Here is a 57,671-nt window from a genome sequence, read left to right on the forward strand (position 1 = left end):
CCCTCTCACCTGACCCCTCCCACCTCCAACATAAAAAATAAAATCGAAATCCCCCCCCCGAACAACCCGCCCGGATGAATTTTCAAGAAAATATTCCTCGGCGCGTTCGGCACACAGCCTTGCCACCCAAAACTCCGGCAGCCGGTAGTTAAATATCCGCCCGCGATCAATTTTTCCTACCCTAATATTGATTCCTACTCGCATTTTTCTTACATTGAATAGGCGGATTAAGTTGTAAGTTATCAGAACTTAGGCACAAATGAATGGAAAAGACGGACTTATGAAGATCAGTCTCCCAAACCAGCAGCGGATAGATTAAAGAGAACAGGGATCTTCCTGTGGATTTTTAGCTTACAACTTGAGACTTACGGAATATGACAATAGAAAAATTCGTCCGATATATACAATACGAAAAGCGATTTTCTCCACACACGATCCAGGCCTATCAACAGGATCTGGAGCAGTTCGCCGCTTATTTACGGCGGGAGTACGAATTGGAGGAACTTGCCGCGGTACAGGCCATTCACGTGCGTTCCTGGACGGTGAGTATGATGGAAGACGAATACCATACCAACTCCGTACGCAGGAAACTTTCGACATTGAAAGCTTTTTTCAATTACCTGCAAAAGTTCCATGCGCTCAAACGGAATCCCATGCAAAAAGTGGTCGTACCGAAGACGGGCAAACGATTGCCCTCCACTCTGGTAGCGGCCGAGTTCAACCACTTACTGGATCGACTTACTTTTTCCGATGATTATCCCGGCCAAAGGGACCGGATGATCCTGGAAATGCTGTACGGCACCGGCATCCGCCGGGCGGAACTGATCGGCCTGCGCCTGCAGGATATCGACTGGTCTTCGTCCCTGTTGCGGGTTTTCGGTAAACGCAATAAAGAACGGATGATCCCGCTGTCGGCTCATCTGATCGGTTTGCTGCAGCATTACCTGCAGGTGAGGGAGCGGGAATTTGACGGCGGAGTCCCGGACCGGCTGTTTCTCACCAATCAGGGAAAGGTATTGTATCCGAAGCTGGTGTACAATACGGTTAAACGGTATTTATCGATGATCACGAGTAGCGAAAAAAGGGGACCACACGTGCTCCGGCACTCATTTGCTACCCATTTATCCGAAAATGGTGCAGATCTCAATGCCATTAAAGAATTATTAGGACACAGCAACCTCGCTGCTACTCAGATCTATACGCATAACTCTATTGAACAACTTAAAAAAATCTACCAGCAGGCCCATCCAAAGGGAGAAGATTGATGTTATAATTATATAACAATTTGATTATACGATGATTTGAATTTGTACATGACTTATTATTGTTAATTGGGCATATAGTTGAATAACCCCCGGATCAGCTCGTTGATTTTGATATAAAAAACCGACAAACAACAACCAGCTATCATCGACTGATCAAGGTTATCGTCAACCGCCCATCATAAAATACGACTTTATGAAAGTGCACACCGAAGCCGTTCAATTTAAGGCTGATCAGAAACTGATTAACTTTATTGAGAAGAGACTCGCAAAGATGGAACAGTATTTTGACCGGATTATCGAGGCCCGGGTAATTTTAAAATTAGAAAATTCAGGACAGATCAAAGACAAGGTCGCCGAGGTATCCCTCAGCGTACCGGGAGATACGATCTTCGTAAAAGAAACCAATAAAAGTTTTGAAGCATCAATAGACGGAGCCGCCGATGCACTAAAGCGGCAATTGCTTAAGTACAAAGAAAAAGTAAAAGGATATTAACCCATTTCAGATTCAAGACATAAAAAAAAAGAAACCCGTCCGGATTGTTAAGCAACAGTCCGGACGTTTTTTTTGGAGTATATGCCATTAATAATTATTCAATTTTGATGCAAATTTGAATTTGCAGTTTGTACGACCAATTGAATTTTTAGCTGCTTTTTTCGCGCGGTATCCTTTTACTTTCGGCGCAAATTCTCACTAGTATGTTCAAAAACGCTGCCCTAACCCCCTGCCTGTTGCTGGCCCTCTTCTCCATCTTTCTACATAGCTGTGAATCCGGTCCCAAGCCCCTGATGGAGGGCGTAAGCGGAATGATCGATATTAAGCTCAATCCTTATAACGTGGCCCCGCTGGGAGCCCAGCTGACCTTCACTACCAAAGAAGCCTGTAAAGTAGATATCCGCATTGGGGGCAAGATCCCCGTGGAGCGGTCTTTTCCAACGGTGTCGACCAGTCACCGCATACCGGTACTGGGGCTGTACCCGGATACCATGAATACCGTGGAAGTGATCCTGACGGCCGAGAACGGCACCGAATATACCGGCCAGTTGTTCATCGCTACCAATCCGCTGCCCGACTTTTTGCCGGATATCGATATTGTAGCCCTCCAGCGCGATAAAATGGAGCCCGGTCTCCATCTGGCCGAAGTGCTCATTGCCAACAGTGGAGAATTTGATGCCTTTCCCGTCATGTTTGATGATAACGGTGATGTACGCTGGTTCCTGGATCTCAGCGGCGTGAAACCATTTCCTTTCACCCCGCACCGCCTGAAAAATGGCAACTGGCTTTTCGTGAGCTGGGTGGAGGTCTACGAACTCAGTAGTCTGGGGCAATTGATCCAGCACCATCGGTTAACCGATTTCTCAGCGGACCACGATGTCATCGCCCTCGATAACGGCAACCTGATCATGGGCGCTTCCAAAAAAGACGCCCGCATTGTCCGGGACGGTCAGGCGGTGGAAAGCCGCTACGATTATGTCATCGAAGTGGATAAGGACCGGAAAGTTATCCGGGAATGGGACCTGCGGCAGGTACTCGATGTGGACCGCAGTGTATTCCGGAAGGATTTCAGTCTGGATTTCTCGGCCGACTGGTTTCACATCAATTCCGTTGATCAGGACCCCAAAGATCAGAGTCTGGTGATCTCCGGCCGGAACCAGGGCGTATTGAAGGTGGATCGGAATAATGAATTGCAATGGATACTGGCGCCGCATCGCTCCTGGGACAAGGCCGGCTTTGACGGCCAGGGATTAGATACCCGCGAGTACCTGCTCACGGCTGTAGATGCCCAGGGGGCAAAACTACCGGCAGAGGTACAGGAAGGGGTCGCCTCTACTGATGAATTTTCCTGGCCTACCGGGCAGCACGCGCTGACGGTCCTCGACAACGGTCATCTGCTGATGTTCGATAACGGTCTGGCCCGCAATTTCTCGAATGATTTTACCTATTCCCGCGCGGTGGAATACGAGATCGACGAGCAGGCCAAAACCATTCGTCAGGTCTGGGAATACGGCAAAAGCCGGGGACTGGATATGTTCTCGGCCATTACCAGCGACGTGGATCTGCTGCCCCGTACCAATAATCGTCTGATCACCGCCGGCAATATCCGCCTGGGTACCCTGCCGCCGCACGCCAAAATGGTGGAGGTGACCTTCCCGGATAACGAAGTGGTTTTTGAAGCCAATCTATTTTTGAAGGACGCCAAAGGCACGGGCGCGCAGGAATGGGCGCAGTTCGATCTGGCCTACCGGGGGGAACGATATACTTTATATTGATCTATAGATAGGTACCAATCGGCCGCCATGGCCCGTTTTTTGCCCATTCTGGGCTACCGCCAATTTTTTTTTAAAAATTTAGCCCGAACATTACCTCCCTTGCCAGAAATGTGTTTATTTCGCGGCCACAATTCGCAGAGAGGAACTTTTTTTCCGCCGAAAAGCTTTACAATTCCGGACCGCGGGAAAAAAAATGAAAGAAATAGCGAAAAAAAAATTCAATGTTTTTTTCTTTTCTTAGAAAGTACTATCTTTGCAATCGCTTTTGAGAAATGACCCAGAAAGATGGGCATTTAAACAAAAAGTTTCCGGTGTAGTTGATGAGGGCGTTCCGATTTTTTTTCGAACCCCGCCGATCCTTACTAATAAAGGATCAAAGCATTTTTACTAACGCCGATTTGACCTGATAGAATGCCAGCATAGCTCAGTTGGCCAGAGCATCCCGATTTTATCGGGAGGGTCGGAGATTTCAATCTCTTTCCTGCTTTACAACTGAGACTAGTGCGGGAAAATAATGCCAGCATAGCTCAGTTGGTCAAAGCATCCCGATTTTATCGGGAGGGTCGGAGATTCTAATCTCTTTCCTGCGCTACACTGAGACTTGTGCCGGAGAATGCCAGCATAGCTCAGTTGGCCAGAGCAGCTGATTTGTAATCAGCGGGTCGGGGGTTCGAATCCCTCTGCTGGCTCAAGTGCATACTTATAAGGAGTAAGCATTTGCTTTGACAAAATATTAATTGGGGGCGCGCCGGAGTTGGAGAGCCGGGGCAGACTGTAAATCTGTTGTCTACGACTGAATAGGTTCGAATCCTATCGCCCCCACTGAAACGGAAGGCAATTGCCCCGCTACCAACGGATGGCAATTTAAGTTGTCTACCGTTTATAAGCGGGAGTAGCTCAGTTGGTAGAGCATCAGCCTTCCAAGCTGAGGGTCGCGGGTTCGAGTCTCGTCTCCCGCTCTTTGAGTTTACGGACTAAAGCCCCATGGCAATGATGTGAACTCATATTGCCAATGTAGCTCAGGGGTAGAGCACTTCCATGGTAAGGAAGGGGTCGAGGGTTCAAATCCCTCCGTTGGCTCGTAGGTTTTCCCATTTTTTAATAGGTAAATTTCGTATCCAAAAATTTTCACCGATGGCAAAGGAAACATTTCAGAGGACTAAGCCTCACGTTAACATTGGTACGATCGGCCACGTTGACCACGGTAAAACAACGCTTACCGCGGCAATCACTTATGTGCTATCGAAGTCCGGTCTTGCCCAGAAAGCAGATTATGATTCAATTGACGGTGCTCCCGAAGAAAGAGAACGGGGTATCACCATCAATACTGCTCACGTAGAATATGAAACAGCAAATCGTCACTACGCACACGTAGACTGTCCGGGTCACGCCGACTATGTGAAAAACATGGTAACTGGTGCTGCTCAGATGGACGGTGCGATCCTGGTGGTTGCTGCTACTGATGGTCCTATGCCTCAGACACGTGAACATATCCTGTTGGCTCGCCAGGTAGGTGTACCCAACATCGTAGTGTTTATGAATAAAGTAGACCTGGTTGATGACGAAGAGATGTTGGAACTGGTAGACATGGAGGTTCGCGAACTGCTGAGCCAATATGAGTACGACGGTGACAACGCTGCTGTGATCATGGGTTCTGCCCTGAAAGCTCTGGAAGATGATGCTGATGCTGTAGCCAAGATCGAAGAATTGATGGCTGCTGTTGATAAGGAGATTCCCGAGCCTGTACGTGCTATCGATAAGCCGTTCCTGATGCCTATCGAGGACGTATTCTCCATCACTGGTCGTGGTACGGTTGCTACCGGACGTATCGAGCGTGGTGTGATCAACACTGGTGATCCTGTAGAGATCGTAGGTATGATGCCTGAAGGTGCCAAGCCGCTGACTTCTACCATCACAGGTGTAGAGATGTTCCGTAAGATCCTGACTCGTGGTGAAGCTGGTGACAACGCCGGTCTGCTGCTGCGTGGTATCGATAAAGAGGCCATCCGCCGTGGTATGGTAATCTGTAAGCCTGGTTCCGTTAAGCCGCACAAGAGCTTCAAGTGCGAGGTATACGTTCTGGGTAAAGACGAAGGTGGTCGTCACACACCATTCTTCAACGGTTACCGTCCTCAGTTCTACTTCCGTACCACTGACGTTACCGGAGACGTTAAACTGCCCGAAGGTGTTGAAATGGTAATGCCTGGCGATAACGTTTCTCTGGAAGTTACCCTGCTGAACACCATTGCAATGGAAAAAGGTCTGCGTTTCGCTATCCGCGAAGGTGGCCGTACAGTAGGTGCTGGTCAGGTAACGGAGATCCTGGACTAATATCAGGTTCACATTGTTGAACTTAGCGATATACTGAAAATTGGGTGTGGGGATTTCCTCACACCCAAACCTGTCTGAAAACAGGTAGATTTTTCACCGTGATCATTCAGATTGAAGCCAGATAGGATAATACAGGTTTGCGGTGAAAATATACGGGCATAGCTCAACTGGTAGAGCGACGGTCTCCAAAACCGTAGGCTGGGGGTTCAAGTCCTCCTGCCCGTGCAAATTGAATAATAAACAATGGAAAAAATCAGCCTGTATATTCGGGAAAGTTACAATGAACTCGTTCATAAAGTAACCTGGCCGAGTTGGTCAAGCCTGCAGAGCAGTACGATCCTGGTGATCATCGGATCGGCGATAATGGCACTGATCATTTTTGGTATGGACGCTATTTCCAAGACCATTACCAATTTCATCTACGGCCTTTAATAGATTTCCATCCCAACCCAACTCAAATGAGTGAAGAAAAGGATAAAGTAACATCGGAGGCAGAAGAACTGCAATCCTCAGAGCAGGAAGAACTCGAAGCGACTTCGGAAGAAGATCAGCTGGAGGATGATGATGCGCTGGATAGTGATGAGGAGGAGGAAGACGATGCCACGGATGTAGAAGAGGAAGAAGGAGAAGAGGAAGAAGACGAGGACGAGGACGATGCTACTGCCGACTTGCCCGTTTTGCCGAAAAAGCAAAGCTACGAGGAGGAAGGTAAGTGGTATTCCCTGCGTGTGATCAGTGGGAAAGAGAGAAAGATCAAAGAACGCATCGACCTGGAGGTGAAGCGTTCCGGTTGGGATAGTTTTATTACTCAGGTACTGGTTCCTACCGAGAAGGTCTACAAGATCCGCGGTGGGAAAAAAGTTATTTCCGAACGCAACATCCTTCCCGGATACATTCTGATCGAGGCGCTGCCCTCCAAGCTTTCGGGAGAGATCGTTCAATCCATTACCAATATACCTAACGTGATCCACTTCCTGGGCCGCAACCAGCCGATCCCGATGCGGACGGCCGAAGCCAACCGGATGCTGGGTAAAGTCGACGAATCACAGGACGCCGGCGAATCACTGATCGAACCGTTCATCGTGGGCGAGACTGTCAAGATCATCGACGGGCCGTTCAGCGAGTTCGTGGGCGATATCCAGGAGGTCAACGAAGAGAAGAAGAAGCTGAAAGTGATCGTAAAGATCTTCGGCCGCGGTACCGAGGTAGAGTTGAACTTCATGCAGGTAGAGAAGCAGGCGTAACGCTTCGTCTATTCGGTAGGGGTACGGCAGTATCGGACACCGACTGCTGACGAACGACAAACATAGACTTCACCTAAAACTTCAAGATACATTTTATATCATTTTGCTCAGTGTCTTTAGTCAATCCTCATTGGCCCGTGAGAACCAAAAAGGATGAGCTTCCCTAAAGTCTGGCAGTAATTCCAAAGTCTGGTAAAACCGGAAAATCATGGCTAAACAGATAGAAACGTTTATCAAACTTCAGGTAAGAGGTGGGCAAGCCAATCCGGCACCTCCCGTAGGTCCTGCTTTGGGTGCCAAAGGGGTCAATATCATGGAATTCTGTAAGCGCTTTAACGCCGCTACACAGGATAACCAGGGTAAAGTACTTCCCGTTGTCATCACGGTTTATAAGGATAAATCCTTTGACTTCATTATCAAAACGCCACCGGCAGCCATTCAGTTGCTGGAAGCGGCTAAACTCAAAGGAGGTTCTTCCGAACCAAACCGGAATAAAGTTGGATCAGTAACGTGGGATCAGGTTCGTACCATTGCGGAAAACAAAATGACCGACCTGAATTGCTTCACTGTCGAATCCGGAATGAAGATGGTGGCCGGTACTGCTCGCAGTATGGGGATCACCGTTTCAGGCGATGCGCCCTGGGACGAGAACTAATTAAAATTCAATAAGCAATAACAATTGCCAAGATCAAGAGCAAATGAAAATTTGTAATTGAGCTTGCCCTTGAAATTGACGTTGAAATTTATCATGCAGGGAGTCTTCTTACTATTCGTACAGAAGATGTTATTACCTCAAAAATTATTACAATGGCAAAAATTGCAAAAAAACGTGCCGCAGCTAACGCCAAGGTAGAAGCCGAAAAGGCCTACTCCCTGGAAGAAGCTATGGCGCTGGTCAAAGAAGTCAACACTGCGAAGTTTGACGCTTCGGTTGACCTGCACGTGCGTTTGGGCATCGACCCCCGTAAAGCCGACCAGGCACTTCGGGGTTCCGTAAGCCTGCCCCACGGTACAGGTAAAACCAAAACAGTAGCCGTTTTTTGTACGCCCGACAAAGAAGAAGAAGCGAAAGCAGCCGGAGCCGACTACGTTGGCCTGGATGATCTGGTCGCTAAAGTTCAGGGCGGATGGACGGACGTAGATGTGGTGATCGCAATGCCGCAGGTAATGGCCAAAGTTGGTCGTATCGGTCGTATCCTGGGTCCTCGTGGCCTGATGCCGAACCCGAAAACGGGTACGGTAACTCCGGATGTAGCCTCCGCGGTAGAAGAAGTGAAGAAGGGTAAGATCTCTTTCCGTGTTGACAAATATGGTATCATTCACACTTCAGTGGGTAGAGTTTCCTTTTCTCCGGAAAATCTGGTCGGTAATGCCAATGAATTCCTGCAAACGCTGCAGCGGATGAAACCGGCTTCTGCTAAGGGAATCTACATGAGATCAGTCACGGTAGCCAGTACCATGAGTCCTGGTATCAAGGTTGATCCCAAAACCATTAAGTAAGTTTTAAACTTAGACAGAAATGACTAAAGCAGAAAAAGCTGCCGCCATTGAAGGGCTGAAGGATAAGTTTTCCAATGTCAGTTATTTTTATCTGACGGATGCTTCCACCCTCACGGTAGAGCAGGTAAATAAATTCCGTGGTTTATGCTTTGAGAAAGGAGTCGAGATGAAAGTGGTTAAGAATACCTTAGCCCAGAAAGCGCTCGAGTCTTTTCCGGAAGAGCTGAACTACGACGCACTATACGAGTCCCTGAAGGGACCCACTGCGATCCTCTTCACCGAAACGGCGAACATGCCGGCGAAGGTGCTCAAAGAATTCCGCAAGGAATCTGAAAAGCCCATCCTGAAAGCAGCTTACATCGAGTCAGCTGTATACATCGGTGATGACCAGATCGATTCCCTGTCCAAGCTCAAATCCAAAGAAGAACTGCTTGGCGACGTTATTGCATTGCTGCAATCTCCGGCCAAAACAGTTATCAGCTCGCTGCAGTCAGGTGGTCAGACGATCTCCGGCCTGCTCAAGGCACTGGAAGAGCGCGCTGCTTAAGGCAGTACGGACAACGGGCCGTTGGTCGATGTGCGTGGACCAACACATTAATTTAGGCTTCCAAGTTAAAATCGCACGATAAATTATTTATCGTCAACTTTTAAAACCATTTATAATGGCAGATCTTAAAGATTTTGCAGAACAGCTGGTAAACCTTACCGTTAAAGAGGTAAACGAACTGGCTACTATCCTGAAAGAAGAATACGGAATCGAACCTGCTGCTGCGGCAGTAGCAGTTGCTGGCCCTGCTGCCGGCGGCGGAGAAGGCGGCGGAGCTGCTGAAGAAAAATCCGAATTCGATATCGTACTGACTTCAGCTGGTGCTGCTAAGCTGAAAGTAGTAAAAGAAGTTAAGAACCTTCTCGGCGTTGGCTTGAAAGAAGCTAAAGAAATGGTAGACGGTGCTCCGGCTACCCTGAAAGAAGGTGTTGCTAAAGAAGAAGCTGAAAGCATCAAAGCTGCTTTGGAAGAAGCTGGTGCTTCTGTAGAGCTAAAGTAATTTCAGCCAGAAACCAAAAATCCGGTCACTATGATCGGATTTTTGGAACTTTAAGGCTTAGCGAGTTGTTACTAACTGGCTAAGCCTATTCCAGTATATGTCGGAAGGCACTTTTAAGCCTCTTCTGAAATACGGATTAAACTTTTTTCCTTCTCGGGAGTATATTACTATATTGGAGGTTCTCGTTATAAAGTAAGGAGAGCCGCTAATCAAACAAAAATTTGCAGATGACTTCAAACGGTAAGGTGCAAACAGCCGAAGAGCGGAGAGTAAGCTTCGGCAAGATAAAACTTTCCTCCCAGTATCCTGATCTTCTCGAGATCCAATTGAAATCCTTCCAGGAATTCTTTCAATTGGAAACGACGCCCGAAAATAGGGTTAATGAAGGACTTTACCGAGTTTTTCAGGAAAACTTTCCCATCGTCGATGCCCGAAATATTTTTGTTCTCGAGTTTTTGGACTATTTCGTTGACCCTCCCCGCTATACCATCGAGGAGTGTATGCAGCGTGGTTTGACCTACAGCGTTCCGCTGAAGGCTAAGCTGCGTTTGTCCTGTAATGACGAGGAACACATCGACTTCCAGACCATCGTGCAGGATGTATTCCTGGGGAACATTCCCTATATGACCCCGAAGGGAACATTCGTCATCAACGGCGCCGAAAGGGTGATCGTTTCGCAGTTGCACCGTTCTCCCGGTGTATTCTTCGGGCAATCATTCCACCCCAACGGTACCAAGATCTATTCCGCACGGGTCATTCCATTTAAGGGAGCCTGGATGGAATTCGCGACCGATATCAACACGGTGATGTACGCCTATATCGATCGTAAGAAAAAATTCCCGGTAACGACCCTGCTACGGGCCATCGGTTACGATTCGGATAAATCCATTCTGGATATTTTCGATCTGGCCGACGAAGTACCGGCGGAACGCAAAGAACTGGAAAAAGCGATCGGTCGCAAACTGGCCGCCCGCGTACTGCGTACCTGGACAGAAGATTTCGTAGATGAGGACACCGGTGAGGTGGTTACCATCGAGCGGAATGAGATCATCCTCGAACGGGATATCGTTCTGGACGAGGACAATATCGAAGAGATCCTGGACGCGGAGATCGAAACCGTTATCCTGCAGAAAGAGGATATCGATCTCGATTACTCCATTATATATAACACCTTGCAAAAAGACCCTTCCAGTTCCGAAATGGAAGCGGTTCAACATATTTACCGCCAGTTGCGCGGTACCGATCCCCCCGATGAAGAAACAGCTCGTGGTATTATCGACAAGCTGTTCTTCTCCGATAAGCGGTACAACCTCGGTGAGGTAGGCCGTTATAAGATCAACCGCAAGCTGGGACTGGATATCTCCAAGGAGGTACTGGTACTGACGAAGGAAGATATCATTTCCATCGTGAAGTACCTGGTTAGCCTGATGAACCAGAAAGCAGAGATCGACGATATCGATCACCTGAGCAATCGCCGGGTACGGACGGTAGGGGAGCAGCTTTACGCTCAGTTCGGCGTAGGTCTGGCCCGTATGGCCCGGACCATTCGCGAACGGATGAACGTACGGGACAATGAGGTATTTACCCCCATTGACCTGATCAACGCGCGTACGCTGTCTTCCGTGATCAACTCTTTCTTCGGTACCAGTCAGCTGTCGCAGTTCCTGGATCAGACCAACCCGCTTTCCGAGATTACGCACAAACGTCGGATCTCGGCACTCGGACCTGGAGGTCTTTCCCGTGAACGCGCCGGTTTTGAGGTGCGGGACGTACACTATTCTCACTACGGCCGCCTTTGTACCATTGAGACGCCGGAGGGACCGAACATCGGTCTGATCTCCACGCTCTGTGTACACGCCAAGGTGAATAAGATGGGCTTCCTGGAAACACCATACCGGGAAGTGATCGACGGCCAGGTAGACGTGGAACACGAAGCGAACTACTTGTCCGCCGAAGGGGAAGACTACAAACGGATCGCCCAGGCCAACGCGCCGATCGACCCGAAAGGTAACTTCCTGTCCGACCGGATTAAATGTCGTGAGCACGGTGATTTCCCCGTACTGGCACCGGAAGATATCGAATTCATGGACGTGGCGCCCAACCAGATCGTTGGGGTGTCCGCATCGATGATCCCCTTCCTGGAAAACGATGACGCCAACCGGGCCCTGATGGGATCCAACATGCAGCGTCAGGCCGTACCGCTGTTGCGCCCTTCTTCTCCGATCGTAGGTACCGGACTGGAAGGTAAAGTAGCACGTGACTCCCGGATGTTGATCAACGCCGAAGGCGACGGGGTGGTGGAATACGTGGATGCCAACGAAGTGGTGATCCGCTACGACCGTTCCGAAGAAGAACAACTGATCTCTTTCGAAGATAACCGCAAGTCCTACCAGCTGACGAAGTTCAGACGGACCAACCAGGGTACCTGTATCAACCTGAAGCCGATCGTTCGTCGGGGTCAGCGGGTGGTGAAAGGCCAGATCCTTTGTGACGGCTACGCTACCGATCTGGGAGAACTGGCACTGGGTCAGAACCTGAAGGTGGCCTTCATGCCCTGGAAAGGTTACAACTTTGAGGATGCGATCGTACTTTCCGAACGTGTGGTTCGCGAGGACGTTTTCACCAGCTTGCACATCGAGCACTTCGAACTGGACGTGCGCGACACCAAACTGGGTGAAGAGGAACTGACGAATGATATCCCGAACGTGAGTGAAGAAGCCACCAAGGACCTGGATGAGAATGGTATCATCCGCGTGGGTGCCTGGGTGAAAGAAGGAGATATCATCATCGGTAAGATCACGCCGAAAGGGGAATCCGATCCGACTCCGGAAGAAAAACTGCTGCGGGCGATCTTCGGTGATAAGGCCGGAGATGTTAAAGATGCTTCCATGAAAGCGCCGCCTTCCACAAAAGGCGTTGTTATTAATAAGCAGCTGTTCGCCCGGGCGAAGAAAGATAAAGTACAGAAGGCACAGGAAAAAGATCTGTTGTCCAAACTCGATGATCAGCACAAGATTGCGGTGAACGAGCTGAAGACGATCCTGATCGATAAACTGCTGCTGCTGCTGAAAGAAAGCAAATCACAGGGCGTCAAGAGTATTTACGGCGAAATGCTGATCCCGTCCGGCACCAAATTCGGTACCGAATTATTGCGGGATATCGAATACCAGACGGTGGATTATACGAACTGGACCGACGATGGCCACACCAACGATCTGATCGCTCGCCTGCTGCACAACTACAGCATTCGTTTCAACGAAGAAGTAGGTCGCTACAAGCGCGAGAAATTCAACATCAGTATCGGTGATGAGCTGCCCGCCGGCGTACTCAAACTGGCCAAAGTTTACATGGCCAAGAAGCGTAAGCTGAAAGTGGGTGATAAGCTGGCCGGTCGTCACGGTAACAAAGGTATCGTGTCTCGTATCGTTCGGATGGAGGACATGCCGTTCCTCGAGGACGGAACTCCGGTGGATATCGTACTGAACCCGCTGGGTGTACCTTCACGGATGAACCTGGGGCAGATCTTCGAAACCGTACTGGGTTGGGCCGGCGAAAAGCTGGGCATGAAATTCGGTACGCCGATCTTCGACGGTGCCCGTCAGGATGAGATCCAGGAGTACATCGATCAGGCCAGTCTGCCGGAATTGGGTCAAACCTACCTCTACGACGGGGAAACCGGTGACCGCTTCCACCAGCAGGCTACGGTAGGGGTGATCTACATGCTGAAATTGTCCCACATGGTGGATGATAAGATGCACGCCCGTTCTATCGGTCCTTACTCGCTCATTACGCAACAGCCGCTGGGTGGTAAAGCACAGTTCGGTGGTCAGCGTTTTGGTGAGATGGAGGTTTGGGCACTCGAAGCATTCGGTGCGTCCAACATCCTGCAGGAGCTGCTGACGATCAAGTCGGATGACATCAACGGTAGAGCCAAGGCTTACGAGGCCATCGTGAAAGGGGACAATCTGCCCGAACCGGGTATCCCCGAGTCGTTCAACGTACTCGTACACGAATTGCGCGGTTTGGCGCTCGATGTGAAATTTGACTAATAATTTAATTGTGAGTGAGTGCACGATGAAAAAGTAGTGGAATCCCAATGTTTCACTTCTTTTTCATTCGCCACTTCTCACCTCTAATAAAAACAGCGTATGCCTTTTAAAAAGAAGAATCAAGTTCAAACGCAAAACTTTGATAGCATAACCATTGCGCTGTCTTCTCCGGATGATATCCTGGAAAGATCGTACGGTGAGGTGCTCAAGCCTGAGACCATCAACTACCGATCTTACAAACCGGAACGCGATGGCTTGTTCTGCGAGCGCATCTTCGGTCCGGTTAAGGATTACGAGTGTTACTGCGGTAAGTACAAGCGGATTCGCTACAAAGGGATCGTTTGTGACCGTTGTGGAGTAGAGGTTACCGAGAAGAAAGTACGGCGGGAGCGTATGGGCCACATAAAACTGGTCGTACCGGTCGTACACATTTGGTTTTTCAAATCTTTGCCCAATAAGATCGGCTATCTGTTGGGACTGTCTTCCAAAAAACTGGAATCGATCATCTACTACGAGCGTTACGTAGTGATCCAGCCGGGTATCATGGAAGGCAAGGTAGAGAAAATGGATCTGCTGAGTGAGGAAGAATATCTGGAACTGCTGGATACTATTCCCGTAGAAAATCAGCAACTGGATGATTCCGATCCTACCAAGTTCGTAGCCAAAATGGGAGCTGATGCGATTCGTGAACTGCTGATGCGCATGGAACTGGACAGCCTGTCCTACCAACTGCGTCACCAGGCAGCCAACGAAACCTCGCAACAGCGTAAATCCGAAGCTCTGAAGCGTCTGCGTGTAGTAGAAGCTTTCCGCGACGGATTGTCCCGCATCGAGAACCGTCCGGAATGGATGGTGATCCAGTATCTGCCGGTTGTACCGCCGGAACTCCGTCCTTTGGTACCTCTGGACGGTGGTCGTTTCGCCTCTTCGGATCTGAACGATCTGTACCGTCGGGTGATCATCCGGAACAACCGTCTGAAGCGTCTGCTCGAGATCAAAGCGCCGGAAGTGATCCTGCGTAACGAGAAGCGGATGCTGCAGGAAGCAGTCGACTCACTGTTTGACAACTCACGGAAATCCAATGCCGTTAAAGCGGAAGGTGGCCGTGCGTTGAAATCGCTGAGTGATATTCTGAAAGGTAAGCAAGGTCGTTTCCGCCAGAACCTGTTGGGTAAACGGGTGGACTACTCCGGTCGTTCGGTGATCGTGGTAGGACCGACGCTGAAATTGCACGAATGTGGTCTTCCGAAAGGGATGGCAGCCGAGCTGTTCAAACCCTTCGTGATCCGGAAACTGATCGAGCGCGGTATCGTTAAGACCGTAAAGTCAGCCAAGAAACTGGTTGATCGCAAGGATCCGGTGATCTGGGAGATCCTCGAAAATATTCTGAAAGGACACCCGGTCATGCTGAACCGGGCCCCGACGCTGCACCGTCTTTCAATCCAGGCCTTCCAGCCGAAATTGATCGAGGGTAAGGCTATCCAGCTGCACCCGCTGGTGTGTACGGCATTCAACGCCGACTTTGACGGTGACCAGATGGCGGTACACGTACCGCTGAGCCAGGCGGCTATTCTGGAAGCCCAGGTACTGATGCTGTCCGCTCACAACATGCTGAACCCGCAGAACGGTTCTCCGATCACCCTGCCTTCACAGGATATGGTATTGGGACTGTACTACATCACCAAAGAGCGTCGGTCTACCGATGAGATCAAGGTGAAAGGGGAAGGCCGGGCGTTCTACTCCGCCGAAGAGGTGGTGATCGCCTACAACGAAGGCCAGCTGGAACTGCACGCACCGATCAAGGTGCGGGTACGCACCGAAGATGAAGAAGGAAACTGGGTCATGAAGCGGATCGATACGACCTGCGGCCGGGTGATCTTCAACGAAAGCGTACCGGCAGATGTGCCTTTCATCAACCAACTGCTGACCAAGAAAAACCTGAAAAAGGTAATCGGTGGCGTTATCGAACGTACCAGTTTCGCGGTAGCAGCGGACTTCCTGGATAACATCAAGGAACTCGGGTTTATGTGGGCCTTCAAAGGTGGTCTGTCATTCAACCTGGGTGACCTGATCACGCCGTCGATCAAACAATCCATGCTGGAGGAAGCGCAAACTGAGGTTGACGAAGTTTGGGATAACTACAACATGGGTCTGATCACCAACAACGAGCGTTACAACCAGATCATTGATAAGTGGACCTACGCCGATAACCGGATCACGGATACGCTGATGCGCGAATTGGCGGCCCACAAGCAAGGTTTCAACTCCGTATACATGATGCTGGACTCCGGTGCCCGGGGTTCCAAGCAGCAGATTAAGCAGTTGTGCGGATTGCGGGGACTGATGGCCAAACCGAAGAAATCCGGTGACTCCGGCGGGGCGGTAATCGAAAACCCGATCCTCTCCAACTTCGTGGATGGATTGTCCGTACTGGAATACTTCATCTCCACGCACGGTGCCCGGAAAGGTCTTGCGGATACGGCTCTGAAAACGGCGGATGCCGGTTACCTGACCCGTCGTCTGGTAGACGTTTCTCAGGACGTAGTGATTATGGAGGACGATTGTCATACCCTGCGTGGTATCGAAACGACGGCCTTCAAGGATAATGACAAGGTGATCGAAAACCTGTCTTCCCGAATCGAAGGTCGTTATACGCTGCACGATATCCTGCATCCGGAAACGGACGAAGTGATCCTCAAAGCCGGTGAATACATTGGCTCTATCATGGCTGCCAAGATCGAAGAACTCGATGTGGAAATGGTAACCATCCGTTCCGTACTGACCTGTGAGGCCAAGCGGGGCGTATGTGCCAAATGCTACGGTAAGAACCTGGCTACCGGCCGGATCGCAGAAATGGGTGATGCCGTGGGTATCATTGCGGCGCAGTCCATCGGTGAACCGGGAACCCAGCTGACGCTGCGTACCTTCCACGTTGGTGGTATTGCATCTCTGTCGAAAACGGAATCGGAGATCGTTTCCAAATTCAACGGTAAGCTGGAATTTGACAGTATCCGGGTGACCGAGACCAAAGATGATCAGGGTAACAAGCAGAATATCGTACTCTCCCGGACGGGTGAGGTAAGAATTCTGGATATTGAATCCGGTAAGCAGTTTGCTTCTCACCACATTCCTTACGGTTCTATCCTCCACGTGAAGGATAAGCAGGAAGTGAAGAAGGGTGATCTGATCACGGAATGGGATCCGTTTAACGCGGTGATCGTTTCCGAATTCTCCGGTGTTGCCAAATTCGAAGATATCGAAGAAGGTGTGACCTACCGCATCGAGCGGGACGATCAGACCGGCTATGCGGAGAAAGTAATTATTGAATCCAAGAACAAGCGTAAGATCCCCATCATTAAGATCATCAGTCCGGATGGTGAGGAACTGCGTAGCTATAACCTGCCGGTGGGCGCTTACATCTCTATTGAAGACGGAGATGCAGTGAAAGCCGGTAGCAAAGTGGTGAAGATCCCGCGTAAACTGGGTAAGATCCAGGATATCACGGGTGGTCTGCCACGGGTAACCGAATTGTTCGAAGCGCGTAACCCATCTAACCCGGCTACCGTATCCGAGATCGACGGTGTCGTTTCTTTCGGTAAGATCAAGCGGGGTAATCGTGAAGTGATGGTAACTGCCAAAGACGAGCAGGTACGTAAATACCTGATCGGTCTGTCCAAGCACATCCTGGTCCAGGAAGGTGACTTTGTACGGGCAGGTACACCACTGTCCGACGGTGCTACGGCTCCGCGGGACATCCTGGCGATCAAAGGGCCATTCGCCGTACAAACTTACCTGGTGAACGGAGTACAGGAAGTATACCGCTCGCAGGGTATCACCATCAATAACAAACACATTGAGGTGATCGTACGTCAGATGATGCGCCGCGTTCAGATCGAGGATCCGGGTGATACGCCATTCCTGGAAGGTGAAGCTGTTGAAAAATACGATTTCCTCCAGATCAACGACTGGATCTTCGACAAGAAATTCGTTACCGACAGTGGAGAATCTACCCGTCTGAAGCCTGGTCAGCTGGTAACGCTGCGCCAACTGCGGGAAGAGAACTCTTACCTCAAGCGCAACGATAAGGCTATCGTTCAGTATCGCGATGCGATTGCCGCTACTTCAAGTTCCCTGCTGCAGGGTATCACCAAGTCTTCTCTGGGTACGACGAGCTGGATCTCAGCTGCGTCCTTCCAGGAAACGACTAAGGTACTGAGTACAGCGGCCATCGGTGCCAAAGCCGATTCGCTGATGGGCTTGAAAGAGAACGTTATCGTTGGTAAGCGGATCCCGGCCGGTACGGGGCTGCCTTCATTCCGTGATCTCTACGTGAATACGAAAGAGAATCAGGAACGTCACGGCGGTCAGTACATGGAGGAATTCGAGGAAATGGACGAAGAATTAGGATAAGAAAAAGGGAAAGATTCCCGGTGATCAACCAGGGATCTGATCTTTGATCTTACCGAACGAACAAGTATAAAATCTGCCTGTCGGCAGAAAGGATATAAAAGATCCGGAGTGGAAACGCTCCGGATTTTTTTTTGCCCTAACCGGAGATCCCGGATAGTTCGCCGGATGCCGGGAGACGTTAAATAATCGAACACGACCCGGAAATTTCCTGTTTTTAAAGTGATACATTAAGTGTTTTAAATCAAAAAACTAATTCAATAAACTCCCGAGACCATGACTGAAAACCATGTAATAAATACCGTAAAGGAAGAAGCTATCGTTCCCCCGATTCACGATGAAAAAGCTAATAAGATCATCCGTAATTATATCATTGCCGCTACCGGTGGTAGTTTTGTGCCGATCCCGGTCGTATCTACGGCGGTGATCACCGGCATTCAATTCTTTCTCGTGCGGGACCTGTGCAAATTGTATGATATCCCCTTTACGAGCCGGAAGATCAATGTGCTGGTCAATTCTGCTTTGGGTAGTGTAGTTACCCAGGTTGCAGCGATGGCTACCAAGATCATTCCGGGCGTAAGCGCGCCTACGAAAGGTTTGTCCGGTGCTGCAATTGCCGGCCTGTACATCGCCACTTTAGGTGAATTTTATAAAGTTCACTTCCAGGACGGCGGTACGCTGGAAGATGCTTCCATCGGTGATCTGAAAAAATATTTTGTTGAAGAATACAAGCGGGGAGACATCAACGCCAGTAGTCTGAACCCGATCAATGTAGTGAAGCGAATTTTCGGGTAATCATCCCATAATCAACCGTGAGCATATCGCTCTCACTGTATTGAAAAGCATTTATCGGATAGCAATTCCGGTAAATGCTTTTCTATTTTGGGGTAAGCCAAGACTTTCTAAGTTTCAAAAACTTAGAAAGTCTGAAAGCACATACCGTAATGTAGGGAGATATGATTTTCCTAAGATTTTATCCAAGAATAGATCCAGCGCACCAAATTTGCTCCAGCACTATATCCATTAGGTCGCTACGCTGTAGCTCTATTTATTTTCTTCCCTTCGGTCTGAAAATAGGACGGTGCGCTGCACCTGGTTACTAATGGGATAGTGTAAGTTTCAAAAACTTAGAAAGTCTGAGAAAGCCCAAAAGTCTGATATCAACAACCAACCCTAAGCCCCCTCCGCTCCATCTTTAGGGCTGAATACCTGATGATTATGTTTAGAATTGCGCTCTTTTACTCGTTGCTGCTCGCGGCTGCTTCCTTTCCAGTATGTCCTTTATCGGGCCAGCATCTATCCGGATACATTACCGATAAAGCCAGTGGTGAAAGCCTGATTGGCGTTCACATCTACGATCCGGAAAGCCAAACCGGTACCACTACGAATGCCTTCGGTTTCTTTCAAATGATATCTCCGGAAGACAGCCTCCGGCTTCAGCTCAGTTACGTCGGCTACCAAACGGTGGATACTACTATAGCCGTAGCCCGTAGTGGCCCTTTGAAGATCGGAATGCAGCAGGCGGCCGAGCTTCCCGAAGTGGAAGTTCACGGTACTTCGACGGCCGGCGAAAGCCGGCAACTGGGGCGGACCATGATCCCGATGGAGCAACTGAATAAAGTGCCTCCTCTCCTGGGCGCCCCGGATCCTTTCAAAGCGTTGGCCCTGACGCCCGGCATCAGTAACGGCACTGACGGCACTTCGGATATTTACGTTCGCGGAGGAACGCCGGATCAGAATCTCATCCTCTACGATGGGGCAAAAGTGTACAACGCCAATCACCTGTTCGGTCTGCTGTCTCCTTTCAATCCCGATGTAGTCAAGGACATTCAGGTCTATAAGGGAGCGTTTCCGGCCCGCTACGGTGGGCGCTTATCCTCGGTAGTGGATGTGAGTGGAAAAGAGGGGGACAAGCAAAGGACGATACGCAAATTGACCATTGGATTGGTTAATTCCCGTTTATTGCTGGAAGGACCGATCGTGAAGAATAAATTATCCTATACCTTCGGCGCCCGGTCGGCTCACCTGGCCGCGTTGTTGCTGTTGGGGGGCAAAGGAGACGGCTATCAGAATTACTACTTCTACGATCTTAACGGTAAGCTGAATTTCAAAACGGACAAGAGCAATTTATCCCTTTCTACTTATTCCAGTTGGGACAACTGGCTGATCGCAGAACAGTGGACCCGCGAACAAAAATCCAAGCTAAAATCTTCCTGGGGCAACCGTACCGCCAGCCTTCGCTACGCGCGGGCAACTGGGAAGCGACTGTTCCTGCAGGGCTTACTGACCTATAATCGCTACCAACAGAGCCTTTCCCAGAAATTGGTGGATGTTAGCGGGGCGATCAGTCCGTTGCTCAGTCAGGCGTTCATCCAGGAATGGGATGCCAAGCTGGATGCCGATTATCAGGCTTCCCGGGACTGGCAGTTCAATTTTGGTCTGGAAGGAGGTCTGTTGCGTATCAACCCGCGCTCGGTATCCGTCAGCTCGGGCATTGACAGCACCTTGTTGGGCGCCGCCATGACGGATTGGGTCCTGCGTCTGGCGCCCTACGTAGAAAACGAGATACGCCTGGGCGAACGTCTGCAGCTGACGGGTGGCCTTCGATTCGCTTTTTTCCGGGTGGCCGGTGGGCAGCAATATGCCTATCCGGAGCCCCGCCTAAGTATGGATCTTCGTGCCGGTCCGTATCTTTTCAAAGCCGCTTATGCCCACATGCATCAGCCCCTACATTTGCTAACCGCTAATGCAGTTGGGATCTCCAATAACATCTGGGTGAGTGCCAAAGCGGGCGTGCGGCCGCAATCGGTAATTCATTATTCGCTGGGTGCGGAGCGGCCGATCGGTAAAGAATGGTTTGCTTCGGCCGAAGTTTATTACAAAAAGTACCGCCGCCTGGTGGATCCGCTGCCGGGAGTGGACTTTTTGCAAACCGACCTGGACCAATGGGAGATCAATTCCGGACTGGATGGGCTCGGTCGCGCCGGAGGGCTGGAAGTGATGCTCCGCCACGAAGGGGAGCGGCTGTCCGGCTGGCTGGCTTATACCTGGTCTACCAGTGAAGTGAGATTTGACCGGATCAACGATGGGAACTGGTACTTTCGCAAGTTTGATCGGCGGCACGATGTTTCCGTAACCGGTGCCTGGAAAATGAGTAATCATTGGGAATTTCTAACCACATTCGTTCTCAACAGCGGTTATCGGCTTACCTTACCGCACTCCCTGTATTTCGACCCGATCAGTAATTTTCCAGTAGCCGTTTACGAAGGGCGCAACAATGAAAAAACGCCACTATATCACCGTCTGGACATCGCCTTTCGACGACACCGAGTATATCCTTCCGGGCGACAATGGACCTTTAACATTGGGATCTACAACGTTTACGCCCGCAATAATCCCTACTATATGATCGCCGAACCCAACCTGGAATACCGGCAGCCTCCGGGGTATACCGAACCCAAACTGGCCGTTGGCAACCGGGCCAATATCTGGTCCTTTTTTCGTTTCCTCCCATTTGTTAATTACACCTTTTCTTTATAATGAGAACCACTATCCTTTTTTTGCTATTGATCTCTACGTTGACCGCTTGCCGGAAAGTCGTGGATTATCAGGTTGACTTTCCCGGAGAGCAGTTGGCAATTGTCGGTACGGTGTCTACGGGTGCCGGAGCGAATGTCTATGTTTCGAGAAGTATTGCCCCTTACGGTAGCTACCGGGTGATCGAAGAACTGATGGTTACCGATGCCGAGGTGTATATCTACGGGGATACCCTGATCGGCCGACTGGAACACCGGGGCAATGGCCGTTATACCAGTACCGAGCAGCTTCATTTCTCAGTCGGCGGTCGGTATTGGGTGGAAGTGATACACGATGAGCTGGGTACTGCCTACAGTTCATCTGTGACGATCCCGGAAAACATTTTGCAGTTTCAGGCGGATCTGAATTTTACCGGAGCAATGTGGCCCTCCAATGAGCCGGAGGCCAAACTGACTTTTTCCCTGCTGGACCGGCCCGGCGAAAATTATTATACCTACTTCGCCCGCCCCGAGGTACCGGGAGCCTCGGATCTGAATGGTGTTTTTGTGGTCGGATCCAAGAATTTTGAGTTTTGCGGCATTTATAATACCTACATGCTGGATACCTGCTTTGACGGAGAGCCGTTCAGTCTGGACCTTCACTTCGGGCTGGGTGGTGAGGCCTGGCTGCCATCCGGAGAAAAACGACCCTTTAACTCTCTTCGTTTCCGGTTGACCTCCGTTTCCGCCGAGTACTACCTCTATTTATTGGATAAACGATCTCTGGAGTCCGGACTGGGTGTAGCGGATCCTACACCAACGTTTACCAATATCACGGGGGGATTGGGTGTTTTTATGGCAGCTAATGAAAAAGCTATTAGTCTGGGTTTTTGAGCCGGGTGATACGGGAGAGCTGGTTTAAACCGGAGCGTTCAGACCTTCTAAGTTTGCAAAACTTAGAAGGTCTTTTCATGGCCCATCAAAAAAGATTACCCAATAGCAAAAAAAGTATTTGGTTTCTCGGCCCTTCTTGTTTTGTTTTACAGTTATTCCTTCACAACTGATCAATAATACCATTAGACTTATGAAAAATACCTGGCTACTGTCATTTATATTACCGATCGTGCTGCTGATCTCCGGTTGTGCCACCCAGCAGGGCGCTTCTTCCGAAAAGGGATTTGTCGATCTGTTTAACGGCAAGAATCTCGACGGATGGGTCGGCAACAAGACCGCCTATCAGGCCGTCAACGGAGAGATCGTCGTACAACCCGATGCCGGAGGCAGTGGCGGTAACCTCTTTACCGAAAAAGAATACAGCGATTTCATTCTCCGCTTTGAGTTCCAGCTGACGCCCGGAGCCAATAACGGACTGGGAATCCACGCACCGCTGGAAGGAGATGCGGCTTACCAGGGAAAAGAACTTCAGATCCTGGATAACACGGCCGAAAAATACGCCAATCTGAAGCCTTACCAGTACCACGGTTCGGTGTACGGGATCATCCCGGCCAAAAGGGGATTCCTCAAACCAGTAGGGGAGTGGAATCAGGAAGAAGTTATGGTCAAAGGGTCCAAGATCCAGATTACGCTGAATGGGGAGATGATCGTAGACGGCGATTTCCTGGAAGCGAGCAAAAACGGTACTATGGACGGTCGGGAACATCCGGGCCTGCAGCGGACCAGTGGCCACATCGGATTCCTGGGCCACGGCTCGGAACTGAAATTCAGAAATATCCGGATTAAAGATCTGCGGTAGTAAATATTTCGGGCATCAGCCGAAGTTGAACGCCAGTGAGCGTACGAGGGATGAGCCACCGCCAGGAAAGCGTGTGGCTCATCTTTGGTTTAGGGACGAAGTATTTTCCCAGCTGGCTGAAGGAGCCTTGATCATCAGTTTTTTAACCGAAAATATTCGTAATGACTTTCCGACACCTTTTACCCCTTCTGATCAGTGGTATTGCCATTATTTGTTCCTCCTGCCAATCTCCAACAGAAACGGCGACTCCCTACCCGGAGACACTCTGGTACCGAAGCCCGGCCTCCGAATGGAACCACGCCCTACCGGTAGGGAACGGCCGGATGGGAGCGATGGTCTTCGGTGGCGTTACCCGGGAGCGCATTCAACTCAATGAAGATTCCTTGTGGCCGGGTGGCCCGGATCTGGGCGATTCCAAAGGTGGTCCCACCGACCTCGAATTCCTGCGACAACTCGTACTGGAAGGCAAAGTACACGAAGCCGACCGCGAGATCGTAGAGCGTTTTTCGCGGAAAGCGGTCGTCCGCTCCCACCAGACCATGGGGGATCTGTACCTGGATTTTCCTTTCGAGAATGTAAAGGACTATCGCCGGTCTTTAAGTCTGGATTCTGCCCTGGTACGAGTAGGCTATACAGTGGGTGAAGCTCGCATTACGGAGCAGGTATTCACTTCCGCACCGGATGATGTACTGGTGATCCGACTGGAAACTACCAGTCCGGAGGGATTAGATCTGGAACTGAGCCTCGACCGGCCGCTGGATAAGGGCCAGGAAACGGTAAGTGTGAGTCCCAATGGCAATAACGAATTAGTCATGCAGGGAACCGTCACGCAGTACGGAGGGGCGATTGACGGTGAACCCAAACCCATGGATTACGGTGTTGAGTTTGAAACAGTGGCCCAGATCCATCACGAAGGAGGAACCGTCACGCCGGGAGATACGAGTCTGAGTATTCAGGGGGTAAAGCAGCTATCCATCTACCTGGTAAGCGCTACGTCATTTTACGAAGAGGATTTCCGGGCGAAAAACCGGCAAACACTGGCCGCACTGGAAGGCCGTTCCTACGAAGAACTGCTGGATCGGCATCTTGAGGATTTTCAGAGCCTGTACCAACGGACCGTTCTGGACCTGGGCGGTTGGGACCTGGACACCCTGGCTACGGATGTACGCCTGCAGCGCGTAAAAGAGGGAGCGAAAGATCCCGGACTGATCACAAAGATGTTCCAGTACGGGCGTTATCTTCTGATCTCCAGTTCCCGTCCGGGTACCAACCCGGCCAACCTGCAGGGGATCTGGAATGAGCACATTCAGGCACCCTGGAATGCAGATTATCATCTCAACATAAATCTGCAAATGAACTACTGGCCCGCCGAACCGACCAGTCTGAGTGAATGCCACGAACCTTTACTAAGCTTTATCGAAAGACTGATCGAACGGGGCCGAAACACCGCCCGTGAACAATACGGGATGCAGGGATCGGTGATCCACCATACCACCGACCTCTGGGCGCCTACCTGGATGCGGGCCGCTCAATCCTACTGGGGGAGTTGGATACACGGCGGCGGCTGGATCGTACAACACATGTGGGAGCATTACCGATTTACCCAGGACGAGACTTTCCTGCGGGAGCGCGCTTACCCGGCCTTGCAGGCTATCGCCGAATTTTACCTGGACTGGCTGGCCGAGCATCCGGATGATGGGACCTGGATCGGTTTTCCCTCCACTTCTCCGGAAAACTCCTATATCGCGGCCGACGGCAATTCGGCGGCGGTAGCACTGGGTACGGCCATGGGACAGCAGATCATTGCCGAAGTTTTTGATAATACCCTGGAAGCCGCCGGTATCCTCAATATAACGAATGAGTTCACCCGGGCCGTAAAGCAGAAACGGGAGCATATGCATCCGGGCCTGCAGATCGGTCCCGATGGTCGACTGCTCGAATGGGATCGGCCCTACGACGAACCCGAAAAAGGGCACCGCCATATGTCGCACCTGTACGCTTTACATCCGGGACACACCATTACCGCGACGGAAACGCCCGAGTTTTTTCAGGCCGCCCGAAATACGCTGGATTTCCGTTTGGCCAACGGCGGTGCCGGAACGGGCTGGAGCCGGGCCTGGCTCGTCAACTTTTCCGCCCGCCTGCTGGACGGTAATATGGCTTATGAACATCTGCGTCTTTTCCTGCAAAGATCAACGGAGATCAACCTGTTCGATATGCATCCTCCTTTTCAGATCGACGGTAATTTCGGTTTTACCGCCGGAGTAGCTGAGCTATTACTGCAATCTCAGAATGACGTGCTTGAGCTGTTACCTGCATTGCCGGATGCCTGGCCCTCCGGGAAAGTTACCGGTTTGAAAGGCCGGGGCAATTTTACCGTAGATCTGGAGTGGGCCGACGGACAACTGACCACAGCGGCCATTACTTCGCTGTCCGGGAAAATGGGGCAGGTACGCTACGGGGATAGAACGCTGGAGCTGGAGTTGGAAGAGGGGGAAAGCATCCGCCTGACCGGCGAGGATTTTTCAGAGCCCGGGGGTAATTGATCGGCCCCATTCAATATCTGTACCGGACCTCCGTCGGAATAGGGGTAGGAAGCGGGATATCCGTCTTCACTTACACCGGCGGTTGTGGGGGCGCCGGAATTGGCATTGCCCATCTCCAACAAAAAACTATCTTTGAACAAGTTTAAATTGAAATAGACTATGAATTCAAACGCTCCGGTGGTAGCCAAGGATGTGCTGTTACCCTTCATACTGATCACTTCCTTATTTGCCCTTTGGGGATTCGCCAATGCCGTTACCGATCCGATGGTTTCGGCCTTTAAGAAAGTACTGGAACTGGAAAATTTCCAGGCTTCGCTGGTGCAACTGGCGTTTTACGGAGGTTACTTCACGATGGCTTTGCCGGCAGCATTGTTTGTGCGAAAATATTCCTATAAGTTGGGAGTGATCGTCGGGCTGCTGCTTTATGCTGTCGGAGCCTTGTTATTCTATCCGGCCGCCGTGACCCAACAATTCGGCTTCTTTCTGTTCGGACTGTATATCCTGACCTTTGGATTAGCCTTCCTCGAAACGACGGCCAACCCTTATATCCTTTCTATGGGCGACCCCTCTACCGCTACCCGGCGGTTAAATCTGGCCCAGTCCTTCAACCCGATGGGGCTGTTGGGTGGTTTGCTGGTCGCTCAGCAGTTTGTACTGCGCAAGCTGCAATCCGATGACGTGGATTTCGCTTCGCTCAGCGAATCGGCCAAGGCCAGTATCCGGCAGGCGGATTTAATGGTGATCCGCGATCCCTACGTTGCTTTGGGCTTAGTAGTACTGGGCGTATTGGTGCTCATCGCGGTTAATAAGATGCCGGAGAAAAAAGACGAAGGTAGATCACTCGGGGTCTGGGAATCGATCCAGGGACTGGTGAAAAATCCGAAATATATCGAAGGCGTGATCGCTCAGATCCTGTACGTGGGGGCTCAGATCATGGTCTGGACCTATATCTACCAGTACGCCGAAGCGATCGGCATCCCCAATGATGTGGCGGGCAACTATCAGTTTGTCGCTTTCATCCTGTTCTTCGTTGGACGTTTTACTTGTACCTTCCTGCTGAAATACCTCAATTCCGGAAAACTGTTGATGTATCTGGCGCTGGCCGGTGCGGCTTTTACCGCAGCAACTATCTTCATTGAAGGAATGACCGGTCTCTATGCGCTGGTGGGTATCTCCTTCTGTATGTCTTTGATGTTCCCGACCATCTACGGTATCGCGCTGGACGGGCTGCGGGAAGAGCAAACCAAGATCGGTGCTGCCGGTTTGGTGATGGCCATTGTCGGTGGCGCTCTGATGCCGACCTTTCAGGGAATGATCCTGGATATCGGCGGTGCCGGTTACACGGATACCACTATCCTGGGCGTTTCGGAAGTGAATTTTTCTTTTATTCTGCCGCTGATCTGTTTCCTGTTTATTGCCTGGTACGGTCGCAAGGTCTATACCGTATTTACAACGACGGATTAGGGATAAGGACGTAATATTGGATTGGTAGATCCAAATCTCCTTTGTGTCAGTTATGGAACGTACCGGGTACCAGTAGCATGGTATCCGGCCTAAATTATCACGGAGCGATCGGTGGGAAAGATCTGTTGGCATGTAGTCAGCGGAGGACTTCTGGTATCTGGAAAGCATCGTTATACCACAAAAAAAAGGCTCTGAACGCTTTCAGAGCCAATCACCTTTCAAGTAATGTAAGAATAGTTTATAAAACAGCTTTTAACAATGCAAAGTAAAATTAAGCCTTCCTGCAGGCCAGGGCTAATATTATTTTTGCAAGCTTAGAACTAAAATTTGCACCCTGTTTTTCGCAATCGATTGTTAGATAACTAAAAATACAATAAGGTAAAAGCTTCGAATTCTTTCGAATTTTTGCTAATTTTAGTTTCATTTTGCAGGAATAGCAAAAAGAGACCTATGGAGCTAAGATATTTAAACCGTCAAAATCATTTCAATCGATCACTCACGCTCTCCAGACATTCCTTTCCACATTTCCTAAAAGTCTGGCATTACCACCTGGAATTAGAGCTGGTTTATATTACCGAAAGCAGTGGTACACGTTTCGTGGGCGATAATATTTCCAAGTTCGAACCGGGAGATCTACTGTTGTTGGGCGACTATCTGCCGCACATGTGGATGAATGATGAAGTATATTACGAAAGGCAGGAAGAACTCCGCGCCCGGGCCATGGTGATCCATTTTGACAAAAATATCTTTCAAAAGGTGCTGGGCCTGATCCCGGAAATGAATCAGATCAATCAACTGATGCAGGCCGCCTGCCGGGGGATCAGTTTTTCGGAAGAGGTGAAGGAGCCGGTTTACGACCTGCTCCAGGGTATGTTTGAACTGTCGCCGCTCGAGCAGGTACTTTCCCTTTTCAAGATCCTGGAGGTACTAACCACCGATAAAAACCGATCTTCCATCAGTAGTTCGGGTTTTACCAAAGCGTTCAATGCACCCAACAGCCGGAGACTGGATGTGGTGTATGATTATATACTGAACCATTTTACGGAGCAGATCCGGCTGGAAGATGTTGCCAATCTGGCGAATATGAACAGCGCCGCCTTCTGCCGGTATTTTAAGAAGGTGAATAAGACTACTTTCTCCAAATACCTGAACGAAGTGCGCATCGGCTACTCCTGCAAACTCATTATGGAGGAACAATATAGCGTATCCGAGATCGCCTATAAGTCGGGCTTCAACAATTTGTCCAATTTCAATCGGCAGTTCAAAATGGTCAAGGGCCTGTCGCCTACCGAATACTTAAAGCAGTACCCATCGTAACCGGCTTTCCGGAGGAACGCTTCGATCTGTCGGAAATTGTCGTTGGGCCCTGTTGACGATCAACCAGCCAATTTTAAACTCAAAATCCTAAAAACGGAATGCCACAGATCATATTTCTATTGTCGCTGTTCCTGAATTTTCTCGGACCGGCACCCACCGTCAATGTTGCCTGCGTAGGAGACAGCATCACCTACGGTGCGGGAATGGCCAATCGGGAGAAAAATGCCTATCCCCGGATCCTGCAGGAAATGCTGGGGGAAGCCTACGCCGTTAATAATTTTGGGGTAAACGGTCGCACCGCACTGCATCGCGGGGATTATCCTTACACCGAAACGGAGGCTTACCAGCAGGCGCTGAAAAGTGAACCGGACCTGGTTTTCATTATGCTGGGGACAAACGATTCCAAATTGCAGAACCGCCGGCATCTGGCGGATCTGGATGCCGATTACCGTGCACTGATCCGAAGTTTCCAGGAACTGAAGAGCGATCCGCGGATCGTTTTGTTGTTACCGCCGGCCGCCGCTTTTCTGGAAGATACCTCGTCGATCTGGGATCCCGTGATCCGGCAGCAGATCAAACCGGTCATTCAGCAGATAGCTTACGAAGAGGAGTTGGAACTGATCGATCTGTATCCTTTTTTCAGCGAACGGCCGGATCTGATGCCGGATAAGATCCATCCGTCTTCACTGGGTGCGGCCCGGATCGCCCGCCGCCTGTACGAGACGGTAAAAATGGAACGGAAGCTGCCCGATCTGCCACTCCGGAAACGGCTATCCGAAAGCGGGGAAGCCTTTAATTACCATGGTTATCAAGGGAAAAAGTTGGAAATTAACGGCCGCGAAAGCCGGATCGTCCAGCCCAAGTGGACCGCTCCCGGCAACCCCTGGGTCTGGAGGGCCCGTTTCTGGGGGCACGAACCCCAAACGGATATCGCCCTGTTGGAACGGGGCTTTCACCTGGTTTACACGGATGTAGCGGGCTTGTTCGGCTCGCCGGAGGCCGTCAGGATCTGGGATGACTTTTATGCCAGTATGGTGACCGCTGGTCTGTCCGAACGGGTGGCGCTGGAAGGCATGAGTCGCGGCGGACTGATCATCTATAACTGGGCCCTGGCCAATCCGGAAAAAGTCGCAGCGATCTACGCGGATGCTCCTGTACTGGATTTCAAAAGCTGGCCGGCCGGGAAAGGGACCGGCAAGGGAAGCCCGAACGACTGGAAGAAATGCATGGCCGCTTATGGCTTTGAGAACGAAGCGGAGGCACTTGCTTACTTAGGTAATCCGGTGGATCAGGCGGCGCGATTGGCTGCCCTGGAAATCCCCTTACTCCACGTATCCGGTCTGGCCGACGAAGTAGTTCCTTTTGCGGAGAATACCGGCCTGTTGGCGGAGCGGATCCGGCAGCAGGGAGGTGCGATCCGGACGATTAATAAAGAAGGCATCGGTCATCATCCGCATAGCCTAAAAGAACCAACGCCTATCGTCAACTTTATTTTGGAAGCTTACGGGATGCTGCCCAATCTGGCCATTGTTCCCCAACCGGCGGCGGAGTACCGCTCGGCGGCCGGCTGGCCGGAAGGTTGTGACTGGCACTGCAATCACGAGGATATCAACCGCCTTCTGAGTAATAGTACGGAAGTTGATATCGTATTTTTAGGCAATTCCATTACCCAGGGCACCGGCGGCCAGCGGGAGAGCGTAACCTACCAACCCGGACAGGAAGCCTTTTCCCGGGCTTTTGCGAAATACCACTGGATCAACGCCGGTATCTCCGGCGACCGGACGGAACACCTGCTCTGGCGATTGCAAAACGGACCCTACCGGGAAGCCCACCCGAAAGTAATGGTCGTGACCATTGGGGTCAATAATTTTGCCCACAATTCTGCCGCCGAGATTGCAGACGGCATCCTGGCGATTGACCGGTACCTGACGGCTCACCTGCCGGAAACGAGGCTGATCATTTCCGGTCCGCTGCCCACCGGCCTCCAGCCGGATTCCGAGCAAAGAAAAAAATACGAAGCGGTGCACGAAGCGCTGGCCGCTGAATTGCCCTCCGATCATTACTATCCGATTGGGAAAGAGTGGCTGCTACCTTCCGGTGAATTACATCCGGAATTTTTCAGTAAAGATGGTATCCATCTGGCGCGGGCGGGTTATGTCGCCTGGGCGGAAGCGCTGCAGGAAATTGTAGATCAGCTGATGAAATAACGGGTAGCTTACAACCAAAAGCTCATTTCAGCTTTTTATGTAGGAGGGAAAGCAAAGGTTTAAGCTGTTTCCCTATGCATTTTTATTCACCCGATCATCACCAAGACCATGACCCGCCCAACCACTATTTTTCTCGATGTCAACGAAACCCTCCTGGACCTGACAGCCCTCAAAACTTCCGTCGGTAAGGCCCTGGGAGGGAGAGAGGAACTTTTGCCGCTTTGGTTCACCACCATGCTGCAACATTCACTGGTGGCCAGTGCCATGGACCAATATGAAAATTTCGGTACTATCGGGGTCGCCACGATGCAGATGGTAGCCCGCAATCAGGGTATCGAACTGTCCGAGGCGGATGCCCGGGCGGCCGTAGCGCCGATCATCAGTCTGCCGCCCCATCCGGATGTGCCGCCGGCTCTGGAAAAGCTGAAGGATGCAGGATTTCAATTATACACCCTCACTAATTCTTCCCAGGAAGGAGTGCGGGCCCAGATGGCGAATGCCAAGCTGGATCCTTTCCTGGCGGGAAAATTAAGCGTGGAAGAGATCGCACTGTACAAACCAAATCGGCATGTTTACCGCTGGGCTGCCCGAAAGGTGGGCACTCCCGTTTCGGAATGTATGATGATCGCAGCCCACGGATGGGACGTTGCGGGAGCAATGGCGGCCGGTTTGCGAGCGGCTTTCGTTTCCCGGCCCGGCCAGCAGATGTATCCGCTGGCTCCGCGGCCGGAATTGGTTTTTCCCAGTTTCACACCTTTGGTAGAAGCACTATTGGCCATGGATTAAGGGGAACTCCCGGCCAAGGATGTCTTTATTTTGAATGACTCAAATATGAATGAGTAAGCGGCCGATCTGGCCGGTGTCCTTACCTTAATGTTTCCGCAGCCCGGTCCCACCGAGGGACTGACTAATGCCAATCTTATGCAATTTACACCTACAGTACGGATCTTATTTCTGAGCCTTTTGGCTTGCTTATACGGTGCGTGTACGCCGGATGCTCCGACGGATACGGGAGAGACTTCACCACCGAATATCGTCATCATCCTGGCGGACGATCAGGGTTGGGGCGATCTGAGCATGAACGGTAATCCGGTAGTAAATACGTCCCACATCGATAGTTTAGGTCGCAATGGACTGATCTTCGATCGTTTCTACGTCGATCCCGTTTGCTCGCCCACCCGCGCGGCTTTACTCACGGGGCGTTATGCGGTTCGCGGCGGAGTATACAGCACTTCTGCCGGAGGAGAGCGACTCGATCTGGACGAACAGACTTTTGCCCGGCACTTGCAGAATGCCGGCTATCGCACCGGAGCTTTTGGAAAATGGCACAACGGAATGCAGGCCCCATATCATCCCAATTCCCGGGGCTTTGAAGAATTTTACGGTTACTGTTCCGGGCACTGGGGCAGCTATTTTGATGCCATGCTGGAGCACAACGGTGCGATCGTCCAATCCGAAGGTTATCTGACGGATGTCCTCACGGAAAGAGCAATGGACTTTATGCAGGAGCATCGCGACGAGTCGTTTCTGGTGTATCTGCCGCTCAATACACCCCACAGCCCGATGCAGGTGCCGGACCGCTGGTGGCAGAAATTCGCGGATATGGAATTGCCGGCACACCGGTTTCAGGATCAGGAGAATCCCGATCATACCCGCGCGGCTTACGCCATGGCGGAAAACATCGACTGGAATGTCGGACGGGTAGCCGATAAACTGGCGGAACTGGGAATCGACGAACGTACCATCCTGATCTATTTCTCGGATAACGGCCCCAACGGATGGCGTTGGAACGGAGGCATGGCCGGAATAAAAGGGCATACCAATGAAGGGGGCGTGCGTTCTCCATTTGTCCTGTACTGGCCGGAAAAGGTGCCGCAGGGACGCGTGGTCCGTCAGATTACTTCGGTAGCGGATCTGTATCCGACCCTGCTCGATCTGACCGCCGTAGCGGATCCCGGCGACAAAGCAACCGACGGACTCAGCCTGCAGCCCCTGATCCTGGGCGATACCACCGCCTGGCCCGATCGCGTACTAGTCAACCACTGGGGCAATCGTACCAGTGTGCGTTCCCAACAGTATCGGCTGGATCATGAGGATCGGCTGTTCGATATGATCTCAGATCCCGGTCAGACGACTGACATAGGAGATAAAGTGCCCGCAGTTAAAGCCGTACTGAAGAAAAAGAAAGACATCTGGCGGGAAGAAGTGTGGAGCGAACTGCCCGAAGAGGACTTGCGGAGTTTTACAATTGGCCATCCGGATGCGGTCTACGATCAGTTGCCGGCTCGGGATGGGATCGCCCACGGCAATATTGAACGATCCAACCGCTGGCCCAATTGCTCGTTCTACACCAATTGGACCAGTCCGGAAGACAGCATCAGCTGGGAGGTAGAGGTGTTGGCCGACGGTGAATTTGAGGCCACGCTTTACTATACCTGTCGGGAGGGAGATACGGGAGCGGTGATTGCTTTGCAAACTGGAATGGAAGTAGCTACCGTAAAGATCGATGAGGCCTACGATCCTCCGCTGCGGGGGATAGAGCACGATCGTTATATAAGGGGAGAATCCTATGTCAAGGATTTTAAGCCGATTGCTTTGGGAACGATCTCTCTGCAGAAAGGGAAGCAGACCTTAAGCCTGAAAGCACTGGAGATTCCGGGGGAGATGGCGGTGGATTTTCGTCTTTTGTTGTTGAAACGGTTGTAGTGTGTGTGTAAGACCTGGAAAGTTTTTAAAACTTTCCAGGTCTGCGAGGTCTGCCGGGTCTGCCAGCCTCCTACTGCATAAACTCCCAGGCCGTCCGGTACTCCCCATGTTTTTCGCAGTATTCCAGGAAATCGATATAAAAAGGATCATTGCCGATGGTAGCACTGTCCCCGATGACAATCAGTTGCTGACGGGCGCGCGTCATGGCGACGTTCATCCGGCGGTAATCTTTGAGGAAACCGATCTCCCCCTTGCCGTTGGACCGCACCAGGCTGATATAGACCACATCGCTTTCCTGCCCCTGGAAACCATCAATGGTGTTGATGGTCAGCGGTACTTCTGTGAGTTCGGTATCCTCCGCAATGGCCGTATCCATATGCTTCACCTGTTCGCGGTAGGGAGAAATGATCGCGATCTCCGGTAGGGGTTGTTCCTGCTCCCGAAACGCTTTGATCAGGGCGTAAAGGTGTTCCCGCAGGATGAGGAACTCTTCGGGATTGAAGCGACTGAGATAGGCCAATTGTAATTTTTCGTCAAAACCGCACCCGGCCGTATCGATGAAGACCAACGGATGGTTGTCCTCGATGGGGAGTCGGTGGTCTTTTACGCTTTCGGCGGCCCGCAGAGCACCTTCGTAAAACCGTTGATTGGAGAAGCCCATAATTACCTCATTCATCCGGTACTGGACCCGGAGCAGACTGGTATGCTCCAGTCGTTGCAAACACTTTTCGATCAGGGTGATGTTCAGCCCTGCTTTTTCTGCAGCCCGGGATTTTACGGTGGGCGGCAACTGGAACGGGTCGCCGGCCAGTACAACGCGGGAAGCCTTGGTGATCGGGATCCAGCAGGCCGGCTCCAGGGCCTGGGCGGCCTCATCGATCAATACGGTGCGGAAGTTTCTCTTTTGCAGCACTTCGTTTGCCGCACCCACCAGTGTGCAGGTAATCACCTGCGCACTCGACAGGATATGGTCCAGCAGGCGGTCTTCCAGCTGGCGGGCCCAGGCGTTGAGCTCTCCGGCCTGGCGGAACATCTGACCTCTTTCGCGTCGTTCTTCCGGGCCGAAATTTCTTTTAAACCGCTTGGCCTGACGGCGGACCTCCGCCGCTTCTATCTTAACTTTTTTGATGTGCTTATTGTCGGGGTGGTGGGAGATCTGCCAATCCAGCGTATGGGACAGGATGGACTCATCCACCCGGGAGATATTCCCGATCCGGACAACATTCAAACCGGCATCCGCCAGCCTTTCGGTCAGCACATCGACGGCCGTGTTGCTGGGCGCAGTAACCAGTACCGTACTTTCCGTATCGACCAGGATCTTGATCGCCTGCACCAGTGTGGTAGTCTTACCAGTGCCGGGCGGGCCGTGGATCACGGCTACATCGCGGGCAGCTACGATCTGATTGATCGCGGCGTTCTGAGACTCGTTCAGGTCCGGAATGGAGAAGGTATGCGGCGTGGGATCGAAGCGGGCGGCCTGCTTACCGAAGAGGATGTCGCGCAGTTCGGCTAAGCGGTCTCCTTTCGCTTTCGACACCTGCACCAGGGCTTTATCCATTTCCAGATAGGTACGCTCATCGAACATGAGATTGACCCCGATCTGCCCCATTCCCAGCCAGTCCGGCAGGTCACTGCTGTTGAGGATGATCTTCATCCGGTTGCGGTTCACAAACTGGATAACCCCGTTCTTTTCGGGATGTCGGACTTCCGGTTGTTGGGTAAACAAACTCACCATTTTGCCGGCGCGAAACTGATCCGGTTTCTCTTCTCCGGTTCGTTCCACAATCACAAAGGCCCGGTCTCCCAAAGCGTAACCCGATTTGCTGACCACCACCGGGTACCAGGAATATCCCTCCGATACCCGCTTGTCGAGCGGTAGCTGCAGGATCTTCTGGCGGTGTTGCTCAAAATCTTCCTGTTTTTCCAGCTGTACTAATTCCCGCAAATGATCCAGCGCCTTCTGTATATCAGTCATGTAATGTTAAGCGTTTGTATAAATTTTTTCCCAGTCCGGCAAAACTGAACTTATTTCCACACCGGCTACCGGAAATAGAGAAGTGGCCAACGCACATATGCTCTAAAAATCTCTGATCTATGCTTACACGTTTTATCTGCGCACTTAACCTGCTCTTTTTTATCATTAGCTCGCCGAGCGTATCAGGACAATGTTTAGTCCGGGGAATTGTTCAGGAAGCCGAAGGAAAAAATCCGATCCCATTTGTCAATATCGGCATCCCGGATGCCACCATTGGTACCGTTAGTGACGAAGATGGCAAATTTATTTTGAAAGTTCCCGATTCCCTGGCCGTGGTCCGTTTTTCTGCGGTTGGTTTTCAAACGCTGAGTGTATCGGTGCAGGATCTGCTGCGTCAGCCGGTAATTTATCTCAAAGCAGGAGCAATTAACATTCCTGTGGTCGAAATCACGGCAACAAGGCTCGGCGAGGATGAGGTGCTGGGCAATCGCATCCCGTCCCGGCGATGGGGACTGGGTATGGGGTCCGGACAACTTGGAGCGGAAATAGGAACGGTGATCCGGGTCCGTCAACCAACGCTGCTGCAGGAGGCCCGTTTCGGTATCAGAGACCGCGGAGCGGACAGCCTGCTCTTCCGGGTCAACCTGTATCGCCTGGAAGGAGACCTGCCTGGGGAGCGCCTTGGGCCGGGGAACATTTTGCTAAGCTCCTATCTGCAGGAAGGCGAATTAGTGGCGGACCTGAGCCCCTACAATCTGGTGGTGGACGAAGATATCCTACTTTGTCTGGAATGGGTAAAAGGCCGTCAGGCGAATCAGGTTTGTTCAAAGCTTCTCCCAAAGGACAAAATGTTCCCAGATATACTCGTGCGACCAGTCAGGCACCATTGGTTCGAACCCAAAAAAAATCCAGGAAGTTCTTAAATGTAGGATTCTACCTGATCGGTAAAAAAATGAATTAGAGATCTTTAGTACTAAGCAAGTTGAAATTTCAACTATTTGGGGCCCAAAGTGTATATTATCCTGGCTGATGATGGAATGAGACCCGAATTCAGAAGACCGACGGACGGTATCTCCCGCTCCCGGTCTTCGCGTTGATTGTGTAAGAATCCCTTCATCACCCATCATTTATCAATTATCACATAATATAACTTATGGCTCGACCCCGTAATCGACAAACGGAATCTCTGTCCTACAAGGAGCAATTCAGTGCGCTGAAAAACCTGCCACCTTTCTTTCGACTGATCTGGGAGACCAGTAAAGGGATGACCCTGGGGAACGTCATCCTGCGGACGATCAATTCCGTCATTCCTCTGGCGATGCTCTATATCGGTAAAGAGATTATCGATTCGATCATCGCTTTGCAGAACGGCGATGCTGTCGATCAGGAATATCTCTGGATCATGGTGGCCTTGGAATTGGGGCTGGCGGTGATCAGTACGCTGATCAACCGGGCGATCACGCTATTGGACAGCCTCCTGGGCGACCTGGTATCCAACCGGACATCCGTTGATCTGATCCGGCACGCTGCAAAACTGGACCTTTATCAATTTGAGAACGCGGAATTTTACGATAAACTGGAGCGGGCCCGCCGTCAGACTACCGGGCGGACGATCCTGATGTCGCAGATACTCTCCCAGTTCCAGGATGTGATCAGTATCTTTTTCCTCGGAGCGGGTCTGGTCGTTTTCAACCCTTGGCTGATCCTGCTGCTCTTTCTCGCTGTGATCCCTTCTTTTCTGGGCGAATCGCGCTTCAACCAGTGGACGTATTCCCTGACCCGATCCTGGACGCCGGAGCGTCGGGAGTTGGATTATCTGCGTTATATCGGTGCCAGTGATGAATTCGCCAAAGAGGTCAAAACCTTTAATCTGGCTGATTTTATCACGAAGCGGTTCGCCTATCTGGCGGATAAATATTACCACGCTAACCGGAAACTCGCCGTCAAACGGGCCGCCTGGGGTAGTGGCTTATCCATGATCGGTACGTTGGCTTATTACGGCGCCTATGTTTTCATCATCATTCAAACGATCGGTGGGATCATCACGATCGGTACGCTGACTTTCCTCTCGGGATCCTTCAGCCGGATGCAGTCTATGTTGCAGCGGATCATGTCCCGCTTTTCCCAGATCGCGGATTCCGCGCTGTACCTGCAGGATCTGTTTGATTTCTTTCAGATCGAACCCATTATCAACTCCAAGTCCGGAGCCATCGCTTTTCCGGAAAAGATCAGGGAAGGGTTCCGTTTTGATAATGTCAGTTTTAAATATCCGGGTACCGAGCGTTGGGCGATCCGTAATTTGAGTTTCCATCTGCTGCCCGGTGAAAAACTGGCGCTGGTGGGGGAGAACGGAGCCGGTAAAACGACCCTGGTCAAATTGCTGGCCCGGCTCTACGAACCAACCGAAGGCGCCATCTTACTGGAAGGCGTCGATCTGCGGGAATACGACCTCAAGTCGTTGCGGGATAACATCGGCATTATTTTCCAGGACTATATGCGCTTCCAGTTTCGGGCCGGTGAAAATATTGCGGTCGGTAATATCGGGATGATCGAGGACGCCGAACTGATCGAAACCTCCGCCCGGAAAAGCCTCGCGGACACCGTGATCGAAGAACTGCCGGATCGCTACCAGCAAATGCTGGGCCGCCGCTTTGCGGACGGGGTGGAACTATCCGGCGGACAGTGGCAAAAGATCGCTCTGGCCCGCGCCTACATGCGCGATGCCCAGCTATTGATCCTGGATGAACCTACCTCCGCCCTTGATGCCCGGGCCGAGCACGAGGTTTTCCAACGCTTTGCGGATCTGATCGAAGATAAAAATGCCGTACTGATCTCCCATCGCTTTTCTACGGTACGGATGGCGGACCGCATCCTTTTTCTGGAAAATGGTCAGTTATTGGAATTAGGGAGTCACGAGGAATTACTGGCTATGAATGGGAAGTATGCGGAGCTGTTTCATTTGCAGGCGCAGGGGTATGTGTGAGGGTTTGACGGTTGATGGTTGAGGGTCGACGGTGGATGGTCGATGGTTGACGGTTGTGGTCGACGGTGAGGTGGCCGGTAGACGGTGGTTGTTTTTAAGGCCACTATCTACCGGCTTTTTATTTTTAGGCTTCCTGTTCGTAGGCTTCGAGCGGCGGACAGGTGCACACCAGGTTGCGGTCCCCGTAGGCTCCGTCGAGGCGGCCGACTGCCGGCCAGAACTTACGTCCTTCCTGCAGGTAGGCTACCGGCCAGGCGGCTTTGGAACGGCTGTAGGGTAGCTCCCATTCGTCAGCGGTGATCACTGCCAGCGTATGGGGTGCGTTGTGGAGTACGTTCTGTTTGGCATCCGCCTCTCCGGAGGCGATCTCATCGATCTCTTTCCGGATCCCCAGCATAGCGTCGCAGAAGCGGTCCAGTTCGTCTTTATCCTCACTCTCGGTGGGCTCGATCATGATGGTCCCCGCTACCGGCCAGGATAGGGTAGGAGCGTGGAAACCGTAATCGATCAGGCGCTTGGCCACGTCTTCGGCACTTACCAGCGAACGGAACGGACGCAGGTCAATGATGAGTTCGTGGGCCGTACGACCGTTGGCGCCGACGTAGAGTACATCGTAGCTTTTTTCCAGTCTGGCCTTGATATAGTTGGCGTTGAGAATAGCGTATTCAGAGGCTTTCCGTACGCCATCGCGGCCCAGCATACGGATGTATGCGTAGGAGATCAGCAGGATACTGGCACTTCCCCAGGGCGCAGCGGATACCGGATGAATACCTTGCTCGCCTCCCGTTTTCACCAGCGGGTGGTTGGGCAGGAACGGCTGTAGACTTTCGTTGACACAGATCGGTCCCATGCCCGGGCCACCACCACCGTGGGGGATGGCAAAAGTCTTATGCAGGTTGAGGTGACATACATCCGCGTCGATCAGTCCCGGGCTGGTCAGGCCGACCTGGGCGTTGAGGTTGGCGCCGTCCATATATACCTTACCACCGTGCTGGTGAATGATACCGCAAATGTCGCGGATCCCCGTTTCGAACACACCGTGGGTGGAAGGATAGGTAACCATCAGAGCCGCCAGTTCGTTGCTGTGTTTCTCGGCTTTGGCCCGGAGGTCTTCAATATCGATATTACCGTCGTCATCACATTTTACGACCACTACTTCCATGCCGGCCATCACGGCGCTTGCCGGATTGGTACCGTGCGCGGAAGAGGGGATCAGGGCAATGTTGCGATGATCGTCTCCGCGGGACAGGTGATACGCCCGGATGGTCAGTAGACCGGCGTACTCGCCCTGGGCACCGGAGTTCGGCTGCAGCGAGCAGTCCGCAAAACCGGTGATCTCACTCAGATAAGCGGACAGTTCGCGGAAGATCTGCTGATAGCCCTCCGTCTGGTCCATCGGTGCGAAGGGGTGCAGGTTGGCAAATTCGGGCCAGCTAACGGGCAGCAGCTCCGTAGCGGCGTTCAGCTTCATCGTGCAGGAACCCAGCGGAATCATGGAATGTACCAACGACAGATCGCGGTTCTCCAGGCGCTTGATGTAGCGCATCATCTGGCTTTCGGTGCGATAGCTGTTGAAAACCGGATGGGTCAGGAATTCGGATTCCCGGATCAGTGAGTCCGGCAGATTGAGACTTTCGCTGCCATTGGTCTCCAGTTCCTGTTCTTTACCGGCTATTTCCGCAAAGATACCGACGATGGTTTCCAGAGAGGCAAGCGTAGTTGTTTCGTCCAGACTGATCTGGATGGCGGATTCCGTATAGTAGAAATTAACTTCAGCCTGCTCGGCTTTTTCGCGAACGGCCGCGATCTGAGCGGCGTCGGCCTGCAGGTGCAGCGTGTCGAAGTACAATTGATGCGTGACCGCGAAACCCAGTTGGTCCAGATTGCCGGCGAGGATCTGCGCCATAGCGTTCACCCGTTTGGCGATAGCCTGGATGCCTTTAGGCCCGTGGTACGCGGCGTACATGCCCGCCATGATAGCCAGCAAGGCCTGTGCGGTGCAGATATTGGAAGTTGCTTTTTCCCGGCGGATATGCTGCTCCCGGGTTTGCAGGGCCATACGAAGGGCCGGATTACCCTGGCTGTCAACCGATACACCGATGATACGCCCGGGGATCTGGCGCTTGAAATCGTCTTTGGTGGCGAAGTAAGCAGCGTGGGGACCACCGTAGCCCATGGGCACTCCGAAGCGTTGGGTGTTGCCCACTACGGCATCCGCGCCCCATTCACCCGGAGGCGTCAAAAGGGCCAGACTGAGAATGTCGGCCGCTACGGTCACATATATTTCACTGGCTTTGGCTTTTTCCACCAGCGGACGGTAATCCGCTACCTCGCCGTCAGCGGCGGGATATTGTAGCAGGATGCCAAAGGTCTTTTCATTGAATTCAAAATTCCGCCAGTCACCAACGACCACTTCAATACCCAGCGGCAGCGCGCGGGTACGCAGAATATCTATGGTTTGGGGAAATACCTGGTCGGAAACGAGAAACTGATTGATGGCTTCTCCGCGATTGCGTTTGTTCTTTTGAGCGTAGAACATGGTCATCGCTTCGGCCGCCGCCGTACCCTCATCCAGCAGGGAAGCGTTGGCGATGGGCAGTCCGGTCAGGTCGCTGACCATAGTCTGGAAGTTCAGCAGCGCTTCGAGACGTCCCTGAGCAATCTCCGCCTGGTAGGGCGTGTATTGTGTGTACCAACCGGGATTCTGGAAAATATTACGCAGAATAACGGAAGGGGTAATGGTATTGTAATAGCCCAGCCCGATGTAAGATTCGAAGACTTTATTCTTGGCGGCTATTTTCTTCAGGTCTTTCAGAAACTCAAACTCGGTTACCGCTTCCGGAATATCCAGGGCATCTTTTTTGCGGATGCCGGCGGGTACCGTTTCGTCGATTAACTGATCCAGGCTGTCCACACCGATAGCGGCGAGCATTTCCTGTAATTCCTCTGCGTTCACACCGAGGTGGCGTTTGGCAAATTGGTCAAAAAAAACCGTACTGCTCATGCTTATTCCCTTCTAATTTGGTTGGTTAGAAAAAGTTGCGCAAAATTAAGAAAGTTTCGGACTTGTAGTATGATGTTACACGGACTTCGTAACACCGACTTCCTGTCGGTTGTATACAAAGCTGGCATGAATTTCCCACTAAGTGGTTTGCCAGCGATTCCATGATCATATACTCTACGTACTTCAATGGTCCGGGATGTGGAGGTAAAGAATAACCAACTCCTGGTCCGTTTCAAATCATTTGTCACGATGTACGCCTGCTTCAACTGGATGTCCAACGTTAGCGAGCAATCCAACTGGAAGTCGGATTTACAGGATCCAGTGGAAGTCCGGATTCAGGTACGTAAAATCCCAATCTTTCCAATGATTAACTAACCCGGCATTGACCGGATTGTTTAATATATAGCGGGCTTTCACGGCTAATTCATGGGGATTGCGAACGAGGTTGTCGTAACTTTCTTTTTGCCAAAAAGATTGACCGGTTCGATCCAGCACTTTATTGGCGGCCCGGGCGGTGAAGGTTTTAATGGATTTCAGGATAATGAACAGCTGATCCTCGCAGGAGTCGAGCATGAGGTGAACGTGGTTGGACATGATGCAAAAGCAGATTAATCGAAAACGGCGGCCATCCCAGTATTGAAGACCCTCCTGCACGATTCTGGCGATTTCTTTTTGCTTTAAATATACCGGTCCGGTAGCAGGATTGTCTAGTAGCTGATTAAACTTTCCACAATATTCATTAGTGATCTCAAATTTGATCTTTTGAACTATTTCGGGTGTTAGTTCAGCACTTATGGTCTTTAATGCCTGTAACTGCTTCTTTCTTGTGGCCTGGAGTTCCCTTATTTTAGAAACCGGTAAACTGCCATGCAGGCGGAAACAAATGTTGAAAGTACCATCCAAAGGCTGGATGTGCGGCAGGTTACGCCGGTACCATTCCTTGTTTTTCATCAGAGTGCGCGTTAGTTGACACTCAATTTAGGGAATTTTGACTGGAATGGGAAGTCGTAATGCCGACTTCCAGTCGGCATCACTGCTTTTGGTACGTAGTGCCGACTTCCAGTCGGCATTACAGCTTGGTTCTTGTTAGGTTGAATTGTCCGACTGGGAAGTCGGACTTACGGGGAATCCGACTGGGAAGTCGGACTTACGTGCGTTCAATGATGAGTGCCGAAGCGCCACCTCCTCCATTACAGAGCGTAGCCAGACCGACATTCGCGTCCCGGTGGGCGAGTACATTGGCGAGCGTAGTCACAATTCGTGCACCCGATGCTCCCAGCGGATGCCCGAGAGATACTGCTCCTCCGAATACATTCATTTTATCCTCGTCAACCTTCAGTTCCTGACCGAAAGCCATAGGGACCACGGCAAAGGCTTCGTTCACCTCCAGGTAATCCACATCGTCCCAGCTCATACCGGCGCGTTCGAGCGCTTTGGGGGCTGCCAGCGTTGGAGCGGTAGTGAACCACTGTGGTTCCTGGGCTGCATCCGCGTAGGCCACGATCTTGGCGATGGGTTTCAGGCCCAGTTCTTTTACTTTCTCCGCGCTGGCCAGAATGAGAGCGGCGGCGCCGTCATTGATGGTGGAAGCATTGGCGGCCGTCACTGTTCCGTCTTTACCGAAAGCCGGACGCAGACTGGGGATCTTATCGAATTTTACTCTTTTGTATTCTTCGTCTTCGGTAATGGTGATGGGATCGCCCTTGCGCTGCGGGATCTCTACTCCGACGATCTCGTCTTTGAACCAGCCTTTTTCGGTGGTTTCTGCCGCCAGTTTGTAGGAACGGATGGCGTAGCGATCCTGCTCTTCCCGGCTGATCTTAAACTTCTCAGCTGTTGCATCGGCGCAGGTTCCCATGGCCTGGTGATCGTAGGCATCCGTCAGGCCATCTTTAGCCAGACCGTCTACCAGGGTGGCGTCGCCATATTTATAACCCCAGCGGGCCTTGGGCACATAGTAGGGGATATTGCTCATACTTTCCATACCGCCGGCAATTGCGATATCATTCAGCCCCAGCTGAATGGTCTGGGCGGCAAACATGATCGATTTCATGCCGGAAGAACAGACTTTGTTGACGGTGGTGCAGGGAACGTTGATCCCGATGCCGGCTCGCAGAGCAGCCTGCCGGGCGGGGGCCTGACCGAGATTGGCCGAGCAGACATTACCCATAAAAACTTCCTGGATCTCAGTGGCGGGAAGACCGGCTTTTTCCAGTGCCCCTTTTATGGCGGCGCTACCCAGTTGGGTGGCGGATAGTGTAGAGAGACTTCCTCCGAAACTGCCCAGCGGCGTACGAACGGCAGCGACGATAAATACTTCTTTCATAAGGTGAATTGCTTGATTGTTATTTGGTGTAAGGCTAATACGCTGTATTCAATAAACAGTGGCCGGTACCGGTAAGTTTAGCTTGCCGGTAAACGGTGGCCATCTGCCAGTTGACTACAGATCGCAAACAGCGCAAAATTAGGTTTTTTGCGTCAGCAATCCACAGAAGAGCAGGATATCGGGAAAGTATTTTGGGGTTGACCGAACCCCTGTGCGGTCATCGAAACACCGTAACGCTACCCGTTCGGATGCCTTCCTCTCCGTTACAAAGGTATCGGATCTTGTAGAGGAATACGCCGGGGTTGACATCCTGGCCTTTAAAGGTGCCATCCCATTGCAGAAAGGCGTCCTCGGTGTAAAAGACCCGGCCACCCCAGCGGTCGAAGATCTCGAAGGAGATAAGTTCCTGCAGGGCAAAAGGGTTACTGATGCCAAAGGTCTCGTTGCTGGCCGGTCCCCGTCCGTTGGGCGTAAATGCTTTGGGAAGGTAGAGTACTTCGCAGTCCAATTCATCGGGATCAATGACGGAGATCCGGATAGAGTCGCTGGCGATGCAGGAAGAGACCCCATCGCTCATTTGTACGTTGTATACGAAATTGCCGGCTTCGGAGGGGAAGATGGTCGGTTCCGCTTCGATGGAACTCATCACATCCAGACTGGGGGTCCAGTTGAAGCCGGTTCCACAGGAACTGGTCAGGCGGACATCGACGGAAGTACCCAGAAAAATCACGGTATCCTGGGTAGCGATCTGGTCCGGAGCGAAATACAGCCCGGCGATCTCATCTTCGTTCAGTGCGCGGTTGTACACGCGAAATTCGTCCATCAATCCGTGAAAAAGCGGCTCGCTGGGCATGCGGCAGTCACCGCCTCCGATCGTGAGTTTGCCGCCGTTGCTGAGATCGATCCGTCCCTGCGTACCCAGGTCGCGGGCAAATTTGCCGTTGATATAGAGTTTGACCCGGCTACCTTCGCGAACGAGGGTGACCAATTGCCAGCAGGATTGATTGATCAGTGGATTAAGCAGCGATACACCCCGGCTGATATTCTCGATCATAACGGCGCTCACCGAACGCGAAGCGGGGGCATAACGGATATAAAACAGATGTTCCTGGATACTACAGTCCGCATCTCGTTTAGATACCAGATAGGGCGTACCGTTGAGTCCAATGGGCTTGAAATAAAAGCTGACGGTGACGTCCTCGGTGTCAAACTCATCGTTTACATTATTCTCTCCGGGAACGGTAAGAAAGGTGGTCACGCCGTCGAATAATATAGCATCTCCCCGGACCCCGCAGCGGTATTCTATGTTGCCGTTACCGATCGCCGCATTACTCGTATTGCCGGTATTGTTCTCCAAACTACCGTCAAAGCTGTAATAGGCAATTAAACCAACTGAAGTCTGTGCCGGTAGGCGAAGCAGCGCCAATACGGCGATAAAACAAAAGATAAATCGCATGGGATATTTTTTACGGTACTCGGTTGGGCATTGGGTAGTCCAATGCCAACCGTATCGAGAAAGATAACGTGCCGGGAGTGCCAATATTTTGAATAACGTGAGAAAAAGCAATTAACCGCCCAGGAATCCTCCCATACCCGGGAGCATGTCGTTGATCAGCTTTTGGGATTCGGCGGCTTCCTTGGTGGCAGCCTCCTCCAGGGCCCGGTTGATGCCTACCAGGAGCAGGTCTTCCAGTTGTTCGGGATCTTCGGGATCGAGGATCGCCGGATCTATTTTGATGTTGGTAATTTCACGGGCCGCATTGGCCGTAACTTTAACGGCGCCGTCACCTGCTTCCGCCTCGATCGTAATTTCCTGCAGTTTTTCCCGGAGTGCTTTTTGCTGCTCCTCCATCTGGCCAAATAGGTCTCCAAACATGGTTTTAAATTTTAAGGTTCAAAGGTAAAAATAAATTCAGGATCAAGTTCAAATACCCGGCAAACTCTATCCCGATCATCCAACGAAAACTGAAGTAGAATTCGCATAGGAAACGAGCCGGAAATTTCGCCAAGCGGCCAAATACCGGGCGTATTTCCGGTCGGCCCGGCTGATTTGAACGGATCCCAATATCTATCAACAAAACTCTTCAGACCATGTTTTATACAGGTGAAGACTTTGCCTGAAACGGAGGCAAAAGAAGCCCGGGCAACGGCCTCTGTTCCTAACCGCTGAAGTTAAAATACCATTGCATGAAAAATTTTGCCAGACTTTTCCGTCGACTGGACCAAACGAACAAGACCAATGCCAAGGTAGAGGCACTGGCCGATTATTTTCAGGAGGTGGGAGATGAGGACAAACTCTGGACCGTTGCCCTGCTCTCGCACCGGCGACCGAAGCGATCGGTCAATACCACGCTGCTGCGGGCCTGGGCCGCTGCCTACAGCGGGGTTCCGCTCTGGCTATTCGAGGAGTCTTACCACGTGGTCGGTGATCTGGCCGAAACCATCTCGCTGGTGCTCCCGGCCGAAGAGGAACAAAGTGACTACGATCTCACCTACTGGATCAATTACGTTCGCGATCTCAAAGATCTGGAAGAAGAAGAAAAAAAGGAACGGGTTTTTGCCGCCTGGCAGCAATTGAATACCAGCGAGCGCTTCGTATTTAATAAACTCATCACCGGGAGTTTTCGGGTGGGGGTTTCCCAAAAGCTGATGGTGCGGGCCCTGAGTCGTCAGACCGGGATCGATGAAATGACCCTCGCTCACCGTCTGATGGGCGGCTGGACACCGGATGACAGCACCTTTGAACAACTCATCCTGACCGAAGATCCCTTGGAGGATATTTCCCGGCCCTATCCTTTTTATCTGGCCTACCAACTGGACGATCCCGTACATGAACTCGGGAAACCGTCGGAATGGCAGGCCGAATACAAATGGGACGGCATCCGCGGCCAGGTGATCGTCCGTGAGGATGAACTATTCGTCTGGTCCCGCGGAGAAGAACTGGTTACCGATAAATTTCCCGAATATAATCCCCTGGCGGATCTGCTTCCCAACGGAACGGTTATTGACGGTGAGATCCTGCCCTTTCGGGATGGTAAGCCCCTCGGTTTCCAGATATTGCAAACCCGTATCGGTCGGAAAAATGTAACCAAAAAGCACTTGCGGGACGCACCGGTCGTGCTGATGGCTTATGACCTTTTGGAGTGGCAGGGAAAGGACATCCGGCAGGAACCCCTGGCCGAGCGCCGTCGCTTACTGGAGCAAATGATCCAGGATATCGGCCCGAATGAGATCCTGCTTCTCTCCGAGGCAATAGCGTACGATGAATGGCAAACGCTGGCCGAACTGCGGGAAAATGCCCGGGAGCAGCAAAGTGAAGGCATCATGCTGAAACAGCTCCATTCGCCCTATCTGGCCGGTCGGAAACGCGGCGACTGGTGGAAATGGAAAGTCGATCCATTGACCATCGACGCGGTTATGATCTACGCCCAACGGGGGCACGGCCGCCGGGCCAACCTGTATACGGACTTCACCTTTGCGGTCTGGAACGGGGAAGATCTGGTACCCTTTACCAAAGCTTATTCCGGCTTGACGGATGCGGAATTCCGGCAGATCACGGCCTGGGTTCGGAAAAATACCGTGGAGCGATTCGGACCGGTACGCAGTGTTAACCCCAAGCATGTATTCGAGATCGCCTTCGAAGGTATCCAGCGTTCCAACCGACATAAAAGTGGGGTAGCGCTGCGTTTTCCCCGAATGCTCCGCTGGCGAAAAGATAAACCCGTAGAGGAAGCCAATACGCTGGAAGATCTGCACGCCCTACTGGAGGTTTACGAACAGGGATAGCGGACGTGCCCTGCACATGCCAGGCAAAAAAAAAGTGTGCCGAACCTCCGCCCGGCACACCCCGATTTCGCTAATCGATGTTAGAAATGGATAGGGAAGGAGTTTCCCACTAGCAGCAGCCGGTTTGACCGCCACAGCAATCGTCATCTCCTCCGCAACAGCCTGGATTGAATTTCATTAGATCTAGCATAGTAATTGAATTTAATGGTTAAAAATATTCATCGTTATTTTACGATGGATTATGGCAAAAAAAAGGAACCGCTCAACAGCATTTCCTTACTTCTTCAAACAAATTACTCAACAGGCCATAGGCTTCCTGGCAGGCGGATTGGTCAACGCAGTAGCAGGAAAATTTTCCATCGATCTCTCCTTTGATCAGACCGGCGGATTTCATGGCCTTCAGGTGTTGGGAAACAGTAGCCTGGGACAAAGGGATCTCTTCCACCACATCCCCACAGAAACAGCTGCCCTTCCGGATCAGTACCTCAAGGATAGCGATCCGGGCCGGATGAGCCAATGCTTTGGCAATACTGGCCAGCCGGTTGTGACGTTCGGTAAAGCGTTCTGTTCTTGTGTTTCCCATATTGATCGTAAAATTACGATGAATAAATTTCAGATGCAAATTTTAGCGTAAAAAATATCCAATACGGTCCAAAAATACAAAGGGCGCTAAGAACTGGCGGCCGGTTCGATTTGAATCGGCTATTACAGTTCTTAGCGCCCTTGGCACCTTTGGAAGGATAGATCGAATTAACGCAGCACGGTCACGTCTCCCCGGAAGACCAGGGTCACATCATCCAGGAATTCTACCTCGATGATGTAAACGTATACGCCCGGGCTCACGGTCCGTCCGTCCTTTTGTCCGTTCCAGAGAGCAGCTCCGTCAAAACAGTTAACGTCAATGGAATCGTCATTATACACGATCTCTCCCCAGCGATCGAATATCCGGGCGAAATTGACGCTTCGCACACCCGTACAGGTGAACAAACGGAATTCGTCGTTTATACCGTCTCCGTCGGGAGAGAAGGCATTGGGAATATATACGTTGCGGTTGGCGTCCAGATCGATGAATACGCTTGCTTCCGCCGTACATCCGTTCGGATCGGTGATCAGCAGGGTGTATTCTTCACTGCGGAAGGGGAACACCACCGGATTAGGAATATCCGTAGCGGAAATATCCGGCGTTTCCGGCGTCCATTCGTAAGTGAATACGCCACCCAGAGGAGAGATTACCGGCATCAGGGTCACACTGTCTCCCAATTCAACGGTAATCTCGCTCGGCAGATCAATGATGATCTCATCCGGCTGCGGAATGGATACATCCACTTCCACCGTACAACCGCCCGGATCCGTTACGCGGATCACGTGATCCATGCCGAATACCGTTGCCGGCTGGTTGGGCGGGAAGTTGAGACCGTTATTATCTACAGAATAGGTGTAATCCAGAAAGTCCTGTCCAGTTCCACCAAAGACCGTATCGATGAAGATCAGAGACGGATCGCCGAAGCAAAGCGGCGGTACCGGCTCCACGATCTCTACAGAGATGGGGATCGGTTCGCCGATCGTATAGACGGTATCGGCCTGACAACCTCTGACGTCAGTCACCGTCACCGTATAGGTGCCGGGAGCGAGATTGTCCGCCCGGGGAGAACTGGCCGGAGCTACACCGCCGGACCAGGCAAATGGGCTGGTACCAAGGCCGTTTCCGCCTACTTCTTCCACAACGATGATCCCGTCATTTTCGCCGGCACAACTGATCGTGGGCGTAGACAGTGCTTCATTGATATTCAGGATCAGTTCGTCCGGTTCGGCGATCGGCACCGTCTGGGTGATATTACAGCCGTTGGCATCCGTGATCACTACCTGGTACGTATCGGCTCCCAGGTTATCGCGATCGGATCCGCTCGGGCCGTCGTCCCACAGGTAATCGTAAGGGGCCGTACCACCCATCGTGGCGAGCATAATGGTTCCGTCTGTTTCGCCGAAGCAACTAATATTGGCCACATCGGCCGTTACGGCGAAATCATCCGGGCTGGGTACTTCTACATCAACCGTCACCCCACAGGTGCCGTCGGAAACGGTCAGCGTTTGCGGACCGCGGCAGAGTTGCGTACCGGTCGAACTGGCCACTCCCTGTTCGGTCTCTCCGGAAGACCAGACAAAGTTGAAGATACCGGTGGTGCCGTCGCTGTAGGACGCTTCGGCGAGTATCCGACCGTCGCAGGTCAGGTCATCCGGGCAACTTACCGGAGCCAGCACGGTGAAATCGACGGTGATCGTCGGCGGATCACTCAGCACGATATTGTCAATCACCAGCGGCGTACAGTTATTGGCATCCGTTACGGTAACGGAATAGGTACCCGCCGCCAGTGCCGGTAGCGGGTTGATCGTAGTAGCATTATTCGGATCGGTTGACCAGCGATAGGTGTACGGAGGCGTACCGCCGCTGACGAATACCGCGATCTGACCGTCGTTCTGACCGGGGCAACCGGGCAGTCTCAGATTGATGCTGTCCTGTACCACCAGGCCCGGAGAGGTTACCAGAGCCGTATCAATGGACTGACAGTTATCGGATGCCGTAACGGTAACGGTATAGGCTCCGGGAGACAGACCGGAAATGGAAGTTTCGGTAGAACCGGTACTCCAGAGGTAGCCCGTAATCGGAGCGGCCGTAGCCGTGGCCGTTACGCTCAGCATACCGTCAGTATCGTTCGGACAGGTCACTGAATCATCCGTCAGGGAGGTAATATTCGGAGGCGTCGGTGCTTCGATGGCGAAGTTCAGCATCTGCTCACAATTATTCACATCGCGAACAGTGAGCGTATAATCGCCGGCGGTCAGGCCGGTAGCAGTTGGTCCGTTGAGGTTGGCATCGTGCGACCATTCGTAGGTATAGGCGCCGGTACCTCCGGTCACTTCTACGCTGATATTACCATCGCGGCCAATGCCTCCGGACGGATTGTCATTACAGGTTTCATTATTGATGTCGGCAATGGAGATGGCGATCGAGTCCGGTTCGAGGATCTCAAAAGTGCCTTCTACCATACAAGAGCCGGAAGCATCATTATCGGTCATGGTTACCGAATAGGTGCCCGCTGCGAGTCCGTTCTGGGTAGATGAATTCGGACTGCTGTCTTCCGCTGTGCCCGCATTGGCGGACCAGGAGAAGGTATAGGGCAGGTCTTCTTCATTAGTGGGGGTTGTCGATCCGGAAAGTACGATGGATCCGTTGGCTTCACCAAAGCAGGTCACATCGGTTACCAGACTGACGATACTGATCTCTTTTTCCGCCGCCACGATGTAGCAGTCTGAAAAAGAACAGCCATTATCATCGGTGATCGTCACGCAATACTCACCCGGATCCAGGCCACTGATGGTGGAACTACTGGAGGTTTGGGTGACCCCGTTGCTCCATTCGAAGACGTAGTTACCGGAGCTGGTGGTACCACCGGAAGGGATCACGGTGATCTCACCATCGAGGGCACCGTTACAACTGGCCGGAGAAATGACTTTATCCTGGGGATCGTCCCGCACGACGATGGGGAGCGGTTCGAACAAAGTAGCACTCGCTATCGCTTCACAACCGTTGTCCGAGGATACGGTAACCGAATAAAAACCTTCGGGAATGTTGGTGAGGGCGGCTACATTACCGACCGGTACGTTCCAGGTGAAAGTATATTTACTGAGGTCAGGATTGGGCGTGCCGTCCGAGATCCTGACGGAAATAGAGCCGTCGGTAGCTCCGAAACAGGAAGGTTCGGTAACGGTAAAGTTGGCGCCCAGTCGCGGCGGAGCGATCAGTTCGAAAGTATCAATTACGGTATTAACCGGATTATTGCTGTCGGTAATGGTGATCTGATAGGTACCCTCCGTGAGGTCGTTCACAGTGATGGATTCACCCGGATTAGTGAGCGTACCGGCCTGGTCCGCACCAACCGGTGGCACGGAGTTCCAGGCGTAGTTGTAGGGTGCTACTCCATCGCTGACCGTAAGGGTAAAACCACCCGTCGGTGCCGCGGCGCATTCCAGATCGCGCGGTTCGATAAGCACGAAGAGATCACTGGCGGAAACGGTAACCTGCCCGCCGGTGACGATGACCCCGTAAGGATTGCTATCCGTATCCAGTACTTCGATGGACAGGGGCGTATCGGTCATAATGATCGGGCTCGTCTCTCCGGGTTGTCCGATCACGTCGAAACACATTTCAAAAAGTACCGCACCGTCGCCCAGGGTTACTCCGGAAGTACCGGCATCGAACCAGGAAACCAGCAGGGTTTGCTCATCGGCCTGGTTGATACTGTTGGGCAGATCAACGAGGGCAGCATTGGGATTTTGAAAATTCTGGAATTGCAATACAGTAGGATCCCAGTTAATGGAGAATTGCATGGAACCAACCATGTTGAAATCTTCCACCGTTACCGGCAGACATTCTACCTGGCCGGGTGAAACGTTCTCCAGCGGGAAGTTGTAGGTTATGGATGCGCAGGAAGTGAAGTCCATGGTGAAGATTGCCGGACAACCCTTTCCATCCTCTACAATGATATTGTACATCCCGGCCCGCGGTACCATGAATTCTACGGTACTGTTGTGGCGGGGCGCGCTGGAAGAGGTTACGGTTCCCTGAATATCGGGATTGCTCGCCAGACTGATGGTGATCTCGTATTCTTCCGCCGGAAGGAATTCCGGTAAACCACCCACCACATCAAAGGTACCCGTACAGCCGGTAGAACCGCTGATTATATTTTGATTCGTTGCCACTACTTCGTTGAGGTAAACAACGGAAAAAGCTTCATCCACATTCACGTCCACGCAACTACCTTCTCCGCCACCCAGGCCGTCGTCCTCATAGGCACGATTGGCGAAATCATCGATCGTGATCGGTGCGAACCAAAGCTGCACCGGAGCGCCCTGCATGGGACCGCTGCCACCGCCGAAAGCGTACTGCAGCGTACCGGAGTTCTGGAAGGTGATATCCCCGTCTACTTCCTGGGTCGCCACCCAGATCCCGAAATCCTGGGTTTCGGTAACTCCGTTCGGGAAGGTGATCGGCGATACGGTGTTCAAACAGGGATCGGTGAGAATGGTGGCCAGATCGGGGCCGGTCTGGGTGGGCTGGCAGTCGTAGAATGCGTAACCGAAACCCGGAGTCGTACTGGGATTGGGATCTCCGCTAAGGTCACCACCCGTATGATCAATTTGCAGGATGTCATTAAAGCACAGGAAGATGGTATCTCCCGCTACATCATTGCTCTGCCCGGTAAAGGGAAGAAAACTTATCGTACCGGCATCATTACACTCCATACGGGCCGATCCGCTGGCGGGTGCGCGTAACTGTCCGTCGATAACAATGTTTCGGGGAGATTGAGCCAAAAGGGTGAATGAGGTGCTGAGACAGCAGATCAAAGTGGCGAATTGAATTCTCGTCATCATTAAAGATTATGTTCAACCGTTAGTGGGATCGAGTTTATCGACAATAAAAGTTGCGAAGATTAAAAAAAATATGGTGCCATTGAACGAAAATCATGATTCATTCAGGCACATTTTCCACCTTTATTCAGGATTTTTATTAGAGTAGTTTTCTTTCTATAGTATTAATAATTCGGGGTATATGAAACTGCTCTGCGGTATGAATTTTGCCTTGTGTGGCCTCCGGCTGCCTTTCCTCCTGCGGCATACCGTAACGGTAACAAGTCCTCAAAAATCCGGCACAGACAGCTTCTAAGTACTAGTATGGGGTAATAAGTCGTGGTGAAAACGAAATTGCCCTTCCATAAATTGTCGAGAAACCGAAAGGAAAGAAAAAATGTATTCCGGACGCATAAAGCGATAGCGGATCGCGTCCGGCAGGAGGGGGCGATCCACTCCCGCAGGCCCCTTCCCACGGGAGCGATTCCTATGGTAAAGCGCCCGTACTGCCGCCTGGCGGTCGATGGCTTAACGAACGTCCATCATATCCTGAATGACACCACTCACGTTTTTTCGCCGCAGATAAAATAAGTAATCTTCGGCCTTTTTCCGGTCCGGGAACATGCCGATAAAGATGCGAAAGACCTGCTTCCCGGCATCATCCTTACCCCCGAGCAGGCGTACGGATTCATTCACGCCGCTTTCCAGTTGGGCCACCTGGCGGATCGCCTGTTGGTAGTCTTCGTAGGAAGCCACCTGGATACTGTAGGTCTTTTCCGAACGGGGAGCAAAAGTTTCCCGGGTATTGGGGCGGGCAACGGGTACGGCCTGCGACGGCGTATTGCGGTCCTGCTGCTGGGTAGTTCGCCCCGGCACCATTACGGGCGGCGGCAGTTCGGTTGGCGGCGGCGGATTATTGCCGTTGTTTTCGGAGGGAAGCGGGGGGCGGTAGAGTTTGATACTCGGCTTCGGGCTGTCCATGATCTCTTCGCTGGCGAAGCTGTGACGGGTACTCCCGATGCGATTTTTGGGCAGGTTGTGCTCTTCGAGGATCTTGAGCAGGTCTTCGCCGGAAAGGGCAGTCTCAATTTTTGCCAGGAGCTGTCCCTGAGCGTTGAACACCAGTATACTCGGCAGCAATTTTACCTGAAATCGCTCCTGATGGGGCCGGTTCCCGCGTTCGTCGATATCGACCTTTACGGCGAGATAATGCTGGCGTACGTAGCTGATCAGCGGAGCGCTGGTAAAAGCCTGCTCCTCCATCCAGTGACAGGGGGCACACCAGTTGGCGGTGAAAAACGCAAAATAGAGGCTCCCTTGTTGTCCGGCAATTTCGCGGACTTCATTGAGATCTTTGTTCAGGAACGGAATAGCGGGCTGACCATTTCCGGGCACTAACCAATGGATGAGGCATAGCCATAGTAAAGTGCAGTAGTGCTTCATAGTTGCTATAGAATTTACGGTTTTGGGCTGGGGTGTCGGGATGTAGTTTACCCGATCATTTATATAAGTAATTTAAAGCTTATAAGCGACAATGGAAAATAGTGATCATCCGGTGCAGGCAGCGGGGGATAAGATCCGGAAGGGCACGCTTGCCGAATTAATAAGATGTGTCCAGCTATGGAGAGGTTTCATTCGAAATGTGGTACAAAGATAGGGATTCAGCCTCCAATGAAGCAATAGCCAAAAGCAAAAATGACCTGACAAAATAGCAGAGGGCCACTTTGTCAGGTCATTCTTACAGTCTGATCTTAAATTTTTTTAAGAAATTATTTATCCTGGCATCGAATGTAATTGATCAGTTGCCGGTGCTCCGCCAGCAGATTGACCGCCGCATCGTAGGCCTGATCAAAGAAATCGAAAACAAAATTTACATTATCGGGAACTTCGCTGGATTCCAGCTTGGCTTTTTTATAGGTATAGCATTTGTGCAAACCTTCCAGATAATCCGCCAACATATGCGCTTTTTCCGCAAAGTGGGCAATCTGTTCGGGATCCGGACCGTTTAAATTCTCGTATTTCAACTGAGCTTCGATCTGATTGACCTCATCCTGCAAGTCCTTCATAGTCAGATCGATGATGGATACCTCAAAAATCCGGGAAAGCTTAAGTAAATTGCAGATCTTAGGCTCCGCGGTTCCATTTTCGTAGGAAGCGATGTTGCCACGATTGAGTCCGATCTTTTGCGCCAGTTCTTCCTGGCTGAAACCCTTTTTACGTCGTAAACACTTGATGTTTGACGACAAATAGTTAATAATTGTATTCTTTGTCAATTCCATTGCTACCTGCTTTGTCTTACTCCGTCGAAGTTTAAGAATTCAATGTTGTACCTGCGCTAATGACACAAAAATGTAAAAAAAATTTACAGTTCCAATATTGGAACCATTTTTGATCGTTTAAATATATATACAAGTTTAGGCATTTTTTGTTTAGGTCTGTTAACAAAATTAACGTTTTGGCCGCTAAATGGTAAAGGCCGGACAATCTTGGTACTAAATTTGCTGTATATACAAATAAATTGCCAATATTATTTGCATCTCCGCTAGAAGGCGGGTATTTTTGTAAATAATAATTACAAATAAAACATCACCGACATGATATACGCCATTCAGAATCAAATACAGGACCAATTAGACCGAATTAGTAACTCGCTGCGTGCATTCTCTCTCAAGCTTACCGGAAACTCCAACGATGCGGAAGATCTGTATCAGGATACGGCGCTGAGAATTATCACGAATGCGGACAAATATAACCCGGGTACCAACTTTAAGGCCTGGGCGGTGACCATCATGCGGAACATCTTCATCAACAACTATCGCAAGAAGGTGCGCCGGAACATGATCATCGACCAAACCCCCAACAATTACTATCTGAACAGTGGTGATCGGGTGGTCGAGAATGATGGGGAGACTTCGGTGGCGTTTAAAGAACTGATGTCTTTGGTAAACGATCTGCCGGAAGACTTTCGCCGTCCGTTTCTGATGGCCTACGCCGGCTACAAGTACGATGAGATCGCCGAAGAACTGGATTCTCCGCTCGGTACCATCAAAAGCCGTATCTTCTTTGCCCGGAAGAAACTGCAGAAAGCCTACAAAAACATCATGATGGAAAGAAGGGCTTAATTAAATTGCAAAAAAAATTGACAATTTATAATAAGCGCTTTTGACTGTCGTTATATATCTACATTAAGCAGCATAACTAAATTCGAAGCCCTTCCCGCAAATTCCGGGAAGGGCTTCGTTTTTTTTAGGATCTTACCGTTACACAGCCATTCGTGCGGAAACCTGCTGCTCATCTCGTAACCATCCAAGCATTATGAAAATTCTGATAACCGGAGCCAGTCGGGGAATAGGCCTGGAAACAGCACTACGGCTGGCGCGCAGCCGGGAGCACCGCATTCTGGTACTCGGCCGGAGCGAAGATGCTCTGCGGTCGCTTTACCAGGCGGTGGCGCTGGAAGAAGGGGAGGGGATCCTGGACTATCTGGTATACGACCTGAACGATAGTTCCCCGGATCTGCTGAACCGCGCTTTGGGCGATCTGGACGGACTGGACATACTGATCAACAATGCGGGACTGCTGATCAATAAGCCGTTTGAGCAGCTGAGTCCGCTGGACTGGCAGGAATCTTTTGAGACCAATTTCTTTTCGGTTGTAAAAATTATTAACATCTGCCTGCCGCATTTTTCCAGAATGAACGGAGGGCATATTGTCAATATCGGCAGTATGGGCGGGTTTCAGGGCAGCGCTAAGTTCAACGGCCTGGCTGCCTACAGCGCTGCCAAAGCGGCACTGGCCAATCTGACCGAATGCCTGGCCGAAGAATTCAAGGATCGCCGGCTTTCCGTCAACTGTCTCAGCCTCGGCGCGGTACAGACCGAAATGCTGGAAGCGGCTTTTCCCGGCTATCAGGCACCCCTGAGCAGCGATGATATGGGCGAATTTGTGGCCTGGTTCGCCACCCAGGGGCATCGCTTTTTCAACGGGAAGATACTGCCGGTATCGGTTTCAACACCCTGATCAGCAGTAATTTTCAGAGGGGAGAATTTATGTCCGATCCCCTGTAACTTTTTCAAAAAAATACGTCTAATAGATAGTAGGATTCATTTTTATGTGCTTACCTTAAAACTAGATGGCGGATGAGGTGTTTCCCATAAAGTTTAAAATGTATTAAAAGGATTATGAGTCAGGAAGTTAGCGATTTTATTCCTTACAAAGGAATTCGTTATCCTAAAGCAGAGATGCTCAAGCGCAGCCGGGAGTTTTACCAGTTCATGGATAAGCGCCGGACGGTTCGGGATTTTTCGGATAAGAAAATTCCCAAAGAGGTCATCGACAATATTGTGCTGGCGGCAGCGACTGCTCCTTCCGGTGCTCATAAGCAACCCTGGACCTTTTGTATTGTCTCTGATCCTGGGATCAAGGCTAAAATTCGCGAAGCGGCCGAACAGGAAGAATACGAGAATTACAACGGCCGGATGTCGGAAGAGTGGCTGGAAGACCTGCAGCCCTTCGGAACCGACTGGCATAAGCCCTTTCTGGAAACAGCGCCTTATCTGATCATTATTTTCAA

The 57,671-nt window shown here is 51.4% G+C and carries 39 protein-coding genes and 5 tRNA genes (1 of these 44 running past the window's edge); 33 read left to right on the forward strand and 11 right to left on the reverse strand.

Annotation, left to right across the window (positions count from 1 at the left end; translation table 11 throughout):
* Positions 1 to 204 (reverse strand): hypothetical protein (locus tag CRP01_RS42865; protein ID WP_222845797.1); only part of this gene is annotated, 204 nt, incomplete at its 3' end.
* A 170-nt stretch (positions 205 to 374) separates the two neighbouring features.
* On the opposite strand from CRP01_RS42865, the gene CRP01_RS22750 reads away from it, so the two are divergent.
* The 27 genes from CRP01_RS22750 (at position 375) to CRP01_RS22900 (ending at position 33,618) form a co-directional block, all read left to right on the forward strand.
* Entirely contained in the window at positions 375 to 1,265 is an 891-nt protein-coding gene (locus CRP01_RS22750) for a tyrosine-type recombinase/integrase (protein WP_099152420.1), read from the forward strand.
* 193 nt (positions 1,266 to 1,458) lie between these two features.
* Complete coding sequence (hpf, locus tag CRP01_RS22755; RefSeq protein WP_099152421.1) at positions 1,459 to 1,758, forward strand: ribosome hibernation-promoting factor, HPF/YfiA family; 300 nt, start codon at positions 1,459 to 1,461, stop codon at positions 1,756 to 1,758.
* 203 nt (positions 1,759 to 1,961) lie between these two features.
* The gene (locus CRP01_RS22760; protein WP_099152422.1) at positions 1,962 to 3,533 is read left to right on the forward strand and encodes an aryl-sulfate sulfotransferase; all 1,572 of its coding nucleotides are present in this window, start codon (positions 1,962 to 1,964) and stop codon (positions 3,531 to 3,533) included.
* Between the two features lie 615 nt (positions 3,534 to 4,148).
* Positions 4,149 to 4,222, forward strand: a tRNA-Thr gene (locus tag CRP01_RS22780).
* 50 nt (positions 4,223 to 4,272) lie between these two features.
* A tRNA-Tyr gene (locus CRP01_RS22785) sits at positions 4,273 to 4,355 on the forward strand.
* A 64-nt stretch (positions 4,356 to 4,419) separates the two neighbouring features.
* Positions 4,420 to 4,492, forward strand: a tRNA-Gly gene (locus CRP01_RS22790).
* Between the two features lie 49 nt (positions 4,493 to 4,541).
* Positions 4,542 to 4,613, forward strand: a tRNA-Thr gene (locus tag CRP01_RS22795).
* A gap of 54 nt (positions 4,614 to 4,667) precedes the next feature.
* Positions 4,668 to 5,864, forward strand: a complete 1,197-nt coding sequence (gene tuf / locus CRP01_RS22800; RefSeq protein ID WP_099152424.1) for an elongation factor Tu — start codon at positions 4,668 to 4,670, stop codon at positions 5,862 to 5,864.
* A gap of 152 nt (positions 5,865 to 6,016) precedes the next feature.
* Positions 6,017 to 6,089: transfer RNA gene (locus CRP01_RS22805), tRNA-Trp, on the forward strand.
* Between the two features lie 18 nt (positions 6,090 to 6,107).
* Positions 6,108 to 6,296, forward strand: a complete 189-nt coding sequence (secE, locus tag CRP01_RS22810) for a preprotein translocase subunit SecE (protein WP_099152425.1) — start codon at positions 6,108 to 6,110, stop codon at positions 6,294 to 6,296.
* A 245-nt stretch (positions 6,297 to 6,541) separates the two neighbouring features.
* Complete coding sequence (gene nusG, locus CRP01_RS22820) at positions 6,542 to 7,108, forward strand: transcription termination/antitermination protein NusG (RefSeq protein ID WP_099152576.1); 567 nt, start codon at positions 6,542 to 6,544, stop codon at positions 7,106 to 7,108.
* 208 nt (positions 7,109 to 7,316) lie between these two features.
* Positions 7,317 to 7,763, forward strand: a complete 447-nt coding sequence (gene rplK, locus CRP01_RS22825) for a 50S ribosomal protein L11 (protein WP_099152426.1) — start codon at positions 7,317 to 7,319, stop codon at positions 7,761 to 7,763.
* A gap of 152 nt (positions 7,764 to 7,915) precedes the next feature.
* Entirely contained in the window at positions 7,916 to 8,608 is a 693-nt protein-coding gene (gene rplA, locus CRP01_RS22830) for a 50S ribosomal protein L1 (protein ID WP_099152427.1), read from the forward strand.
* Positions 8,609 to 8,627: 19 nt separating this feature from the next.
* Entirely contained in the window at positions 8,628 to 9,155 is a 528-nt protein-coding gene (rplJ, locus tag CRP01_RS22835; protein ID WP_099152428.1) for a 50S ribosomal protein L10, read from the forward strand.
* 115 nt (positions 9,156 to 9,270) lie between these two features.
* On the forward strand, positions 9,271 to 9,654 hold the full coding sequence (gene rplL / locus CRP01_RS22840) for a 50S ribosomal protein L7/L12 (protein WP_099152429.1): 384 nt from the start codon (positions 9,271 to 9,273) through the stop codon (positions 9,652 to 9,654).
* A 227-nt stretch (positions 9,655 to 9,881) separates the two neighbouring features.
* The gene (rpoB, locus tag CRP01_RS22845) at positions 9,882 to 13,703 is read left to right on the forward strand and encodes a DNA-directed RNA polymerase subunit beta (RefSeq protein ID WP_099152430.1); all 3,822 of its coding nucleotides are present in this window, start codon (positions 9,882 to 9,884) and stop codon (positions 13,701 to 13,703) included.
* A gap of 99 nt (positions 13,704 to 13,802) precedes the next feature.
* Complete coding sequence (gene rpoC, locus CRP01_RS22850; RefSeq protein ID WP_099152431.1) at positions 13,803 to 18,113, forward strand: DNA-directed RNA polymerase subunit beta'; 4,311 nt, start codon at positions 13,803 to 13,805, stop codon at positions 18,111 to 18,113.
* Positions 18,114 to 18,386: 273 nt separating this feature from the next.
* Positions 18,387 to 18,905, forward strand: coding sequence for a YcjF family protein (locus CRP01_RS22855; RefSeq protein ID WP_099152432.1), 519 nt, complete (start codon positions 18,387 to 18,389; stop codon positions 18,903 to 18,905).
* A 423-nt stretch (positions 18,906 to 19,328) separates the two neighbouring features.
* Entirely contained in the window at positions 19,329 to 21,650 is a 2,322-nt protein-coding gene (locus tag CRP01_RS22860) for a TonB-dependent receptor (protein WP_170110500.1), read from the forward strand.
* Positions 21,650 to 22,519, forward strand: coding sequence for a DUF4249 domain-containing protein (locus tag CRP01_RS22865; protein WP_099152434.1), 870 nt, complete (start codon positions 21,650 to 21,652; stop codon positions 22,517 to 22,519). The genes CRP01_RS22860 and CRP01_RS22865 overlap by 1 nt, the downstream gene beginning before the upstream one ends.
* A 190-nt stretch (positions 22,520 to 22,709) precedes the next feature.
* On the forward strand, positions 22,710 to 23,378 hold the full coding sequence (locus tag CRP01_RS22870) for a 3-keto-disaccharide hydrolase (protein WP_099152435.1): 669 nt from the start codon (positions 22,710 to 22,712) through the stop codon (positions 23,376 to 23,378).
* 161 nt (positions 23,379 to 23,539) lie between these two features.
* The gene (locus CRP01_RS22875) at positions 23,540 to 25,924 is read left to right on the forward strand and encodes a glycoside hydrolase family 95 protein (RefSeq protein WP_099152436.1); all 2,385 of its coding nucleotides are present in this window, start codon (positions 23,540 to 23,542) and stop codon (positions 25,922 to 25,924) included.
* 159 nt (positions 25,925 to 26,083) lie between these two features.
* A complete protein-coding gene (fucP, locus tag CRP01_RS22880; protein ID WP_099152437.1) occupies positions 26,084 to 27,388 on the forward strand; it encodes an L-fucose:H+ symporter permease in 1,305 nt (434 codons plus the stop codon).
* Between the two features lie 450 nt (positions 27,389 to 27,838).
* Entirely contained in the window at positions 27,839 to 28,705 is an 867-nt protein-coding gene (locus CRP01_RS22885) for an AraC family transcriptional regulator (RefSeq protein WP_099152438.1), read from the forward strand.
* Positions 28,706 to 28,803: 98 nt separating this feature from the next.
* Positions 28,804 to 30,912 (forward strand): GDSL-type esterase/lipase family protein, encoded by a 2,109-nt coding sequence (locus CRP01_RS22890; RefSeq protein WP_099152439.1) that lies wholly within the window; start codon positions 28,804 to 28,806, stop codon positions 30,910 to 30,912.
* Positions 30,913 to 31,020: 108 nt separating this feature from the next.
* On the forward strand, positions 31,021 to 31,698 hold the full coding sequence (locus CRP01_RS22895; RefSeq protein ID WP_099152440.1) for a haloacid dehalogenase type II: 678 nt from the start codon (positions 31,021 to 31,023) through the stop codon (positions 31,696 to 31,698).
* A 135-nt stretch (positions 31,699 to 31,833) separates the two neighbouring features.
* Positions 31,834 to 33,618, forward strand: coding sequence for an arylsulfatase (locus CRP01_RS22900; protein ID WP_099152577.1), 1,785 nt, complete (start codon positions 31,834 to 31,836; stop codon positions 33,616 to 33,618).
* A 70-nt stretch (positions 33,619 to 33,688) separates the two neighbouring features.
* On the opposite strand, the gene CRP01_RS22905 is transcribed toward CRP01_RS22900, so the two are convergent.
* Complete coding sequence (locus CRP01_RS22905; protein WP_099152441.1) at positions 33,689 to 35,593, reverse strand: AAA domain-containing protein; 1,905 nt, start codon at positions 35,591 to 35,593, stop codon at positions 33,689 to 33,691.
* 119 nt (positions 35,594 to 35,712) lie between these two features.
* Between CRP01_RS22905 and CRP01_RS22910 the strand changes: the two genes are divergently transcribed.
* Entirely contained in the window at positions 35,713 to 36,516 is an 804-nt protein-coding gene (locus tag CRP01_RS22910; RefSeq protein WP_099152442.1) for a carboxypeptidase-like regulatory domain-containing protein, read from the forward strand.
* Between the two features lie 230 nt (positions 36,517 to 36,746).
* Positions 36,747 to 38,576: an ABC transporter ATP-binding protein gene (locus CRP01_RS22915; protein WP_099152443.1), complete on the forward strand. Its 1,830-nt coding sequence runs from the start codon at positions 36,747 to 36,749 to the stop codon at positions 38,574 to 38,576.
* A gap of 124 nt (positions 38,577 to 38,700) precedes the next feature.
* Here CRP01_RS22915 and gcvP read toward each other — a convergent pair whose 3' ends face one another.
* The 5 genes from gcvP to CRP01_RS22945 form a co-directional block, all read right to left on the reverse strand.
* Positions 38,701 to 41,580: an aminomethyl-transferring glycine dehydrogenase gene (gene gcvP / locus CRP01_RS22920; RefSeq protein ID WP_099152444.1), complete on the reverse strand. Its 2,880-nt coding sequence runs from the start codon at positions 41,578 to 41,580 to the stop codon at positions 38,701 to 38,703.
* Between the two features lie 309 nt (positions 41,581 to 41,889).
* Complete coding sequence (locus tag CRP01_RS22930) at positions 41,890 to 42,483, reverse strand: transposase (protein ID WP_170110501.1); 594 nt, start codon at positions 42,481 to 42,483, stop codon at positions 41,890 to 41,892.
* A gap of 244 nt (positions 42,484 to 42,727) precedes the next feature.
* Complete coding sequence (locus CRP01_RS22935) at positions 42,728 to 43,906, reverse strand: acetyl-CoA C-acyltransferase (protein ID WP_099152447.1); 1,179 nt, start codon at positions 43,904 to 43,906, stop codon at positions 42,728 to 42,730.
* A gap of 217 nt (positions 43,907 to 44,123) precedes the next feature.
* The gene (locus CRP01_RS22940; protein WP_099152448.1) at positions 44,124 to 45,362 is read right to left on the reverse strand and encodes a LamG-like jellyroll fold domain-containing protein; all 1,239 of its coding nucleotides are present in this window, start codon (positions 45,360 to 45,362) and stop codon (positions 44,124 to 44,126) included.
* Between the two features lie 111 nt (positions 45,363 to 45,473).
* A complete protein-coding gene (locus CRP01_RS22945) occupies positions 45,474 to 45,782 on the reverse strand; it encodes a YbaB/EbfC family nucleoid-associated protein (protein WP_099152449.1) in 309 nt (102 codons plus the stop codon).
* Positions 45,783 to 46,093: 311 nt separating this feature from the next.
* Here CRP01_RS22945 and CRP01_RS22955 point away from each other — a divergent pair, with 311 nt between their 5' ends.
* The gene (locus CRP01_RS22955; protein WP_099152451.1) at positions 46,094 to 47,692 is read left to right on the forward strand and encodes an ATP-dependent DNA ligase; all 1,599 of its coding nucleotides are present in this window, start codon (positions 46,094 to 46,096) and stop codon (positions 47,690 to 47,692) included.
* A gap of 262 nt (positions 47,693 to 47,954) precedes the next feature.
* Here the strand turns inward: CRP01_RS22955 and CRP01_RS22960 are convergent, their stop codons facing one another.
* The 4 genes from CRP01_RS22960 to CRP01_RS22975 form a co-directional block, all read right to left on the reverse strand.
* On the reverse strand, positions 47,955 to 48,275 hold the full coding sequence (locus CRP01_RS22960) for an ArsR/SmtB family transcription factor (protein ID WP_099152578.1): 321 nt from the start codon (positions 48,273 to 48,275) through the stop codon (positions 47,955 to 47,957).
* Between the two features lie 167 nt (positions 48,276 to 48,442).
* The gene (locus tag CRP01_RS22965; protein ID WP_099152452.1) at positions 48,443 to 53,122 is read right to left on the reverse strand and encodes a T9SS type B sorting domain-containing protein; all 4,680 of its coding nucleotides are present in this window, start codon (positions 53,120 to 53,122) and stop codon (positions 48,443 to 48,445) included.
* A 504-nt stretch (positions 53,123 to 53,626) separates the two neighbouring features.
* A complete protein-coding gene (locus CRP01_RS22970; protein ID WP_099152453.1) occupies positions 53,627 to 54,541 on the reverse strand; it encodes a thioredoxin fold domain-containing protein in 915 nt (304 codons plus the stop codon).
* 326 nt (positions 54,542 to 54,867) lie between these two features.
* Positions 54,868 to 55,377, reverse strand: coding sequence for a helix-turn-helix domain-containing protein (locus CRP01_RS22975; RefSeq protein WP_099152454.1), 510 nt, complete (start codon positions 55,375 to 55,377; stop codon positions 54,868 to 54,870).
* 315 nt (positions 55,378 to 55,692) lie between these two features.
* Between CRP01_RS22975 and CRP01_RS22980 the strand changes: the two genes are divergently transcribed.
* The 3 genes from CRP01_RS22980 to CRP01_RS22990 all read left to right on the forward strand — a co-directional run.
* Positions 55,693 to 56,220, forward strand: a complete 528-nt coding sequence (locus CRP01_RS22980) for an RNA polymerase sigma factor (protein ID WP_099152455.1) — start codon at positions 55,693 to 55,695, stop codon at positions 56,218 to 56,220.
* 193 nt (positions 56,221 to 56,413) lie between these two features.
* Positions 56,414 to 57,118, forward strand: coding sequence for an SDR family oxidoreductase (locus tag CRP01_RS22985; protein ID WP_099152456.1), 705 nt, complete (start codon positions 56,414 to 56,416; stop codon positions 57,116 to 57,118).
* Between the two features lie 161 nt (positions 57,119 to 57,279).
* A protein-coding gene (locus tag CRP01_RS22990; RefSeq protein WP_099152457.1) for a nitroreductase family protein crosses the window boundary here: on the forward strand, positions 57,280 to 57,671 show its 5' portion. 289 nt of this gene lie beyond the right edge of the window; 392 of the gene's 681 nt are visible here — the first part of the coding sequence; the start codon lies at positions 57,280 to 57,282; its stop codon lies off the right edge, out of view.

This window comes from Flavilitoribacter nigricans DSM 23189 = NBRC 102662 (assembly GCF_002646595.1).
GTDB classification, from domain to species: Bacteria; Bacteroidota; Bacteroidia; order Chitinophagales; family Saprospiraceae; genus Flavilitoribacter; species Flavilitoribacter nigricans.

Coding starts and splice junctions, on each gene's coding strand:
- CRP01_RS22750 (WP_099152420.1), top strand. CDS start 375: ATGACAATAGAAAAATTCGTCCGATATATACAATACGAAAAGCGATTT.
- hpf (WP_099152421.1), top strand. CDS start 1,459: ATGAAAGTGCACACCGAAGCCGTTCAATTTAAGGCTGATCAGAAACTG.
- CRP01_RS22760 (WP_099152422.1), top strand. CDS start 1,962: ATGTTCAAAAACGCTGCCCTAACCCCCTGCCTGTTGCTGGCCCTCTTC.
- tuf (WP_099152424.1), top strand. CDS start 4,668: ATGGCAAAGGAAACATTTCAGAGGACTAAGCCTCACGTTAACATTGGT.
- secE (WP_099152425.1), top strand. CDS start 6,108: ATGGAAAAAATCAGCCTGTATATTCGGGAAAGTTACAATGAACTCGTT.
- rplK (WP_099152426.1), top strand. CDS start 7,317: ATGGCTAAACAGATAGAAACGTTTATCAAACTTCAGGTAAGAGGTGGG.
- rplA (WP_099152427.1), top strand. CDS start 7,916: ATGGCAAAAATTGCAAAAAAACGTGCCGCAGCTAACGCCAAGGTAGAA.
- rplJ (WP_099152428.1), top strand. CDS start 8,628: ATGACTAAAGCAGAAAAAGCTGCCGCCATTGAAGGGCTGAAGGATAAG.
- rplL (WP_099152429.1), top strand. CDS start 9,271: ATGGCAGATCTTAAAGATTTTGCAGAACAGCTGGTAAACCTTACCGTT.
- rpoB (WP_099152430.1), top strand. CDS start 9,882: ATGACTTCAAACGGTAAGGTGCAAACAGCCGAAGAGCGGAGAGTAAGC.
- rpoC (WP_099152431.1), top strand. CDS start 13,803: ATGCCTTTTAAAAAGAAGAATCAAGTTCAAACGCAAAACTTTGATAGC.
- CRP01_RS22855 (WP_099152432.1), top strand. CDS start 18,387: ATGACTGAAAACCATGTAATAAATACCGTAAAGGAAGAAGCTATCGTT.
- CRP01_RS22860 (WP_170110500.1), top strand. CDS start 19,329: ATGTTTAGAATTGCGCTCTTTTACTCGTTGCTGCTCGCGGCTGCTTCC.
- CRP01_RS22865 (WP_099152434.1), top strand. CDS start 21,650: ATGAGAACCACTATCCTTTTTTTGCTATTGATCTCTACGTTGACCGCT.
- CRP01_RS22870 (WP_099152435.1), top strand. CDS start 22,710: ATGAAAAATACCTGGCTACTGTCATTTATATTACCGATCGTGCTGCTG.
- CRP01_RS22875 (WP_099152436.1), top strand. CDS start 23,540: ATGACTTTCCGACACCTTTTACCCCTTCTGATCAGTGGTATTGCCATT.
- fucP (WP_099152437.1), top strand. CDS start 26,084: ATGAATTCAAACGCTCCGGTGGTAGCCAAGGATGTGCTGTTACCCTTC.
- CRP01_RS22885 (WP_099152438.1), top strand. CDS start 27,839: ATGGAGCTAAGATATTTAAACCGTCAAAATCATTTCAATCGATCACTC.
- CRP01_RS22890 (WP_099152439.1), top strand. CDS start 28,804: ATGCCACAGATCATATTTCTATTGTCGCTGTTCCTGAATTTTCTCGGA.
- CRP01_RS22895 (WP_099152440.1), top strand. CDS start 31,021: ATGACCCGCCCAACCACTATTTTTCTCGATGTCAACGAAACCCTCCTG.
- CRP01_RS22900 (WP_099152577.1), top strand. CDS start 31,834: ATGCAATTTACACCTACAGTACGGATCTTATTTCTGAGCCTTTTGGCT.
- CRP01_RS22905 (WP_099152441.1), bottom strand. CDS start 35,593: ATGACTGATATACAGAAGGCGCTGGATCATTTGCGGGAATTAGTACAG.
- CRP01_RS22910 (WP_099152442.1), top strand. CDS start 35,713: ATGCTTACACGTTTTATCTGCGCACTTAACCTGCTCTTTTTTATCATT.
- CRP01_RS22915 (WP_099152443.1), top strand. CDS start 36,747: ATGGCTCGACCCCGTAATCGACAAACGGAATCTCTGTCCTACAAGGAG.
- gcvP (WP_099152444.1), bottom strand. CDS start 41,580: ATGAGCAGTACGGTTTTTTTTGACCAATTTGCCAAACGCCACCTCGGT.
- CRP01_RS22935 (WP_099152447.1), bottom strand. CDS start 43,906: ATGAAAGAAGTATTTATCGTCGCTGCCGTTCGTACGCCGCTGGGCAGT.
- CRP01_RS22940 (WP_099152448.1), bottom strand. CDS start 45,362: ATGCGATTTATCTTTTGTTTTATCGCCGTATTGGCGCTGCTTCGCCTA.
- CRP01_RS22945 (WP_099152449.1), bottom strand. CDS start 45,782: ATGTTTGGAGACCTATTTGGCCAGATGGAGGAGCAGCAAAAAGCACTC.
- CRP01_RS22955 (WP_099152451.1), top strand. CDS start 46,094: ATGAAAAATTTTGCCAGACTTTTCCGTCGACTGGACCAAACGAACAAG.
- CRP01_RS22960 (WP_099152578.1), bottom strand. CDS start 48,275: ATGGGAAACACAAGAACAGAACGCTTTACCGAACGTCACAACCGGCTG.
- CRP01_RS22965 (WP_099152452.1), bottom strand. CDS start 53,122: ATGATGACGAGAATTCAATTCGCCACTTTGATCTGCTGTCTCAGCACC.
- CRP01_RS22970 (WP_099152453.1), bottom strand. CDS start 54,541: ATGAAGCACTACTGCACTTTACTATGGCTATGCCTCATCCATTGGTTA.
- CRP01_RS22975 (WP_099152454.1), bottom strand. CDS start 55,377: ATGGAATTGACAAAGAATACAATTATTAACTATTTGTCGTCAAACATC.
- CRP01_RS22980 (WP_099152455.1), top strand. CDS start 55,693: ATGATATACGCCATTCAGAATCAAATACAGGACCAATTAGACCGAATT.
- CRP01_RS22985 (WP_099152456.1), top strand. CDS start 56,414: ATGAAAATTCTGATAACCGGAGCCAGTCGGGGAATAGGCCTGGAAACA.